The sequence below is a fragment of the Streptomyces virginiae genome (assembly GCF_000720455.1).
Lineage (GTDB): Bacteria > Actinomycetota > Actinomycetes > Streptomycetales > Streptomycetaceae > Streptomyces > Streptomyces virginiae.
In genome coordinates this window covers 286,586-343,050 of the sequence record NZ_JOAK01000002.1, presented here as the reverse complement: position 1 = coordinate 343,050, position 56,465 = coordinate 286,586, and the positions used below count along the sequence as shown (strand labels likewise).

General features: G+C 72.5%; 50 protein-coding genes and 3 tRNA genes (1 of these 53 cut by a window edge). 33 read left to right on the top strand and 20 right to left on the bottom strand.

The genetic code is table 11. From position 1 onward, the window contains the following. Window positions 1-178 precede the first annotated feature (178 nt). Both IG86_RS0104550 and IG86_RS0104545 read left to right on the top strand, forming a co-directional pair. On the top strand, window positions 179-1,216 hold the full coding sequence (locus IG86_RS0104550; protein ID WP_030037471.1) for a rod shape-determining protein: 1,038 nt from the start codon (window positions 179-181) through the stop codon (window positions 1,214-1,216). Next, window positions 1,213-2,871: a sensor histidine kinase gene (locus tag IG86_RS0104545; protein WP_078848170.1), complete on the top strand. Its 1,659-nt coding sequence runs from the start codon at window positions 1,213-1,215 to the stop codon at window positions 2,869-2,871. The genes IG86_RS0104550 and IG86_RS0104545 overlap by 4 nt, the downstream gene beginning before the upstream one ends. A 27-nt stretch (window positions 2,872-2,898) precedes the next feature. Here the strand turns inward: IG86_RS0104545 and IG86_RS0104540 are convergent, their stop codons facing one another. Then, entirely contained in the window at window positions 2,899-3,339 is a 441-nt protein-coding gene (locus tag IG86_RS0104540) for an Lrp/AsnC family transcriptional regulator (RefSeq protein WP_030819419.1), read from the bottom strand. Between the two features lie 69 nt (window positions 3,340-3,408). Here IG86_RS0104540 and IG86_RS0104535 point away from each other — a divergent pair, with 69 nt between their 5' ends. From IG86_RS0104535 to IG86_RS0104520, 4 genes are all read left to right on the top strand, one after another. Then, window positions 3,409-4,074, top strand: coding sequence for a LysE family transporter (locus IG86_RS0104535; protein WP_051784955.1), 666 nt, complete (start codon window positions 3,409-3,411; stop codon window positions 4,072-4,074). 54 nt (window positions 4,075-4,128) lie between these two features. Next, window positions 4,129-4,647 carry a hypothetical protein gene (locus tag IG86_RS0104530; RefSeq protein ID WP_030819415.1) on the top strand — a complete coding sequence of 173 codons (519 nt, stop codon included), beginning with the start codon at window positions 4,129-4,131 and terminating at the stop codon, window positions 4,645-4,647. A gap of 95 nt (window positions 4,648-4,742) precedes the next feature. Further along, window positions 4,743-5,525 carry a sulfite exporter TauE/SafE family protein gene (locus IG86_RS0104525; protein WP_030819413.1) on the top strand — a complete coding sequence of 261 codons (783 nt, stop codon included), beginning with the start codon at window positions 4,743-4,745 and terminating at the stop codon, window positions 5,523-5,525. Window positions 5,526-5,593: 68 nt separating this feature from the next. Next, window positions 5,594-6,943, top strand: coding sequence for a carboxyl transferase domain-containing protein (locus IG86_RS0104520; protein ID WP_030819411.1), 1,350 nt, complete (start codon window positions 5,594-5,596; stop codon window positions 6,941-6,943). Here IG86_RS0104520 and IG86_RS0104515 read toward each other — a convergent pair. Both IG86_RS0104515 and IG86_RS0104510 read right to left on the bottom strand, forming a co-directional pair. Further along, entirely contained in the window at window positions 6,940-8,010 is a 1,071-nt protein-coding gene (locus IG86_RS0104515) for an esterase-like activity of phytase family protein (RefSeq protein ID WP_030894784.1), read from the bottom strand. The genes IG86_RS0104520 and IG86_RS0104515 overlap by 4 nt on opposite strands. A 163-nt stretch (window positions 8,011-8,173) precedes the next feature. Beyond that, the gene (locus IG86_RS0104510; protein WP_030819407.1) at window positions 8,174-9,436 is read right to left on the bottom strand and encodes an MFS transporter; all 1,263 of its coding nucleotides are present in this window, start codon (window positions 9,434-9,436) and stop codon (window positions 8,174-8,176) included. Window positions 9,437-9,652: 216 nt separating this feature from the next. On the opposite strand from IG86_RS0104510, the gene IG86_RS0104505 reads away from it, so the two are divergent. Next, window positions 9,653-10,810 carry a carboxylate-amine ligase gene (locus tag IG86_RS0104505; protein WP_078848169.1) on the top strand — a complete coding sequence of 386 codons (1,158 nt, stop codon included), beginning with the start codon at window positions 9,653-9,655 and terminating at the stop codon, window positions 10,808-10,810. Between the two features lie 107 nt (window positions 10,811-10,917). On the opposite strand, the gene IG86_RS0104500 is transcribed toward IG86_RS0104505, so the two are convergent. From IG86_RS0104500 to IG86_RS0104490, 3 genes are all read right to left on the bottom strand, one after another. After that, window positions 10,918-10,991 (bottom strand) — tRNA-Ile (locus IG86_RS0104500). 181 nt (window positions 10,992-11,172) lie between these two features. Continuing rightward, window positions 11,173-11,245 (bottom strand) — tRNA-Asn (locus IG86_RS0104495). Between the two features lie 5 nt (window positions 11,246-11,250). Further along, a tRNA-Asn gene (locus IG86_RS0104490) sits at window positions 11,251-11,323 on the bottom strand. A 145-nt stretch (window positions 11,324-11,468) separates the two neighbouring features. Between IG86_RS0104490 and IG86_RS0104485 the strand changes: the two genes are divergently transcribed. From IG86_RS0104485 to IG86_RS0104465, 5 genes are all read left to right on the top strand, one after another. Next, entirely contained in the window at window positions 11,469-11,774 is a 306-nt protein-coding gene (locus IG86_RS0104485; RefSeq protein ID WP_030819403.1) for a hypothetical protein, read from the top strand. 96 nt (window positions 11,775-11,870) lie between these two features. Further along, entirely contained in the window at window positions 11,871-13,319 is a 1,449-nt protein-coding gene (locus IG86_RS0104480; RefSeq protein WP_030819401.1) for an FGGY family carbohydrate kinase, read from the top strand. A 160-nt stretch (window positions 13,320-13,479) separates the two neighbouring features. Next, window positions 13,480-15,213 carry an ABC transporter ATP-binding protein gene (locus tag IG86_RS0104475; protein ID WP_030819399.1) on the top strand — a complete coding sequence of 578 codons (1,734 nt, stop codon included), beginning with the start codon at window positions 13,480-13,482 and terminating at the stop codon, window positions 15,211-15,213. Next, window positions 15,210-17,132, top strand: a complete 1,923-nt coding sequence (locus tag IG86_RS0104470) for an ABC transporter ATP-binding protein (RefSeq protein ID WP_030819397.1) — start codon at window positions 15,210-15,212, stop codon at window positions 17,130-17,132. Before IG86_RS0104475 ends, IG86_RS0104470 begins: the two co-directional genes overlap by 4 nt. Before the next feature lie 71 nt (window positions 17,133-17,203). Further along, on the top strand, window positions 17,204-17,719 hold the full coding sequence (locus IG86_RS0104465) for a GNAT family N-acetyltransferase (protein WP_030894781.1): 516 nt from the start codon (window positions 17,204-17,206) through the stop codon (window positions 17,717-17,719). Window positions 17,720-17,781: 62 nt separating this feature from the next. Here IG86_RS0104465 and IG86_RS0104460 read toward each other — a convergent pair whose 3' ends face one another. Next, window positions 17,782-18,834, bottom strand: a complete 1,053-nt coding sequence (locus IG86_RS0104460; RefSeq protein ID WP_030894780.1) for an RNA polymerase sigma factor — start codon at window positions 18,832-18,834, stop codon at window positions 17,782-17,784. Between the two features lie 172 nt (window positions 18,835-19,006). Here IG86_RS0104460 and IG86_RS0104455 point away from each other — a divergent pair, with 172 nt between their 5' ends. Then, the gene (locus tag IG86_RS0104455; RefSeq protein WP_107056201.1) at window positions 19,007-19,594 is read left to right on the top strand and encodes a hypothetical protein; all 588 of its coding nucleotides are present in this window, start codon (window positions 19,007-19,009) and stop codon (window positions 19,592-19,594) included. Window positions 19,595-19,634: 40 nt separating this feature from the next. Further along, entirely contained in the window at window positions 19,635-20,591 is a 957-nt protein-coding gene (locus IG86_RS0104450) for a nucleotidyl transferase AbiEii/AbiGii toxin family protein (protein ID WP_030894775.1), read from the top strand. On the opposite strand, the gene IG86_RS0104445 is transcribed toward IG86_RS0104450, so the two are convergent. The 4 genes from IG86_RS0104445 to IG86_RS0104430 form a co-directional block, all read right to left on the bottom strand. Continuing rightward, window positions 20,588-22,663, bottom strand: coding sequence for a molybdopterin oxidoreductase family protein (locus IG86_RS0104445; protein ID WP_030894772.1), 2,076 nt, complete (start codon window positions 22,661-22,663; stop codon window positions 20,588-20,590). The genes IG86_RS0104450 and IG86_RS0104445 overlap by 4 nt on opposite strands. A 68-nt stretch (window positions 22,664-22,731) precedes the next feature. Continuing rightward, entirely contained in the window at window positions 22,732-23,106 is a 375-nt protein-coding gene (locus tag IG86_RS0104440) for a hypothetical protein (protein ID WP_199828679.1), read from the bottom strand. Window positions 23,107-23,231: 125 nt separating this feature from the next. Beyond that, the gene (locus tag IG86_RS0104435) at window positions 23,232-24,002 is read right to left on the bottom strand and encodes a glucose 1-dehydrogenase (protein WP_030894770.1); all 771 of its coding nucleotides are present in this window, start codon (window positions 24,000-24,002) and stop codon (window positions 23,232-23,234) included. 68 nt (window positions 24,003-24,070) lie between these two features. Next, a complete protein-coding gene (locus IG86_RS0104430; protein ID WP_244305769.1) occupies window positions 24,071-24,685 on the bottom strand; it encodes a SanA/YdcF family protein in 615 nt (204 codons plus the stop codon). Here IG86_RS0104430 and IG86_RS44120 point away from each other — a divergent pair. From IG86_RS44120 to dnaG, 5 genes are all read left to right on the top strand, one after another. Then, a complete protein-coding gene (locus IG86_RS44120) occupies window positions 24,684-24,905 on the top strand; it encodes a hypothetical protein (RefSeq protein WP_030819380.1) in 222 nt (73 codons plus the stop codon). The two genes, IG86_RS0104430 and IG86_RS44120, sit on opposite strands and share 2 nt — an antisense overlap. 272 nt (window positions 24,906-25,177) lie before the next feature. Continuing rightward, window positions 25,178-25,900 carry a sirohydrochlorin chelatase gene (locus IG86_RS38335; RefSeq protein WP_045936473.1) on the top strand — a complete coding sequence of 241 codons (723 nt, stop codon included), beginning with the start codon at window positions 25,178-25,180 and terminating at the stop codon, window positions 25,898-25,900. 36 nt (window positions 25,901-25,936) lie between these two features. Next, the gene (locus IG86_RS0104415) at window positions 25,937-27,262 is read left to right on the top strand and encodes a deoxyguanosinetriphosphate triphosphohydrolase (RefSeq protein ID WP_030819378.1); all 1,326 of its coding nucleotides are present in this window, start codon (window positions 25,937-25,939) and stop codon (window positions 27,260-27,262) included. Window positions 27,263-27,355: 93 nt separating this feature from the next. After that, on the top strand, window positions 27,356-28,630 hold the full coding sequence (locus IG86_RS0104410) for an NAD(P)/FAD-dependent oxidoreductase (protein WP_030657163.1): 1,275 nt from the start codon (window positions 27,356-27,358) through the stop codon (window positions 28,628-28,630). A gap of 34 nt (window positions 28,631-28,664) precedes the next feature. Beyond that, the gene (dnaG, locus tag IG86_RS0104405; protein WP_030819376.1) at window positions 28,665-30,602 is read left to right on the top strand and encodes a DNA primase; all 1,938 of its coding nucleotides are present in this window, start codon (window positions 28,665-28,667) and stop codon (window positions 30,600-30,602) included. A gap of 159 nt (window positions 30,603-30,761) precedes the next feature. Here the strand turns inward: dnaG and IG86_RS0104400 are convergent, their stop codons facing one another. Then, window positions 30,762-31,244, bottom strand: a complete 483-nt coding sequence (locus IG86_RS0104400; protein WP_045936472.1) for a gamma-glutamylcyclotransferase family protein — start codon at window positions 31,242-31,244, stop codon at window positions 30,762-30,764. A 336-nt stretch (window positions 31,245-31,580) separates the two neighbouring features. On the opposite strand from IG86_RS0104400, the gene IG86_RS0104395 reads away from it, so the two are divergent. Both IG86_RS0104395 and IG86_RS0104390 read left to right on the top strand, forming a co-directional pair. Continuing rightward, window positions 31,581-32,123, top strand: coding sequence for a hypothetical protein (locus tag IG86_RS0104395; protein ID WP_045936471.1), 543 nt, complete (start codon window positions 31,581-31,583; stop codon window positions 32,121-32,123). 129 nt (window positions 32,124-32,252) lie between these two features. Next, entirely contained in the window at window positions 32,253-32,882 is a 630-nt protein-coding gene (locus IG86_RS0104390; RefSeq protein WP_030894762.1) for a class F sortase, read from the top strand. A gap of 14 nt (window positions 32,883-32,896) precedes the next feature. On the opposite strand, the gene IG86_RS0104385 is transcribed toward IG86_RS0104390, so the two are convergent. Together IG86_RS0104385 and IG86_RS0104380 are read right to left on the bottom strand one after the other, a co-directional pair. Beyond that, window positions 32,897-33,673 (bottom strand): sulfite exporter TauE/SafE family protein, encoded by a 777-nt coding sequence (locus tag IG86_RS0104385; protein ID WP_030819368.1) that lies wholly within the window; start codon window positions 33,671-33,673, stop codon window positions 32,897-32,899. 427 nt (window positions 33,674-34,100) lie between these two features. Continuing rightward, the gene (locus IG86_RS0104380) at window positions 34,101-35,396 is read right to left on the bottom strand and encodes a ferredoxin reductase family protein (protein WP_030819365.1); all 1,296 of its coding nucleotides are present in this window, start codon (window positions 35,394-35,396) and stop codon (window positions 34,101-34,103) included. Between the two features lie 157 nt (window positions 35,397-35,553). Here IG86_RS0104380 and IG86_RS0104370 point away from each other — a divergent pair, with 157 nt between their 5' ends. Genes IG86_RS0104370 through nirD form a run of 3 tightly spaced genes read left to right on the top strand, consistent with a single transcriptional unit; the run spans window position 35,554 to window position 39,708 of the window. After that, entirely contained in the window at window positions 35,554-36,852 is a 1,299-nt protein-coding gene (locus IG86_RS0104370) for an NAD(P)/FAD-dependent oxidoreductase (protein WP_030894759.1), read from the top strand. Between the two features lies 1 nt (window position 36,853). Beyond that, window positions 36,854-39,379 carry a nitrite reductase large subunit NirB gene (nirB, locus tag IG86_RS0104365; RefSeq protein WP_030894757.1) on the top strand — a complete coding sequence of 842 codons (2,526 nt, stop codon included), beginning with the start codon at window positions 36,854-36,856 and terminating at the stop codon, window positions 39,377-39,379. Continuing rightward, window positions 39,376-39,708, top strand: a complete 333-nt coding sequence (gene nirD / locus IG86_RS0104360) for a nitrite reductase small subunit NirD (protein ID WP_030819359.1) — start codon at window positions 39,376-39,378, stop codon at window positions 39,706-39,708. Before nirB ends, nirD begins: the two co-directional genes overlap by 4 nt. Window positions 39,709-39,739: 31 nt before the next feature. Here the strand turns inward: nirD and IG86_RS0104355 are convergent, their stop codons facing one another. Beyond that, window positions 39,740-40,153 (bottom strand): VOC family protein, encoded by a 414-nt coding sequence (locus tag IG86_RS0104355; RefSeq protein WP_030819357.1) that lies wholly within the window; start codon window positions 40,151-40,153, stop codon window positions 39,740-39,742. A gap of 571 nt (window positions 40,154-40,724) precedes the next feature. Here IG86_RS0104355 and IG86_RS0104350 point away from each other — a divergent pair. After that, the gene (locus IG86_RS0104350) at window positions 40,725-41,885 is read left to right on the top strand and encodes an alkaline phosphatase PhoX (RefSeq protein ID WP_030894755.1); all 1,161 of its coding nucleotides are present in this window, start codon (window positions 40,725-40,727) and stop codon (window positions 41,883-41,885) included. A 112-nt stretch (window positions 41,886-41,997) separates the two neighbouring features. Here IG86_RS0104350 and IG86_RS0104345 read toward each other — a convergent pair whose 3' ends face one another. The 3 genes from IG86_RS0104345 to dusB all read right to left on the bottom strand — a co-directional run bounded on the left by IG86_RS0104345 (window position 41,998) and on the right by dusB (window position 47,616). After that, on the bottom strand, window positions 41,998-42,996 hold the full coding sequence (locus tag IG86_RS0104345) for an ArsR/SmtB family transcription factor (protein ID WP_030819348.1): 999 nt from the start codon (window positions 42,994-42,996) through the stop codon (window positions 41,998-42,000). Between the two features lie 386 nt (window positions 42,997-43,382). Next, window positions 43,383-46,091, bottom strand: coding sequence for a pyruvate, phosphate dikinase (gene ppdK / locus IG86_RS0104340; RefSeq protein WP_030894753.1), 2,709 nt, complete (start codon window positions 46,089-46,091; stop codon window positions 43,383-43,385). 364 nt (window positions 46,092-46,455) lie between these two features. Further along, on the bottom strand, window positions 46,456-47,616 hold the full coding sequence (gene dusB / locus IG86_RS0104335; RefSeq protein ID WP_045936307.1) for a tRNA dihydrouridine synthase DusB: 1,161 nt from the start codon (window positions 47,614-47,616) through the stop codon (window positions 46,456-46,458). Between the two features lie 33 nt (window positions 47,617-47,649). On the opposite strand from dusB, the gene IG86_RS0104330 reads away from it, so the two are divergent. Continuing rightward, window positions 47,650-49,098 (top strand): MFS transporter, encoded by a 1,449-nt coding sequence (locus IG86_RS0104330; protein WP_030819346.1) that lies wholly within the window; start codon window positions 47,650-47,652, stop codon window positions 49,096-49,098. A 72-nt stretch (window positions 49,099-49,170) separates the two neighbouring features. Here IG86_RS0104330 and IG86_RS0104325 read toward each other — a convergent pair whose 3' ends face one another. Further along, a complete protein-coding gene (locus IG86_RS0104325) occupies window positions 49,171-49,626 on the bottom strand; it encodes a MarR family winged helix-turn-helix transcriptional regulator (RefSeq protein ID WP_030819344.1) in 456 nt (151 codons plus the stop codon). 79 nt (window positions 49,627-49,705) lie between these two features. Here IG86_RS0104325 and IG86_RS0104320 point away from each other — a divergent pair, with 79 nt between their 5' ends. The 4 genes from IG86_RS0104320 (at window position 49,706) to IG86_RS0104305 (ending at window position 52,682) form a co-directional block, all read left to right on the top strand. Next, window positions 49,706-50,062, top strand: coding sequence for a DoxX family protein (locus IG86_RS0104320; protein ID WP_244305768.1), 357 nt, complete (start codon window positions 49,706-49,708; stop codon window positions 50,060-50,062). A 54-nt stretch (window positions 50,063-50,116) separates the two neighbouring features. Next, window positions 50,117-51,199, top strand: coding sequence for an aldo/keto reductase (locus IG86_RS0104315; RefSeq protein WP_030819341.1), 1,083 nt, complete (start codon window positions 50,117-50,119; stop codon window positions 51,197-51,199). A 21-nt stretch (window positions 51,200-51,220) separates the two neighbouring features. Continuing rightward, window positions 51,221-51,814 (top strand): TetR/AcrR family transcriptional regulator, encoded by a 594-nt coding sequence (locus IG86_RS0104310; RefSeq protein WP_030819339.1) that lies wholly within the window; start codon window positions 51,221-51,223, stop codon window positions 51,812-51,814. A gap of 145 nt (window positions 51,815-51,959) precedes the next feature. Beyond that, window positions 51,960-52,682 carry a VC0807 family protein gene (locus IG86_RS0104305; RefSeq protein ID WP_030819337.1) on the top strand — a complete coding sequence of 241 codons (723 nt, stop codon included), beginning with the start codon at window positions 51,960-51,962 and terminating at the stop codon, window positions 52,680-52,682. 78 nt (window positions 52,683-52,760) lie between these two features. Here IG86_RS0104305 and IG86_RS0104300 read toward each other — a convergent pair whose 3' ends face one another. Continuing rightward, on the bottom strand, window positions 52,761-54,143 hold the full coding sequence (locus tag IG86_RS0104300) for a glycine--tRNA ligase (protein WP_030657204.1): 1,383 nt from the start codon (window positions 54,141-54,143) through the stop codon (window positions 52,761-52,763). A 155-nt stretch (window positions 54,144-54,298) separates the two neighbouring features. Between IG86_RS0104300 and IG86_RS0104295 the strand changes: the two genes are divergently transcribed. The 3 genes in view from IG86_RS0104295 to IG86_RS0104285 are tightly spaced (each overlapping or abutting the next) and all read left to right on the top strand, a layout consistent with a single transcriptional unit that may run on beyond the window. Then, window positions 54,299-55,273: a metal ABC transporter substrate-binding protein gene (locus IG86_RS0104295; RefSeq protein WP_030894749.1), complete on the top strand. Its 975-nt coding sequence runs from the start codon at window positions 54,299-54,301 to the stop codon at window positions 55,271-55,273. Next, window positions 55,273-56,091, top strand: coding sequence for a metal ABC transporter ATP-binding protein (locus IG86_RS0104290; RefSeq protein WP_385871132.1), 819 nt, complete (start codon window positions 55,273-55,275; stop codon window positions 56,089-56,091). The genes IG86_RS0104295 and IG86_RS0104290 overlap by 1 nt, the downstream gene beginning before the upstream one ends. Then, window positions 56,091-56,465: the beginning of a metal ABC transporter permease gene (locus IG86_RS0104285; RefSeq protein ID WP_030894747.1), read on the top strand. The gene runs 489 nt beyond the window's last position; only the first 375 of its 864 coding nucleotides appear in the window; the start codon lies at window positions 56,091-56,093; the stop codon falls past the right edge of the window. The genes IG86_RS0104290 and IG86_RS0104285 overlap by 1 nt, the downstream gene beginning before the upstream one ends.

Below are 56,465 nucleotides of genomic sequence, written 5' to 3'. Positions count from 1 at the left end.
GCGTGCAGTGCGGGCATGCTGCTGCCTGTCGGTACAGAAATCCACCCCCATGCAGCCGCGACACACCCACGGCCGGAGCATTCCAACGGGCGAATAGTCCTAATTGCCCGGGATGATATGAGAAGCGACCGGCACTTCCGCCGGTCCTCTTGCGTCAGCGCTCTCGGGAGGTTCTGCCGTGACCGTCAGTCTTGAGCAGTTGCGCCGCTGCCACGTCGCCGTCGACCTGGGGGCGGCCCGGACCCGCGTGTACGTCAAGGGCGCCGGCCTCGTGGTCGACGAACCCAGCGTCGCCGCGGTGAACACGCGCACCGGCGCACTCATCGCCGTCGGAACCTTCGCCGAGCGGATGACCGGCCGCACGCCCGACTACATCAGGGTCGTGCGCCCCGTCTCCGGCGGCACCGTCGTCGACATCGAGATGGCCCAGCGGATGCTGCGCCACCTCCTCGGCGAGAAGCTGCGGCGCGCCCTGCGGCGCAAGCCGCGGCTGCGGGCCGCCGCCTGCACACCGCACGACGCGGACCCGCTCGCCCAGCGGGCGGCCGTGGAGACCCTGGTCGGGCTCGGCGCACGGCGCGTCGAACTGGTCGACACCCTGATCGCGGCGGCCGTCGGCTGCGGACTGCCCGTGGAGCAGCCGACCGCGACGATGATCATGGTGTGCGGGGCCGCGGCCACCCAGGTCGCCGTCCTCTCCCTCGGTTCGATCGTCACCGCCCAGCGGATCCCCGTCGGCGGCGAGGCCATCGACCACGCCGTCGTCCAGCACCTGCGCCACGCGCACGAGCTGATGCTGCCCAGCCAGGCCGTCCGGCCGCTCCAACTGGCCCTGCACGGCAACGGCCTCACCTCCGGCGGGCCGGCTTCCACCCTCATCCACGGCCGTGACGTCGCCACCGGACTGGCCCGCTCCGTCCACGTGGACACCGCGGCCGTACGGGACGCCATCCACACGCCGCTGACCGCCGTCCTCGACGGGATCGGCAAGGTGCTGCGGGACTGCCCGCCCGACCTGGTGGCCGACCTGACGGACCGGGGAATCATGATGGTCGGCGGCAGCGCCCTGCTGCCCGGCCTGGACCAGATGCTGCGGGACGCCACCGGAATGCCCGTCGCCATCGCCGAACGGCCCGACGTGTGCGCCGTGATGGGTCTCGGCGCGATGCTCGAAGGGAAGATCGCCCCCATGGTCCTCAACCCGCTGGCCGGATGACGGACGCCGCACGGGAACCGGCCGGCAAACCCGACGGAAACCCCCGCGAGCGGCATGTCGAGGGACACGGCGCGGGACGCGCCGAAGGGCACGGGAGGCCCGCCGACCAGTCCGACGAGGACGCGGCGAGCCTCCCCGTGCTGCTGGAGGCCGTGCTGAGCGTCGGCTCCGAACTCGAACTGCGCGCCACCCTCCAGCACATCGTGGATTCGGCGGCCGAGCTGTGCTCGGCCCGGTACGTCGCGCTCGGGATCGTCGATCCCGAGCGCGTCCTGGTGACCGCCCTGTTCACGGCAGGGCTGACCGAGGAGGAGCGGGCGGCCCTCCCCCACCTGCCGGACGTCCGCTCCGGCCTGCTCGGCGTCCTCGTCAAGGACCCGAGGCCGCTGCTCCTGGACGACCTCGCCCTTGACCCCCGGGCCGTCGGCTTCCCGCCCGGTCACCCGCCGATGCGCAGCTTCCTGGGCGTCCCGATCCGGGTCCACAGCGAGGTCTTCGGCAACCTCTACCTCACCGAGAAACGCGGCGGCGGTCCCTTCACCGAGGAGGACCTCGCCCTGGTACGCGTCCTGGCCGCGCAGGCGGGCATAGCGATCGGCAACGCCAGGCTGTACGAGACCGCGCGCCGCCGGGAGCGCTGGATCGACGGGGCGGCCGCCGTGACGACGGCCCTGCTGGCGGGGAGTCCCGCGGCGGACGCCCTGACGTGCGTGGCCGAACGGGCCCGGCTGCTCGCCGACGCCGCGGCCGGGGTGGTGCTCCAGCCGACCCCCGAGGGCGGCATGGAGATCGTGGCCGCCTCCACCCAGGGGGACCCCGGGGACCTGGTGGGAACGGCGATCGCCCCCGGATCACCGGTGCTGGAACAACTCCTCGGCGGCGAACCCGTCTTCATCGAAGACTCGGCCACCGACCCCCGCATGACCACCCACGTCCGGATGCGGTTCGGGCCGAGCATGATGCTGCCGCTGCAGAGCGGCGGCCAGCTGATCGGCACCCTGGCCCTGCCGCGCGCCCGGGGCGGCCCGGCGTACGACGCCGTCGACCGGCTGCTCGCCTCGCAGTTCGCCTCCCAGGCCGCGCTGGCCCTCGTACTGGCGGACGCCCAGCACGACCGGGAGCAGCTCGCGGTGTACGAGGACCGCGACCGGATCGCGCGGGACCTGCACGACCTGGTGGTCCAGCGGCTGTTCGCCACCGAGATGATGCTGGAGAGCACCCGCAGGCGCGCCGAGAACGCCCCCGCCGGGGATACGGTCGGCGACGAACTCACCCGCGCCGTCGACGAGCTGGACTCCACCATCCAAGAGGTCCGCACCGCCATCTTCGCCCTCCAGCAGCCGCCGACCGACGCCCCGACCACCTTCCGGGGGCGGGTCCTGCGCGAGACGGGCGGCGCGGCGGTCCTGCTCGGCTTCCAGCCGTCGGTGCACTTCACGGGCGCGGTGGACGCCCTGCTCCCGGCAGCCGTGGCGGGCGAGCTGCTCACGGCCCTGCGCGGCGCCCTGGCCGCGGCGCACCGGCGCAGCGGGGTCACCGCGATCGAGGTGCTGGTCGAGGCGTCCCCGGCCCGGGCCCGCCTGACGGTGACGGACGACGGGCGCACGGAAGCGGGGGCGCGGGGCACGACGGTGACCTGGGAGTCGGCGCTCTGACGCGGGCCCCCTGACGCGGGCCTCCCGTCAGGGCCGGCCGGGGCGGTCGGCCGCGCGCAGGGCGATCCGGGTGTTGGACTGGGCCACCCCCGCCTCCCGCTTCAGGCGGCGCAGCAGCCCGTCGAGGGCGGCGGGGTCGGCCGCCCGGGCGCGTACGAGGTAGTCGTGCGCGCCGGTCACATGGACGACCTCGGTGATCCCGGGGAGCCCGGCGACCTGACGTTCGAACTCCTCGTTGGTGGTGTCCTGGCGCAGGGTGACGTCGATGAAGACGACGAGTCCGCCGGCGGTGTCGGCGGCCGGATCCACCACGACGGTGAACCCGCGGATCACCCCCTCCCGGCGCATCCGCCGCACCCGGTCGGCGGTGGCGTTGGCGCTGAGGCCGACGCGGACCCCGAGGTCGCGGTACGAGATCCGCGCATCCTGCTGCAGGATGCCGAGGATTTCCCTGTCGAGGCGGTCCATGCCGCGATTCTCGCAGTCGGGGCCGATATTCGCGCTCGTACCGCGGGGTGAAGGCCGACGCTGCCCCGTATGAGCGAACTGATGACGCCGGCCCTGGCGGGCGCCGCCGCCGGTCTGGGCGTGGCGATGCCGATGGGTGCGATGAGCGTGCTGCTGCTCCAGGAGGCGATGCGGCACCGCCGGACGGCGATGGCCGCGGCCACCGGCATCGCCGTGGTCGACCTCGGCTACGCGGCCCTCGCCACGGCCGTCGGTCCCTGGGTGGCCTCCCACGTCTCCCCCGTCGAGGCGTGGGTCCGGCTGGCGTCGGCGGCGGTCCTCCTGGCCATTGCGGCCCACGGCCTCGCCGGAGCCCGGGCGAAGCCGGTGACCGGCGAGGCCGATCCGGGCACGGCCGCGGCGGCCGGCCCCGCGGGAGCCAAGGGGAGCGTCACCGGCCTCCGCCCCGCCCGGACCTTCGCCCGCTATGTGGCCCTGACCGCGATCAACCCCACCACCGCCCTCTACTTCGCCGCCCTCACCACGGCCCAGGGCGCCACCCTCGGCTCCGGCCCGGCGGGGGCCGCCTTCCTCGTCGGCGTCGGCGTCGCCTCCCTCCTCTGGCAGCAGTCCCTCGTCACGCTCGGCTCCCTGGCGGGCGCCCGCATCTCCGCCACCGCCCGCGTCTGGACCTTCCGCCTGGGCTACGGCCTGGTCGCCGCCTACGCGCTGAAGATCGCCTTCCCGCTCCCGTGACCACCCCGCCCTCCGGGCCGGTCACGGGCAGCGGCGATACTCGGTCCCGTGAAGATGGGGATCCCCGGTTTCGAGCCGTCCTTCCTGGTCGGGATCGACATGGTCCGGCAGGCGCACGGAGCACGGCTGGCGGCGCTCGTCGGCCGCCGGCTGACCGGGTTCGCCCTGGTGCGCTTCGCCGAGGACGGGGACCCGTACGCCGACTGCCCGGTGGTGCTGGACTTCGAAGGCGTCCAGGTGGAGATCTGCCACTGGAAGTTCGACGAGCTCTCGATCGGGTGGGACACGATCAGCACGTCGGCCGCGATCACGGGATGGGAGGAGTCCGGCCTGACACCCGAGTGGTCCCACCGTGACGAGCGGCTCGAACCGTTCGTCGGCCGCAAGCTGCGCGACGTCGCACTCCTCGAACGGCGGCCGGAGCCGGCACGCCGCGACCTGGCCGCCGCGACGGTCACGGTGGAGTTCGTCTTCGGCGCCACAAGCCTGCGCATCGCCAACGGCATGGACGAGAACAGCATCGAGACCGGTGCGGCCCCGCCTGAGTACGTCCGGCACCGCCCGGTCCGCTGAGCGCCCCCCAGCCCCTGTTCACGAGATCTTCATGCCGCCCGGCCGGACGGTGCGCGAGGCTTGGGCATGGCTGCCGATCTCCCGGAAGGAGCAGCGTGACGTGGTCGTCGGGGCTGCTCGGGTTCACCGCCGGGCTGCTGATATCGGTCGTCACCGCGCCCGTCGGGGTCTCCGGAGCGGTCTTCCTGCTACCGGTGCAGGTCAGTGTCCTGGGGGTGCCGAGCCCGGCGGTGACCCCGACCAACCTCCTCTACAACGTCGTGGCCGGCCCCGGCGCCCTGCTGCGCCACCACAGGTCGGGGAGCCTGAGGGGGCCGCTCACCCGCCTGCTCGTCGCCGGGACCGTGCCCGGCGTCGTCCTCGGCGCGGTGATCCGCGTGTTCGCCGTCCCCGGCCCGCACGTCTTCCGGCTCCTCGTCGCCGCCCTGCTGCTGCCCCTCGGCCTGTGGCTGCTGCTGCGCACGCTGCGCCCGGCACCGGCCCGCCCGGCCCGCCCGCCCTCGCCCCGCACCACGACGGCGACGGCCTTGGCCGTCGGCGTGGCCGGGGGCGTCTACGGGATCGGCGGCGGCTCCCTCCTCGGCCCGATCCTGGTCGGCCGCGGAGCGCCGGTCGCCGTCGTCGCTCCCGCCGCGCTCGCCGCGACCTTCGTCACCTCGGTCGTCGGCGCGGTCACCTACGCCCTGCTCTCCCTCGCCGCCACCGGCTCCGTCGCCCCGGACTGGCCCCTCGGGCTGTCGTGCGGGGCCGGCGGCCTGCTCGGCGGACACCTCGGCGCCCGGCTCCAACCCCGGCTGCCCGAGACCGCGCTCCGGCTCCTGCTCGCCGCCCTGGCCGCGGGCATCGGGGCGCTGTACGCCGTCCAGTTCCTGCGCTGACCACACGGGCGCCGGCCGAAGTACTGTCGCCCGGACACGACTTCGACCTATCCGACCTGGGGTGACCCGTGACGACGACCCGCCTCTCGGCCCGCGCGGCCATCGCCTCCGTGACCGACACCGGCAGCTTCACCGAACTGCCCGCGCCCCGTCGGGAGTCCCCCGCCGACGGCCCGCTGGCCTGGGCCGGCTACGACGACTCCCGCGCCCGCGCCACCGAGCGCACCGGCGAGCACGAGTCCGTCGTCACCGGCAGCGCCCGCATCGGCGGCCGCGAAGCCGTCCTGATCTCCTTCGAGTTCGGCTTCCTGGGCGGTTCCCTGGGGCAGCGCACCGGAGACCGGCTCGAAGCCGCGTACGCGCACGCCCGCGAGCGGCGCCTCCCCCTGGTCTCGCTCATCGCCACCGGCGGCTCCCGCATGCAGGAGGGCATGCTCGCGCTGACCCAGCTGCAGCGCGTGGCCCGCCAGAGCGTCCTGACCCGGGCCGCCGGGCTCCCCCAGCTCGCCGTCCTGCGCGATCCGACCACCGGCGGCGGCTGGGCCACCCTCGGGGCCGGGGCCGATGTCGTCCTCGCGCTGCCCGGCGCCCAGGTCGGCTTCGCCGGGTCCCGGGTGCGCCCGGCGCAGGCGGATCCTGCGGCGTACACCGCCGAGGGGCAGTACGCCGCCGGTCACGTGGACGCCGTGGTCCCCGCCGCCCATCTGCCGGGCACCCTCGCGCAGTGGCTCCGCGTCCTCGCCGCGCCCCGCTCCGGCGGGCCGGTCGAGCCGCCGGCCGCGCTGGCCGGCGTACGCCCGCCCGCCACCGGCTGGGACGCGGTACGGCAGGCCCGCGATCCCGGCCGGCCGCGCGCCGAGGCGTACCTGGACGCGTACTTCGAACTCCGCCTGCACCTCTCCGGGGACCGGGCGGGCGGCACGGACCCGGGCATGCTGTGCGGGTTCGGGCTGCGGGAGGGCCGGGCCGTGGCCTACGCCGCCCAGTGCGGCACCGCCACCCGCCCGGCGGGATACCGCACGGCCGCCCGCGTGGTCCGCCTCGCGGACCGGCTCGGGATCCCCGTCCTCACCCTGGTGGACACCCCGGGCGCGGCGAACGACGCCGCCGCCGAGCACGCGGGCGCGGGCGCGGCGATCGCCGACACCTTCGCGGCGCTGGCGGCGGCCACCGTCCCGGTCACCACCCTCCTGATCGGCGAGGGCGGTTCGGGCGGCGCCCTCGCCCTGGCCGCGCCGGGGAACACCTGGGTGACCCCGGACAGCTACTTCTCGGTCATCGCCCCGGAACTGGCCGCGGCCATCCTCAAGCGCCCCCCGTCGGCCGCCCCCGCCACGGCGGACCAGCTCCGCATCCGCCCCCAGGACCTGGTGGCCCTGGGCGTCGCCCGCGGCATCGTCGGCCACGGAACGGCCTAACGGCGGCGGGCCGGCAGCCGGACGTCCATCCGGTAGAGCCGTGTCACCTGCTGTGCCAGCTCGTTGTCGTCGCTGACCAGCAGCAGCCGCAGCCGGCCGGAGCCGGCGTCCCCGCCGGTGACGACCATGCCCTCGACGTTGTCGACCAGCGGGTGGTTCTGCGGCAGCTTCGACGGCGCGCCCGGCGTGGGGCAGTCGTCGAGGTCCCCGAGCGCGGTCTTGCGGGCGATCCGCAGACCGGGGCCCGCCGTCAGCGTCCCGACCTCGGAGGTGTCCGTCGCGCCCCGCGGATCGGCGACGTACAGCCGCACGGTGATGGCGAACTCCCGGGTGAAGCCCCGCTCCAGGACGATCAGCCGGCCGTCCCCGGTGGGGGCGAGCTCGACGAGGCCGTGCCCCGCGTCCACCGGGTAGGCGTACTGCCGTCCCAGCCGGAACTCGCCGTCGCGGCCCCGCTCCCACGTCTGGATCCGCTGGAGCGTGCGCCCCTCGGCGTCCTTGCCGTCGCCGGCCAGCGGCCCCTCGACCCCCGCCACCAGGGTGCGCCCGCCGGGGAGCAGGGTGAGCGACTCGAAGGTCTGGTTCGCGGTGGCCCGCCCTTGCGGGGCGAGCCGGAGGGCGTCGGGGACCGGCAGCGTTGCCAGCACCTGCCCGTTCCGGCCGTGGCGGCGGACGGCGGGCGCGTTCTCGTCGGTGACGAGGTAGGTGCCGTCGCGGTCGACGACGACGCCTTCGGAGTCGACCGGCCTGCCGGTTCCGTCGGTGAGCGGGATCCGTGCCGTGGCCCGGGCGGCGGGGGTGTCCCCGCGGCCCACCTTCAGGGAGTAGAGCGCCGACTTGTCGGAGACCCCGACGACGGAGCCGTCCCGGTCGAGCGCGAGACCCGAGATGCCTCCGACGAGCCCGCCGTCGAGGGTGGTCTTGTCGAGCGCGTCGGAGTAGCCCGCGACGGAGAGGTACGGCGAGCAGGACCGGTCCTGCTTCGGGGCGGCGACGGCGGGCGGCGCGAGCACCGCGCAGAGCGCGGCGGCGGCCGCCGCGGTCGTGGTGAGCGGACGAAGGCGCATGGAGGCGCTCCTCCTGGTTCGGCGGGCGGGATCGGGGTGGGGGGTGGCTGCCGAACTGTCATATGACTATTCGAAATAAAGGGGAAGGCCCCGCAACACGAAGGCAACGAACCCGCCAACTCTCCTTCACAACCGCCCGGTTGCCCTGCCCACCGGTCGCGCCCTAGGCCTGCGGGGAGTGGGCGTCGTAGCGGGCGAAGTTGCGCCAGCGCAGCGCGAGCAGGCCCACCACCAGTACGCAGGCCAGACCGCCGCACGTGACGGCCACGGCCGGGGAGGTCAGATCGGCGGCGGTCCCGGCGAGGAAATCACCGAGCCGGGGTCCGCCCGCGACGACCACGATGAAGACTCCCTGGAGGCGCCCGCGCATGTCGTCGGGGGTGGCGGCCTGGAGCATGGTGGTGCGGAACACCATCGAGACGGTGTCGGCGTACCCGGCGAGGGCCAGGAAGAACAGCCCGAGCCACAGGTTCCGCGTGAGGCCGAACACCGCGATGGCCAGCCCCCATCCGGCGACGGCGAGCAGGATCGCCAGCCCGTGCCGCCGGATGCGGGACTGCCAGCCGGAGAACAGCCCGCCGAGCAGCGCCCCGGCGGCGATCGCGGCCACCATCAGGCCGACCGTCTTGGCGTCGTCGCCGTACCAGAGCACGGCGATGGCGGGGAACAGCGCCTTCGGCTGGGCCAGCACCATCGCGGCCATGTCGGTGAAGAAGGTCATCCGGATGTTGGGCCGGGTGCCGAGGAAGCGCAGTCCGTCGGCGACGGAGGCCCTCCCCCGCGCGCCGTCGGCCCGGTCCGGCTTCATCGACGGCAGCCGCCACATCGCGTAGAGCGCGGCGGTGAAGGTGAGGGCGTCGACCAGGTACGCCCACTCGTAGCCCCCGACGGCGACGATCAGCCCGCCCAGGGCGGGGCCGACCATCGTGCCGAAGGTCATGGTCACGGAGTTCAGGGCGTTGGCCGCGGGCAGCTGCTCCGCAGGCAGCAGCCTCGGGATCATGGCGGACCGCGCCGGCCCGGTCAGCGCCCCGCAGACGGCCTGCAGCGCGACGACGGCGTACAGGAACCAGACGCGGTGGTGGCCGAGCAGTGCGGCCGCGGCGAGCGCGACCGACAGCGCGGCGGCGCCGAGGGAGCTGTAGAGGCCGAGCTTGCGCCGGTCCACGGTGTCGGCGATGGCTCCGCCGTAGAGGCCGAAGACGATCAGCGGGACGAGGGAGAAGAGCCCCACCAGACCGACGGCGAAGCTGGAACGGGTGATGTCGTAGACCTGGAGCGAGATCGCGAGGGCGGTCATGGCCTGGCCGACCCAGGAGATCGTCCCGCCGAACCACAGCCTCCGGTAGTCCGGGGACGTGCGCAGCGGGGTGAGATCGGCGAATATTCGCCGCCGGGGACGGGTCGGCGCACTAGTACGAGTCACATCGGATGATAAGCATCAGCCCGTCGGCGGCCCCAGGACGCCGTCCGCCTTCTTCACCCACCGGCAACACTCGCCCCACCCTGCTCCGGGCTCTCCCGGCGGGCGGCTTATTGCCGGTAACTCGCCACTATCACCGGACATTTGACCGAATCGACGTGCGCTCCTCACCTCGGGTTCAGCTCATGATGAAAAGACTCGTATGTCCAGGGAGGCGTAGTGATCGAACCTGGCAACAGCACCACGAGCACCGGCACGACGCAGAACACGGTGCGCCCCACCGTGCCCCTCACCGTCGGCGTCGAGGAGGAGTTCCTGCTCGTCGACGTCCGCACGCTCCGGGTGGTCCCCGCCGCCCCGCAGGTCCTGGCGACGGCCGCCGGACTGCCGGGCGAGATGCACCCCGAAGGCACCCGCTACCAGGTGGAGATATCCACCCCGGTCGCGGACTCGGCGGCCTCGCTGCGCGCCGAACTCCTCACGCTGCGACGCACCCTCGGGCGGGCGGCCCGCGCCCACGGCTGCCGGCTCCTGGCCGCGCCCTCGCCGGTCCTCGCGGTGGAGGGGCCGCTGCACCTGACGGATGACGAGCCGCGCCAGCGCGAGCAGCACCGCCGCTTCGGCGCGCTCACCGACACCCTGGTCAGCTGCGGCCGCCACGTCCACATCGGCACGCTCGACGTGGACACGGCGGTGGCGGTGTCCAACCGGATCAGACCATGGCTGCCCACGCTGATCGCGCTGGCCGCCAACTCGCCGTTCTGGGGCGGACGTGACACCGGTCACTCCAGCTGGCGGGCGATGGCCTGGTCGGGCTGGCCCTCGGCGGGCCCGCCTCCGCACTTCACGTCCACGGCCCACTTCCGGCGCTCCGTGCAGACCCTGCTCGGCTCGGGGGCGGCCCTGGACACCAAGATGGTCTATTGGGACCTCCGGCCCTCCGGGCACTGGCCGACGCTGGAGTTCCGGGCGCCGGACATGTCCCCATCCGTCGACTCGGCGGTCCTGCAGGCCGAGCTGGCCCGCGCGCTGGTGGCGACGGCGCTGCGCGAGATCCGCGAACAGCGCCCCGAGCCCGCCCTGCGGGACGACGTACTGCGCCTCGCGCGCTGGCGGGCGGCCCACGACGGCCTGGAGGGCTTCGGCCTCGACCCGTACACGGGCACGGAACTCCCGGCGGCCGACCTCGCGGAGGCCCTGCTGGACCTGGTCGCCCCGGAACTGGCGGCCGCCGGCGACCTGGACCACGCGGCCAAGACCCTGGCCGGCCTCCTGCGCGACGGCTCGGGCGCCCACCGCCAGCGAGCGGCCTACGCCCGCCGCCAGGACCTGACGGACGTCCTGCGCCACCTCGTGGACGAAACGGAGGACTTCTGACGGGCCGCTCCGCAGGAACACCGAAGGCGCGGGCACGCCTGACGGCCCGGCAGCCCCAGAAACGCCAAAGCCGCAGGTGCAATCGTTTCTGCACCTGCGGCTCGCAGTGGGGCGGGTGGGACTCGAACCCACGGCCGACGGATTATGAGTCCGCTGCTCTAACCGGCTGAGCTACCGCCCCTTCACGGCGTGGCGCGTACACGTGTGCGCGCCGTCTGCCGCAGCATAGCCGCTCATACGATCTCCTGCTTCGGATGCCTCGCATGATCGGCTTCGCCTGTTCAGAGAGACCGCGCTGAGGGCTGCCCGGTAAGGGCGACAAAGAGAAAAGAGGACCCCGTGGGGTCCTCTTTTCTGCCTTGCTCCCCCGGCTGGACTCGAACCAGCAACCCTCCGGTTAACAGCCGAATGCTCTGCCAATTGAGCTACAGGGGACTGCGCTCCCCCGACTGGACTCGAACCAGTAACCTGCCGGTTAACAGCCGGCTGCTCTGCCAATTGAGCTACAGGGGATTGCTGCGGTGCATCGAACAGCCCACCTCCGGCCTTGCCGGGGGGCGAGCGCCCGTTGCGAGACATAGATTAGCGCAAGCAGGGGGGTGCTCCGCCAATCGGTATCGACAGCAGGCCGGGCACCACACGACGAAGGGTGACAGGCATGCGGTACAAGGTCACGTTCGTGGTCGGACTGGCTCTCGGGTACGTGCTCGGAACGCGGGCCGGACGCGAGCGCTACGAGAAGCTGAAGAAGTCCGCCCGGCAGGTCGCGCAGAACCCCGCGGTGCGCAACGCCGCCGAGACCGCGGGCCACACCGGGCGCGAGTACGCCGGGAAGGCCTTCGCCGTGGTGAGCGACAAGGTCGGCGACGCCGTACCCGACTCGCTCGCCGGCCGGGTGCGCGGACTGCGCGGCCGGGCCGGCGGCCAGGCCGCCGACGACGACTGGGGCACCAGCAACACCTGACGCGTCACGGGCCACACCCGGAGCCCCTGGGACCCATGAGGTTTCAGGGGCTCCGGGACGGTCGACACCGGCCCCGCGTGCGGCAGAATTCTCCGCATGGGGATAGTCGCCGGGCTGGACAGCTCTTCCGCCTTCACACGCATCGTCGTCTGTGACACCGAGACCGGCGCGGTGCTGCGCCAGGGGTACGCGCCCCATCCGCAGCCCGTGGGCGAACCGGACGGCGCCAGCCCCCACGAAACCGATCCACAGGCATGGCTGCTCTCGCTCGGCGAGGCCGCCGGCGGCGGGATCCTGGAGGGCGTCCAGGCCATCGGGGTCTCCGCGCAGCAGCACGGCCTGCTCCCGCTGGACCCGCAGGGCGCCCTGGTGCGCCCGGCCCTCGTCGGCAACGACAAGCGCGGCCAGGTCGCGGCCGCCGACCTCACCGAAGCCCTCGGCGGGCGGCACGCCTGGGCCGAGGCGGTGGGCTCGGTCCCGCACGCCGCGCAGCCGGTCGCGAAGCTGGCCTGGCTGGCCCGCACCGAGCCCGAGGCGGCCCGCCGGGTGGCCGTGCTGATGTCCCCGCACGACTGGCTGGTCTGGCAGCTGCTCGGCCGCCCGGCGCGGCGGACCACCGACCGCGGCGGCGCCTCCGGAACCGGTTACTGGTCGGCGGCCGCCGGAGCCTGGCGGCCCGACCTGGTCGAGCTGGCGCTCGGGCACCGGGCGCTGCTGCCCGAGGTGCTCGGTCCGGCCGACGCCGCCGGGACCACGCCCGAGGGGCTGCTGATATCCGCCGGCACCGGCGAGACGATGGCCGCGGCGCTCGGCCTGGGGCTGGGCCCCGGCGACGCGGTGGTCTCCCTCGGTGCCTCCGGTTCGGTGATGGCGGTGCACCACGAGGCGCTGTCGGAGCCGGGCGGGCTGATCACCTCCCTGGCCGACGCCACCGGCATGCACCTGCCGGTCGTGAACACCTCCAACGCCGTACGGGCCCTGCGCGGCACCGCAGAGCTGCTCGGCACCGACCTGGAGGGGCTGTCCGAGCTCGCGCTGAAGTCGACGCCGGGCGCGCACGGCCTCGTGCTCCTGCCGTACCTGGAGGGTGAGCGGACGCCGAACCTGCCGCATTCCGCCGGGACCCTCAGCGGTCTGCGCCGGGACTCGATGAAGCCGGAGCACCTGGCCCGGGCGGCCTTCGAGGGCATGCTGTGCGGCCTGGTGGACGCCCTCGACGTGTTGCGCTCGCGCGGGGTCGAGATCCGCCGGGTGTTCCTGCTGGGCGCGGCCGCCGAGCTGCCCGCCGTGCAGGCGGCGGCCCCCGGGCTGTTCGGCACGCAGATCGTCGTGCCGGCGCCGGCCGACTACGCGGCGCTGGGCGCGGCCCGGCAGGCGGCCTGGGCCCTCGGTGTGGCGCAGGGCACGCTGGCCCCGCACACCCCGCCGCTCTGGCCCGCCCCCGCGGCGCAGGTCTTCGAGCCGGGCGAGGAGTTCGCCGCCTGGCAGGGCGTGCGCCAGCAGTACGTCGCGACGCGGGAGCAGATCCACCCCGGCGCGTTCTGACCGGTACCGGCGCCGTTTCCGGCCCCGCCGCGGAGGTCGTAGGACCCGCGCGGCGGGGCTGGTCCTTTTGACCGGCCTTTGCGAAATCCGGTGGGGATCACAGGGCCGATTGGCCGAAGATGGGTTGAACCCCCTCGATCGTGCCGACCGGAGCCTGCGCGTGCTCATACGACTTCTGCGGACCCACCTGGGTCCGTACCGGAAACCCATCGCGGCGCTGGTCCTGCTGCAACTGCTGCAGACCAGCGCCAGCCTCTACCTGCCCACCCTGAACGCCGACATCATCGACAACGGTGTCGTCAACGGCGACACCGGCTACATCCTGCGCTTCGGCGCGCTGATGCTCGGCGTGTCGCTCATCCAGCTCGTCTGCAACGTCGGGGCCGTCTACTACGGCGCCCGCACGGCCGCGGCCGTCGGCCGCGACGTCCGCGGCGCCGTCTTCGACCGGGTGCAGAGCTTCTCCGCCCGGGAGCTCGGCCAGTTCGGCGCCCCGTCCCTGATCACCCGTACGACGAACGACGTCCAGCAGGTCCAGATGCTGGTGCTGATGACCTTCACCCTGATGGTGTCGGCCCCGATCATGTGCGTCGGCGGCATCGCCATGGCGCTCTCGCTGGACGTGCAGCTGTCGGGCGTCCTGCTGGCCGTGGTCCCCGTGCTCGGGATCTCCGTCGGCGCCATCGTCTACCGGACGCGGCCGCTGTTCCGCCAGATGCAGGACCGCCTGGACACCGTGAACCGGGTGCTGCGCGAGCAGATCACCGGCAACCGCGTGATCCGCGCGTTCGTCCGCGACGACTACGAGAAGGACCGCTTCCGCGAGGCCAACGCCGACCTCACCGGAGTCTCGCTGGCCTCGGGCAAGCTGCTGGCGCTGATGTTCCCGACCGTGATCGTGGTCGTGAACATCTCCAGCGTCGCCGTCATCTGGTTCGGTGCGATGCGCGTCGACAGCGGCGGTATGGAGATCGGCCAGCTCACGGCCTTCCTGGCCTACCTGATGCAGATCGTCATGTCCGTGATGATGGCCACCTTCATGTTCATGATGGTGCCGCGCGCGGAGGTCTGCGCGGAGCGCATCCAGGAGGTGCTGGACACCGAGTCCAGCGTCGTCCCGCCCGCCGACCCGGTGCGCGAACTCACCCGCCGCGGACTCCTGGAGCTGCGCGGCGCCGACTTCGGCTACCCGGGCGCCGAGGCCCCGGTCCTGCGCGGTGTGGACCTGGTGGCCCGCCCCGGCGAGACCACGGCGGTGATCGGCTCGACCGGAAGCGGGAAGTCCACACTGCTGGGCCTGGTCCCGCGGCTGTTCGACGCGACCGGCGGCGAGGTACTGGTCGACGGTGAGGACGTACGCCGCCTCGACCCCGAACTGCTGGCGAAGACGGTCGGCATGGTTCCGCAGAAGCCGTACCTGTTCTCCGGCACCGTCGCCTCCAACCTGCGCTACGGGCGCCCCGACGCCAGCGACGAGGAGCTGTGGCAGGCCCTGGAAGTCGCCCAGGCCAAGGAGTTCGTCTCGGCGCTGGAGGGCGGTCTGGAGGCCCCCGTCACCCAGGGCGGAACGAACGTCTCGGGCGGTCAGCGCCAGCGTCTGGCCATCGCCCGCACGCTCGTCCAGCGCCCGGAGATCTACCTCTTCGACGACTCCTTCTCGGCCCTGGACTACGCGACGGACGCGGCGCTGCGCGCGGCGCTCGCCCGCGAGACCGAGGACGCGACCGTGGTCATCGTCGCCCAGCGGGTCGCCACGATCCGCGACGCCGACCGGATCATCGTCCTGGACGAGGGCCGGGTCGTGGGTGAGGGACGCCACCACGAGCTGATGGCCGGCAACGAGACCTACCGGGAGATCGTGCTCTCCCAGCTGACGGAGGCGGAGGCCGCATGAGCGGGCCCGGAGGACGGATGATGATGGGGCCGGCCCAGCGGTCCCTGGACTTCAAGGGATCGGGCAAGCGGCTGCTGGGCCAGATCGCGCAGGACCGGGCCAAGCTGTGGGGCATGGTCCTCGCCGTCGTCGGCAGTGTCGCCTGCGCCGTCGTCGGACCGAAGATCCTCGGCGAGGCGACCGACCTGGTCTTCGCGGGGATCGTCGGCCGGGAGATGCCGGCCGGTGTGACCAAGCAGCAGGCGCTGGACGGGATGCGCGCCCGCGGTGACGAGGGCATGGCGGACATGCTGTCCGGCACCGACTTCACCCCGGGCCAGGGCATCGACTTCGGCGCGGTCGGGGTCGTGGCGATCTGGGCGCTGGTGGTCTTCACCCTGGCCGGCCTGCTGATGCTGGTCGCGACCCGGCTGTCGAACCACGTCATGAACGGCACCCTGTACCGGATGCGCGAGGAGCTCCAGGCGAAGCTGTCGCGGCTGCCGCTGTCGTACTTCGACCAGCAGAAGCGCGGCGAGGTGCTGAGCCGGGCCACCAACGACATAGACAACATCGGCCAGACGCTCCAGCAGACGATGGGTCAGCTGCTGAACTCGCTCCTGACGATCGTCGGCGTGCTCGCGATGATGTTCTGGATCTCGCCGCTGCTGGCGCTGGTCGCGGTGGGGACCGTACCGGTCTCGGTCTACGTCGCCGCGAAGATCGGCAAGAAGTCGCAGCCGCAGTTCGTGGAGCAGTGGAAGACGACCGGCACGCTCAACGCGCACATCGAGGAGATGTACTCGGGGCACAACCTGGTCAAGGTCTTCGGCCGGCAGAAGGAGTCCGCGGCGCTCTTCGCCGAGCAGAACGAGGCGCTGTACCGGGCCTCGTTCAAGGCGCAGCTGGTCAGCGGCATCATGCAGCCGGTGATGTTCTTCATCTCGAACATCAACTACGTGCTGATCGCGGTGGTCGGCGGGCTGCGGGTCGCCTCCGGCACCCTGTCGATCGGTGACGTGCAGGCCTTCATCCAGTACTCGCGGCAGTTCTCGATGCCGCTGACCCAGGTCGCGTCGATGGCGAACCTCGTGCAGTCCGGTGTCGCCTCGGCGGAGCGGGTCTACGAGCTGCTGGACGCTCCGGAGCAGGAGCGCGACGCCGACGTGCCGGAGCGTCCGCAGGAGCTGCGCGGCCAGGTCACCTTCGACAAGGTGGCCTTCCGCTACGAGCCGGACCGGCCGCTCATCGAGAACCTGTCGCTCTCGGTGGAGCCGGGCCACACGGTCGCGATCGTCGGCCCGACGGGTGCCGGCAAGACGACCCTGGTGAATCTGCTGATGCGGTTCTACGAGGTCACGGGCGGAGAGATCGCCCTGGACGGGGTGGACATCGCCAAGATGACCCGCGAGGAGCTGCGCGGCGGCATCGGCATGGTGCTCCAGGACACCTGGCTGTTCGGCGGCACCATCGCGCAGAACATCGCCTACGGTGCTTCGCGCGAGGTGACGCGCGCCGAGATCGAGGAGGCGGCGCGGGCCGCGCACGCGGACCGGTTCATCCGGACCCTGCCGGACGGCTACGACACCGTGCTGGACGACGAGGGCGCGGGCGTCAGCGCGGGCGAGAAGCAGCTGATCACCATCGCCCGGGCGTTCCTGTCGGACCCGGTGATCCTGGTCCTCGACGAGGCGACGAGTTCGGTGGACACCCGTACCGAGGTGCTGATCCAGAAGGCGATGGCGCGTCTCGCGCACGGCCGTACGTCCTTCGTGATCGCGCACCGGCTCTCCACGATCCGCGACGCCGACCTGATCCTGGTGATGGAGAGCGGCTCGATCGTGGAGCAGGGCACGCACGAGGAGCTGCTGGCGTCGGGCGGCGCCTACGCGCGGCTGTACGCGGCGCAGTTCGCCCAGGCGGTCGCCGAGGTCGACTAGGGGCGCCCGGCGGTGGGGCGCCCGGTACGTTCCGTACCCGGGCGCCCCACCGCCGTCGATAGCATGACGCCATGGCATCGGACGTGGTGATACGCCCCGCCCGGGCGGAGGACGAGCGCGAGATGGTGGAGCTGCTCCGCTCGGCATGGTCGCGCGTGAGCGAGCCCGGCCCCAGGCGCCCGGCCGGCGCGGCCCTCTTCGACGAGCGGCATCCCGTGGAGGGCTTCCTCGTCGCGGAACGCGGCGAGCGCATCGTCGGGTACATCGCCCAGGCCCCGGCGAGCCCGCTCGAAACGAATCGGCACGTGCGGCACATCCAGGGACTGGCGGTCCTCGAATCCGCCCGCGGCCTCGGAGTCGGGCGGGCCCTGGTCGAGGCCGTCTGCACGGCCGCCCGGGCCGCCGGCGCCCGCCGGATGACCCTGCGCGTGCTCGGGCACAACGAGCCGGCGCAGCAGTTGTACCGGCGGTGCGGCTTCGCGGTGGTCGGTGTCCTGCCCGAGGAGTTCCTGCTGGACGGGGTGTACGTCGACGACGTCTGGATGAGCCGCAGCCTGTCCGACCCGTACGGATCCGCGCAGACGTAGCCGGGGCAGGGCGACGGGGTGGGGCGCCCGGCGGTGCGCCCCCCGTCCCTTCCGCCCGTCCGTCAGTCGAGGTAGCCGCGCAGCTGGTCGGCGAAGGCGTGGTCGCGCAGCTTGTTGAGGGTCTTGGACTCGATCTGGCGGATCCGCTCGCGCGTCACGCCGAAGATCCGGCCGATCTCCTCCAGGGTGCGGGGGCGTCCGTCCGCGAGCCCGTACCGCAACTGCACGACTTTGCGCTCGCGTTCGCCGAGGGTCGACAGGACGGCTTCCAGGTGTTCGCGCAGCAGGAAGAAGGCGGCCGACTCCACGGGCGAGGCGGCGTCCCCGTCCTCGATGAGGTCGCCGAGCGCGACGTCGTCCTCCTCGCCGACGGGGGCGTGCAGGGAGACCGGCTCCTGGGCGAGGCGCAGCACTTCCAGGACCCGCTCGGGGGTCAGCTCCAGGTGGACGGCGACCTCTTCGGCGGTGGGCTCGTAGCCGCGTTCCTGGAGCATGCGGCGTTGTACGCGCACGACGCGGTTGATCAGCTCGACGACGTGGACGGGCACGCGGATGGTCCGGGCCTGGTCGGCGAGTGCCCGGGACATCGCCTGCCGAATCCACCAGGTGGCGTAGGTGGAGAACTTGTACCCGCGGGCGTAGTCGAATTTCTCAACGGCCCGGATCAGCCCGAGGTTCCCCTCCTGGACCAGGTCGAGCATGGTGAGCCCGCGGCCCACGTACCGCTTCGCGACGGAGACGACCAGGCGCAGGTTCGACTCGATGAGACGGCGTTTGGCCATGCGTCCCATGACGACGAGCCGGTCGAGGTCGAGGGCGAGCCGGGTGTCGAGGTCCGGGGTGGTGCCGAGCTTTTCCTCGGCGAACAGCCCGGCTTCGACGCGCCGTGCCAGATCCACCTCCTCCGCGGCGGTGAGCAGCGGGATCCTGCCTATCTCGCGCAGGTACTGGCGGAACAGGTCGGCGGAGGGTCCCGCTCCGCCCCCGTTGTCGCCGCTGTCCCGCCTGCGCTGCACGGGCACCGGCTCGATCAGCTCCAGTACCTCGGGCTCTTCGTCCACGGCTTTGGCCTCCGAGGACTCGCTCGCGTTCACGGTCAGGGTCCGGGTCTGCACGGGGGCGACCTCCAGGGCTCCGAGGACGGGGGCACCGCATTCAGTGTGGGGTACGACACATCGCTGCCACGAGGGGCGTGCGAGCACTTTCTGAGTCCGGCGCGTGACCGATGGTTACCCCCCGCCGGGAACCCCGATGCGGATCGGACACATGTCCGAGATGATCGGCTCCATGCATGAGTACGAAACCCATGTGACGGTGCGCTGCGCGGACGCGGCGGAGCTGGCGCGGCTCGACGCCTGGGCCGCCGCACGGGAGTTGAAGGTGACCCACATCCAGCTGGCGCGGGGACGGATGGTGTCGCAGCCGATGCTGACCCTGCGGGACCGCACGGGCCACGAGCGGCTGGTCCCGCAGCTGCGGGCGGACGGCTTCGATCCGGTGCGGGTCAAGGTGGAGACGGTCCCCTGGACCACGGACCTCCCGGGGCCGGGCGGCGGCTACTTCGAGCACCACCTCGAACTGCTGCTGCCCGCGGACTTCGACCGGCCGGCGCTGGAGGCCCTGGTGGCGCCGCACGGGGCGCACCTGTCGTGGAACGCGCGCCGGGTAGGGGGCGGGGGCCGGCACACGCGGTTCGTGACGCAGCGGTGGCGCGGCGCCGCGGGGGCGGCCGGTGCGGGGGCGGCCTTCGACGCGCTGGTCCTGGAACTCGGCTCGGCCGGGTACGAAATGGGCTCGGGAGAGCGGGAGTTCGTGCTGTACGACAGTGACCTGTCGGTGGACGACGGGTGGCTCGAGACGGGCTCGGCCGTCTGAGCGGGAGGGGTGCGCGATGAGCTCGTGGCGGACGTTCGGGATGGACAGCACGCATCTGCCGAGGGAGCCCCTGGACGATGAGACGCGCGCGGCCCGGCACCTGCCGCTGACGCTGCGTCCGGTCGTCGGGGACGACGTGCGGCAGCGGGCGGTCTTCGACCCGTCGCTGCGGCACAACTTCCAGGGCTACCGGGCCGGTGACCCGGTCTTCGACGACCCGGAGCGGACCGTCGCCTGGGTGCGGGCGCGGCGCGCGGCGATGGATGCGGTCCTGCTGGCGGTCGCGGAGTCCGAGTGGCGGGACTCGCTGGTGCTGCGGGGCAGCGTGCTGCTCGCGGACCGGTTCGGGCAGGAGGCCCGGGAGCCGGGCGACCTGGACTTCGTGGTGGTCCCCGAGACCTGGCGGATGGAGGACGGCCGCACCGGCCGGATGCTGGACGGCATCGCGGCGGCGGCCGACGGACGGGCCGGGATCAAGGCCTCGGGGGCGGTGTCGGAGGAGATCTGGACGTACGACCGGGTGCCGGGGCGGCGCATGGTGCTGCCGTGGTCCGTGCCCGGCCTGCCGGACGGGCAGGTCCAGCTGGACTTCGTCTTCAACGAGCGGCTCCCGGTCCCGCCGGAGCCGGTCGAACTCGCCTGCGGTGCGGTGGTCCTCGCCGCGACTGCGGCTCTGTCGCTGGCCTGGAAGGTGCTGTGGCTCGTCAGCGACCGGCATCCGCAGGGCAAGGACCTCTACGACGCGGTCCTGCTGGCCGAACGGCACCGGCTGCCGAACTCCCTGCTCCAGGAGGTGTTCCGGCAGGCGGGCGAGGCCCCTCAGCCGAACCGGGACGTGGAGCTCCTCGACATCGTGCACATCGCCCCCGAGGGCTATGTGGGCGCCGAGTGGGAGCACTTCGCGGCGGAGTACCCGGAGCTGGCGGCTCCCGGCGACGAGGCCTTCCTGGCCCGGCTGGTGGAGGCCCTGCGTCCGACCTTCGGCGACGTCTCCTAGGCGGGCTCGACTCGGACCGCGCAGACCTTGAACTCCGGCATGCGGGAGATGGGGTCCAGGGCCGGGTTGGTCAGGGTGTTGGCGCGTCCCTCGCCCGGCCAGTGGAAGGGCATGAAGACCGTGTCCGCGCGGATGGCGTCGGTGATCCGCGCCGGGGCGACGGCGCGGCCGCGGCGGGAGGTGACCGCCAGGGGGCTGCCGTCGACCGCGCCGATGCGGGCGGCGAGGCGCGGGTGGAGTTCCACGAAGGGGCCGGGGGCGGCCTCGTTGAGCTCGTCCACCCGGCGGGTCTGGGCGCCGGACTGGTACTGGGCGACCACGCGGCCGGTGGTGAGCAGGAGCGGGTACTCCGCGTCGGGGACCTCGGCGGCGTCGCGGTGCGCGACGGGGACGAAGCGGGCCCGGCCGTCGTCCGTGGCGAAGCGGTCCAGGAAGAGGCGCTCGGTGCCGGCCGAGCCCTCGGGGCAGGGCCAGAAGACGCCCTGTCCGGACTCGATGCGGTCGTAGGTGATGCCCGAGTAGTCCGCCGGGCCGCCGGCCGAGGCGCGGCGCAGCTCGTCGAAGACCTCCTCGGGGGCGGTCGGGAAGCCCTTCTCGACACCGAGGCGGGCGGCGAGCCCGTGCAGGACGTCCAGGTCGCTGCGGACCCCCGGGGGCGGGGTCAGGGCGCGGCGCCGCAGCAGGACGCGGCCCTCCAGGTTGGTGGTGGTGCCGGTCTCCTCCGCCCACTGGGTGACGGGGAGGACGACGTCCGCGAGGGCGGCCGTCTCGGAGAGCACGACGTCGGCCACGGCGAGGAAGTCCAGTGAGCGGATCCGGTCCTCGATGTGCGCGGCGCGCGGCGCCGAGACCACCGGGTTGGAGCCCATCAGCAACAGGGACTTCACGTCGGTGCCGAGGGCGTCGAGGAGTTCGTAGGCGCTGCGGCCGGGCCCGGGGAGGCTGTCGGGGTCGACGCCCCAGACCCCGGCGACGTGCGCCCGCGCGGCCGGGTCGGTGAGCTTGCGGTAGCCGGGGAGCTGGTCGGCCTTCTGGCCGTGCTCGCGTCCGCCCTGGCCGTTGCCCTGGCCGGTGAGGCAGCCGTAGCCGGAGAGGGGGCGGCCGGCCCGGCCGGTGGCCAGGCACAGGTTGATCCAGGCGCCGACGGTGTCGGTGCCCTTGGACTGCTGCTCCGGGCCGCGGGCGGTCAGCACCATCGCGGAGTCCGGGGCGCAGAAGAGGCCGACCGCTTCGCGCAGGGCCGGGACCGGAACGCCGGTGATCCGTTCCACCAGCTCGGGCCAGTGGGCCATGGCGGCGGCCCGGGCCTCTTCCCAGCCGGTGGTGCGGGCGGCGATGAACTCCTCGTCGGTGCGGCCGTAGGCGACCACGAGGTGCAGGAGGCCGAGGGCGAGGGCGAGGTCGGTGCCGGGGCGCGGGGCCAGGTGCAGGTCGGCCTGTTCGGCGGTGCGCGTGCGGCGCGGGTCGATGACGATCAGGGTGCCGCCGTTGGCCTTGAGCTCGGTGAGGTAGCGCAGGGCCGGCGGCATGGTCTCGGCCAGGTTCGAGCCGACGAGGATCACGCAGCCGGTCCGGGGGATGTCCTCCAGCGGGAAGGGCAGGCCGCGGTCGAGCCCGAAGGCCTTCTGGTGCGCGGCGGCGGCCGAGGACATGCAGAAGCGGCCGTTGTAGTCGATCTGCGAGGTGCGCAGGGCGACGCGGGCGAACTTGCCGAGCGCGTACGCCTTCTCGTTGGTGAGGCCGCCGCCGCCGAAGACGCCGACCGCGTCCGGTCCGTACGCGTCGGCCGTGCGGGCGAGGCCCGCGGCGACGGCGTCGAGGGCCTCCTCCCAGGTGGCCGGTTCGAGCCGCCCTGCGTGGGTGCGGACGAGCGGCTCGGTCAGGCGTACCCGGGAGGAGAGCACGGCGGGGGCGGTGCGGCCCTTGCCGCACAGCGCGCCCCGGTTGACCGGGAAGTCGGCGCGCTCCTCCACCGTCACGCCCGCGCCGCCCGGCTCGGGGCGCAGGTTCATCCCGCACTGCAGCGCGCAGTAGGGGCAGTGCGTGGCGGTGGTGGCTCCCGGGGTGTGCATGCGGTCCAGCGTGCGTCGGGGGTGTTACGCGCGCCGCCGCCCCGCGTTACGGCTCGGGGTGCTCCGCCTCAGCACGGCGCGCCGCCCCCGGTGAGGGCCGCGGCGAAGGCTGCGGTGAGGGCCGGCCGCAGCTCGGGCCGGTCGAGGACCTCCACGAACATGATCCGGCCGTGGACGACGTCGAGGATCAGGTACCCCCGGGCCGGGATCAGCGCCACGTTGCGGTGACCGGGCCCGTAGGGCGTTCCCGGCCGGTGGGGCTCGGTGCGGAAGCTCTGGCAGAAGTCGTCGCCGCAGCCGCAGTCGGCGAGGAGGCGGAGGTCGTGGGCGCAGATGGCGAGATCGCGTTCGCCCTCCTCCTCCAGCAGCCGCACGAGTTCGGCGCTCAGCCCGGGGAGGACGTCGCGCAGCAGGGGCGCGGTGGTGTGGTCGTCCTTTTGCACAGGGCGGACCGTAGCCCTGCGCCCCCGTCGACGGCACGCGATTATGCGGCCGCGGGACGGCGCGAGCAGGGCGGGCGGCGAGTGCGGCGGGCGGCGAGTACCGCGGGCGGGAGCCGCCGGGCGGGTCAGCGGCCCGTCAGGTGTTTCACCGTCAGGCCCGCCGTCCAGCCGCCGTCCACCGCGAGTTCGGCGCCCGTCATGTATCCGGCGGCGTCGGAGAGCAGGAACGCGACGGCGGCGGCCACCTCCTCGGGGACGCCGACGCGGCCCATGGGGGCGCCCGGGTAGTTGCCCTCGCCGGCCTGGATGCCGACCGGGGCGGTCATGGGGGTCAGGGTCATGCCGGGGTGCACGGAGTTCACGCGGATCCCCGCCTCGGCGAGCTCGACCGCGCCGATCTTCGACAGGCCGCGCACGCCCCATTTGGAGGCGCCGTAGCCGGCGGTGAGCGCGAGACCGGTCAGCCCGGCGGCGGAGGAGATGTTGACGACGGACCCGCCGCCGTGGGCGCGCAGCAGCGGGATCGCGGTCTTGATCCCGATGAACGCACCCACCAGGTTGATCTCGACGACGCGGCGGAAGCTGTCGACGCTCTCGTGCTCCAGCAACTGGCCGGAGGCTATGCCGGCGTTGTTGACGAGGCCGTCGATCCGGCCGAACTCGGCGACCGCGTACTCCAGCGCCGCCGACCAGTCGGCCTCGCTCGTCACGTCGTGCCTGGTGAAGCGTGCCGCGCCGCCGAGCTTCGCGGCGGTCTCGGCGCCCTCCGCCTCCAGCACGTCGGTGATCAGCACCCGGCCGCCGCCGTCGACGACGGCCTGCGCCGCCGCGGCGCCCAGACCGCGGGCTCCGCCGGTGATGACGACGACCTTGCCGCTCAGATCCACAACAGCCACGGTCCACACCCCTGACGCTCGTAACCGACCGAACCGGCATATGACTAATCGGTATATCCAGCGGTGCGTCAGTCTGCCAGAGCCGCCAACGCCCGCGACACCCCTTGTTCCTTCGGTCCCAGGAAGTGCGGTGCGGGCTTGAAGGCCGCGTCCAGAACCGCCTTGCCCGAGGCGAAGAACTCGCGCGCCTGGCCGTAGTACCAGGTGGCGTCGTGCACGTCGGCCACCCCGACGCCGTACGAGTCCAGGCCCGCCGCCTGGCACAGGGCGACGGCCCTGCGTATGTGGAAGCCCTGGGTGACCAGCACGGCCCGCTCGACCCCGAAGATCTCCTTGGCCCGCACACAGGAGTCCCAGGTGTCGAAGCCGGCGTAGTCGCTGACGATCTGCGTGTCCGGAACCCCGTGTTCGGTCAGGTACCGGCGCATGGCGTCGGGCTCGTCGTACTCCCTGCGGCTGTTGTCCCCGGTGACCAGCACCACCCTCACCTTGCCCGTGCGGTACAGCTCGGCGGCGGCGTCGAGCCGGTCGGCGAGATACGGGGTCGGCCGCCCCCGCCACAGACCGGCCCCGAACACCACCGCCACGTCCGCGGGGGGCGCGTCGGCCGTCGTCCGCAGACGGTCGGAGGCCGACGCGTGCGTCCACGCCGACGGGAGCAGCGCCAGCACACAGGCCGCCATGACGGCCTGCACCGCCAGCCGCCTGCCCGGGACCCCCCGCAGCCGCGGTGGCCACCCCGGCACCCTCGGCCGCCGGTCCGCCACCGCCCCCACCAGCGCCCGCGCCCCCGCTCTCACCCTCGCCACCGCCCGCACCCTCATCCGGCCCTTGATCTCCATGACGCCCCTCCCGGACACCGCCCGCACCGCACACCGTTCGCACACCGTTCGCACACATTGACGATCACCGCCCGGCCCGGAGTTCCGCCGTCGTCCCCTTTCACTCGTACGAACGACCGAGTGAGCACCCCGCAAACACCCGTCACCCCGGCGCAACGCACCCGCAATGTCCGACCCGCAGGATCGGTTCATGACGGAGCCGGTGCACCCTCCCGACAGCCTCTCCCTCCCGTTCGGCAGCACGGCCGAGCTGCTGGCCCGGATCACAGCCCAGCTCGGCACGCAGCTCAGCGGACTGCGACCGCCCCGCACCCGCCCCCTCGGAGACCGCCCATGCAGCAGCCCACCCTCGTCGCCGTGGCCCACGGCAGCCGCGACCCGCGCGCCCTGCGCACCGCCCTCGCCCTCCTCGAACGGGTCCGCGAGCTCCGCCCGCGCCTCGACGTCCGGCTCGGTCACATCGAGCTGAACGAGCCGCTGCTCGACGACACCCTGCGCGCGACGTCCGGCGCGGCCGTGCTCGTCCCGCTGCTGCTCGGCCGGGGGTACCACGTCAAGCAGGACCTCCCCGCGGCCGCCGCCCGGGCCACCCACCTGGACACCCGGGTGGCCGCACCGCTGGGCCCCCACCCGCTGCTCGTCGAGGCCCTGTACGAAAGGCTCGTGGAGGCCGGCTGGACCGCCGGCGCCGCCGTGGTGCTCGCCGCCGCCGGCTCCCGCGACCCCGACTCGGCCGCCGACACCCGCCGCACCGCCGCCCTGCTCTCCGGACGCCTCGGCGGCGTCCCGGTGGTGCCCGCCTACGCCTCGGCCGCCACGCCCAGCGCCCCCGAGGCCGTCCGGGCCCTCGCCGCCCGCGGCCACCACCGGATCGCCGTGGCCTCGTACTTCGCCGCTCCCGGCCGGTTCGCCACCCAGACCGCCGCCGCCTCGCCCGCCCTCGCCGCCGCCCCGCTGGGCGACCACCCCGCTCTGGCCCGGCTGTTGCTGCGCCGCTACGACGAGGCCCTGGGCCGTCCCGCCGCCCGCCCCCGGCCGGAACTCGTCTCCGCCTGATCCCGGTTTGTCAGTCGTTGCGGTTACCGTCTTGTCATGGAAGGCACCGCGCACGCCCCCGCAGACGACCTCTACTCGCCCTACGACCCCGCCGACACCGAGCGCTGGGCCACCGAGCCCGACAAACGGCCCGGGCGCACCGCCTTCCAGCGTGACCGCGCCCGCGTGCTGCACTCCGCCGCGCTGCGCCGCCTCGCCGGGAAGACCCAGGTGGTCACCCCCGGTTCCCGCTCGTACGACTGGGACGCCAGCCCCCGTACGCGCCTGACCCACTCGCTGGAGTGCGCCCAGGTGGGACGGGAGCTCGGCGCCGCGCTCGGCTGCGACCCCGACCTCGTCGAGGCCGCCTGCCTCTCGCACGACATGGGCCACCCGCCCTTCGGCCACAACGGCGAGGAGGCGCTCAACGAGTTCGCCAAGGACTGCGGCGGCTTCGAGGGCAACGCCCAGTCGCTGCGCCTGCTGACACGGCTGGAGCCCAAGCGGTTCGTGCCCGACCAGGCGAGCGGGCGGCCGGTCAGCGTCGGCCTCAACCTCACCCGGGCCTGCCTGGACGCCGCCACCAAGTACCCGTGGGCCCGCGGCGGCCACCCGACCGACCCCGACTCGGTCAAGTTCGGGGCGTACGAGGACGACCTGCCCGTCTTCGAGTGGCTGCGGCTCGGCGCGCCCGCCGACCGCAAGTGCTTCGAGGCCCAGGTCATGGACTGGGCGGACGACGTCGCGTACTCCGTCCACGACTTCGAGGACGGCCTGCACGCCGGGCACCTCGACCCCAACCTCCTGTTCGCCGAGCCCGAACGGGCCGCGATCTGGCAGGTCGCCATCGGCCGGTACGTCCCCGCCGACACCTCCCCGGAGGAACTGCGCGCCGCCCTGGACCGGCTGATGGAGCAGGAGTGGTGGCCGCACGGGTACGACGGTTCCGCCGTCGCCCAGGCCCGCCTGAAGGACGCCACGAGCCAGCTGATCGGCCGTTTCTGCCTGGCCGCCGAAGGAGCCACCCGGGAGGCGTACGGCTCGGGCCGCCTCACCCGCTACGGGGCCGAACTGGTGGTCCCGCGCGAGGCGCGCCACGAGTGCGCGGTGCTCAAGGCGGTCGCCGACCTGTACGTCATGCAGCGCGACGAGCAGGAGCGCATCCGCGCCGACCAGCGCATCGTCCTGGCCGAACTGGCCGAGGCGCTCAGCGCCCGCGCCCCCGAGGGCCTGGACCCGCAGTTCCGCGCCATCTTCGACGCCGCCGCGGACGACAAGGCCAGGAAGCGGGCGGTCATCGATCAGATCGCGTGTCTCACCGACGCTTCCGCCCGTTCCCTCCACGCACGTCTCACCCGGCGCACCCGACGCGCCGAAGGGTGAGCTGATCGAGCCACTCCCCCTTCACGCGGCAGGCTCAGTGCGGGACGCTCGCATGTGGTCGCATGTGGCGTAGAGGTTATGAGGAGGCATCAGGTGGTCGACGCACACCGGACATTCGTCATCGTCGGCGCGGGGCTCGCCGGGGCGAAGGCGGCCGAAACGCTGAGGTCGGAGGGGTTCACGGGGCGGGTGATCCTGATCGGCGACGAGCGTGACCATCCCTACGAGCGCCCCCCGCTGTCCAAGGGGTACCTGACGGGCAAGGAGGAGCGGGAGAGCGTCTTCGTCCACGAGCCGTCGTGGTACGCGGCCTCCGACATCGAGCTGCACCTCGGCCAGCCGGCCGTCCACCTCGACCGGGAAGCCAAGCGGGTGGTCCTCGGGGACGGCACGGTCGTGCACTACGACAAGCTGCTGCTGGCCACCGGCGCCGAGCCGCGCCGGCTGGACATCCCCGGCACCGGGCTGGCCGGGGTGCACCACCTGCGCCGGCTCGCGCACGCCGAGCGGCTGCGCCACGTCCTGGCGGGCCTCGGCCGGGACAACGGCCACCTGCTGATCGCGGGCGCCGGGTGGATCGGACTGGAGGTCGCCGCCGCGGCCCGCGGGTACGGCGCCGAGGTGACCGTCGTCGAACCGGAGGCCACCGCGCTGCACGCCGTGCTCGGTCCCGAGATCGGCCGGCTCTTCGGCGACCTGCACGCCGATCACGGGGTCCGCTTCCACTTCGGGGCCCGGCTGACCGAGATCGTGGGCCAGGACGGCATGGTGCTGGCCGCCCGTACGGACGACGGGGAGGAGCACCCCGCGCACGCGGTGCTCGCCGCGATCGGGGCCGCGCCGCGGACGGCGCTCGCCGAGACCTCCGGGCTGGCCCTGGTCGACCGGGAACACGGCGGCGGCATCGCGGTGGACGCCTCACTGTGCACGTCCGACCCGGACGTCTACGCGGTCGGCGACGTGGCGGCCGCGCACCACCCGGCGCTCGGGACCCGGCTGCGGGTCGAGCACTGGGCCAACGCGCTGAACGGCGGCCCGGCCGCCGCCCGGGCGATGCTGGGACAGCCGGTCAGCTACGACCGGGTGCCGTACTTCTTCTCCGACCAGTACGACGTGGGCCTGGAGTACTCCGGATACGCCCCGCCCGGCGGCTACGACCAGGTGCTGATCCGCGGGGACGCCGGCAAGCGGGAGTTCATCGCCTTCTGGCTGTCCGAGGGGCGGGTCCTCGCCGGAATGAACGTGAACGTGTGGGACGTCACCGAGCACATCCAGGCCCTGATCAGGTCAAAGGCCCCCGTGGACCGCGAGGCCCTCGCGGATCCGTCGGTTCCGCTTTCCTCGCTGGTTCCGGCGGAGGGGGCCTGACGGGTTTGTCCGCGCCCGGCCGTAGACTTCACGGGTGGCAGGACGGATCAACGACGACGACGTGAAGGCGGTACGGGACGCGGTCCCGATCGACGCCGTGGTCTCCGACTACCTCCAGCTGCGCAACGCGGGCGGCGGCAACCTCAAGGGCCTGTGCCCCTTCCATGACGAGAAGTCCCCTTCCTTCCAGGTCAGCCCGAGCAAGGGGCTCTACCACTGCTTCGGCTGCCAGGCGGGCGGGGACACCCTCGACTTCGTCATGAAGATCGACCACCTCTCCTTCTCCGAGGCGGTCGAGCGCCTGGCCGGCCTGGCCGGGATCACCCTGCGGTACGAGGAGGGCGGCTACACCGCCGGCACCAGCGGCCGCGGCGAGCGCATCCGGCTGGTCGAGGCGCACAGGGCGGCCGCCCTGTTCTACGTCGACCAGCTGGACGGCCCCGAGGCCGAGATCGGCCGCAAGTTCCTGGCGGAGCGCGGCTTCGACCAGGCCGCGGCCGCCCACTTCGGCGTGGGGTACAGCCCTGCCGGATGGGACCACCTGACGCGCTTCCTGCGCGGCAAGGGCTTCACCGACAAGGAACTGATCACCTCCGGGCTCGCCCAGGACAGCCGCAGCGGCAAGCCGATCGACCGCTTCCGCGGCCGGCTGATGTGGCCGATCCGCGACATCAGCGGCGAAGTGGTCGGCTTCGGCGCGCGCAAGCTGCGCGACGACGACAACGGGCCGAAGTACCTGAACACCCCCGAGACGGCGATCTACAAGAAGTCCCAGGTCCTCTACGGCATCGACCTGGCGAAGAAGGAGATCGCGAAGACCTCGCGGGCCGTGGTGGTCGAGGGCTACACGGACGTGATGGCCTGCCACATGGCCGGCGTCACCACCGCGATCGCGACCTGTGGCACCGCCTTCGGCGGCGACCACATCAAGATCCTGCGCCGACTGCTGATGGACAACGCCACCGCCGAGGTGATCTTCACCTTCGACGGCGACGCGGCGGGCCAGAAGGCCGCCCTGCGCGCCTTCGAGGACGACCAGAAGTTCGCGGCCGAGACCTCGATCGCGATCACCCCGGGCGGGATGGACCCCTGCGACCTGCGCCTCGCGCAAGGGGACGCGGCGGTGGCCTCCCTGGTGGACTCCCGCACTCCGCTGTTCGAGTTCGCGCTGCGCCACATCGTCGCCCGGCATAACCTGGAGAACCCGGCCGGGCGGGCCGCCGCCCTGGACGAGGCGGCTCCGGTCGTCGCCAACATCAAGAACATCGCCATCCAGCACGAGTCCGCGGTCCAGCTGGCGGGCATGCTGGGCATCCGCGACGAGCAGTTCGTGGTCAAGCGGGTCGCCCAGCTCGCCCGGTGGGCACGGGAGCGCGGCCAGGGCGGCGGGCCGCAGGGCGGACAGCACGGCGGCCCTCAGCGGGGCGGTCCGCAGCGCGGCCGGCCCTCCTACGAGGCCGATGAGGCGCCCGCCGCCCAGCCGGCCGGCGGCCCCGCGCTGAACCTGCGCAGCCCCGCGCACCGCACCGAGCGCGAGCTGCTGAAGCTGGCCCTCCAGCGGCCCGCCCTGGTCTCCCCGGCCTTCGACGCGTACGGGATGGACGAGTTCACCGCCCCGCCCTACGCCGCCGTGCGCCAGGCGATCCTGGACGCGGGCGGCGCCGCGCTCGGCACCGAGGACTACCTGGCGCGGGTGCGCGAGGCCGCCCCGAACGACACCGTGCGCGCCCTCGTCACGGAGCTGGCGGTCGAGGCGATCCACGCGAAGACGGTCGACGAGGTCTACGCCGGGGTCCAGCTGGTCCAGGTGCGGCTGCGGGCGGTCGACCGCCGGGTCCACGAGATCCAGGGCTCGCTGTCCCGGCTGGGCGCGCAGGCCCCGCCGGAGCAACTGGCGGCGGTCCAGGAGGAGCTGTGGGTCCTCCAGCAGTACGGCCAGCGCCTGCGCAACCGCGGCGCCGAAGGGCTCTAGGGGGTGTCCGGCGGATCAGGGTCGGACAGGCCGGGCTGTCCTGTGGCGTGGATTGCAAGGCGGAGGAGGCAGTCGATGCGGAGCGTCGGCGACCGACGACAACGCGGCAAGGCGCGGCACCGGGCGGGCCGGGCCCGGCCATGATCCGCCGGACACCCCCTAGTCCGGCTCCAGGGAGTGCCGGGACGGCTTGCCGGAGCGGTTGAACCAGTCGCCCCCGGGTATCTCGGTCCCGCGTTCCCGCAGGTCGCGGGCGATCAGCGGGGACGCCAGATAGACCCAGGCGCGGACGGCGGTGCCGTCGGGGCGCAGGGCGTCGCGGACGATCCGGTCGTAGACGTTCCCGGGCCGCCCGGGGCCCTCGTACTCCTCCAGCTGGTCCAGCGCGGCCAGCAGCGCCCCGTAGCCGCCCGGCGCCGCGGTGATCAGCTCCCCGACGACGGTGGCGCCCGGCCGGTGGACGGCGTACGGATAGCCAGGGCCGTCGTAGAGGACCACGTCCGGCAGGGTGGCGGGCTCCTCGGAGGCGGTGCGGCCGCGCAGGAACAGGTCGTGGTTGACCTCGCCGGGGCGCAGGGTCCCGTACACGAAGAACGGAAGCGGAACGGTGGTCGTCTCTTGCGGCCGTTCGACCGGTGTCACGGAGCCCTCCCTCGGCTGCGGCGCGGCGCTTCGCGGCCGGGGCCCGGAGTCCCGGCTCCGCCGCGCCCCACCACCGTAACCACCGCCGTCGCGCAACCGCCCGGCGCCCGTGGCCCGGGCCGGGCGGCGTCGGACCCCGCTGTGGCCGACGGCCGTCCGGGTCACTCGGTCACCCGGACGGCGCGGGCGGCCCGGATGGCCCCACGCCCATTCTGACCTGCACGAACGCCCGCCGTCGGCAGACGGCGGGGCAGACCTGACGGGACATCAGCAGGCGGGCGGCGGGCGGGCCGGGTTTCCTCGGATACACGACCCCGTGTCTTCAGGGAGAGTCCCATGCGCCGACGTACCGCACACGTGCTGACCGCGACCGCGCTGACCGCCGTCGCGTTCGCCGGACCGGTCGCCGGCGCGGTCGCCGCCGCGGACCTCGGCATGGTCGGCTTCGCGCCCGGGGACTTCGCCGCGCTGGAGGTCTGGCCGAAGTCCGCCGCCCCCGGAGCGACCGTCACCGTGAACACCACCGCCTGCGGCCCCGGCAGCCACGCCGACGGCGATGCCACCACGGTCGGCGGCGGCCGGTTCAAGCTGGTCCCGGGCACCCACAAGGAGGTGGTCGTGGGGCAGTTCCAGGTGGCCCGCGGCACCCGCCCCGGCACCTACGGCATCGGCGCGACCTGCGCGAACGGCAAGTTCGCGACGGGCGACCTGGTGGTCACCGAACGCGGCCCGCAGGGCCACGTCAACACCGGGGTGGGCGGTGGCACGACCACCACCACCGACCCCGCCAAGATCGCGGCGGGAGCGGCCGTACTGGCCGCGACCGCCGTCGGCGGTACCTGGCTCCTGCGTCGCCGGGCGAGCGGCACGCGGAGCTGACGGACGCCCACCGCGGCTCCGGCCGCGGTCCGACCGGTACCGTCCCCCGTCGCCCGCCCCGCGAGGTCCCCCCGTTCGCGGGGCCGGGCGACGGCCAGTCACCTCGGACGAGAGGCGGAGGGGGTGCGCATGGCCGGCGACTTCCGTCCGACCGCCCGCCACGGCGGACTCGTCGCGCTCGCCGCCTGCATCGGCATCTGGCTGGTGACCAGTGGTTCCCGTGAGCCGGTCGGGCCGCCCCTGCCCTCCCCCGCCGAGGCCCTGACCGCCGCCGGCGCCGTCGGCCCCGGCATCGCCCCGCTCCCCGGCTCGCCGCCCGGCCGGATCAGGATCCCCTCCATCCGGGTGGACGCCCCGCTGATCGGGCTCGGGCTGGACCGGGCCGGTCACCTCGAAGTGCCTCCGCCCGACCGGCGGGACCTCGCCGGCTGGTACCGCGAGGGCACCACTCCGGGCGCCACCGGTACCGCGGTGATCGCCGGGCACGTGGACGACTCCGCCGGGCCGGCGGTCTTCTACCACCTGGGCGCACTGCGCCGCGGCGCCTCGATCGAGGTCCCGCGCGCGGACGGCCGGACGGCGGTGTTCACGGTCCACGCGGTCGAGGTCCACGACGCCAGGACCTTCCCCGACACCCGCGTGTACGGCCCTTCGTCGCGTGCCGAGCTACGGGTGATCACCTGCGGCGGCGGGTTCTCTCCGCGTACGGGTTACCGCGGCAACGTGGTCGTCTTCGCGCACCTCACCGGGACGTACTGAGCGGTGCGGGGCGGTCAGCCCCACTGCTCCAGGCCGAGCTTGACCACCAGCGCGCCGACCACGGTGAGCAGCACGCCGCGGACGAAGCCGCTGCCCTTCTTGAGCGCCATGCGGGCGCCGATCATGCCGCCGGCCAGATTGAACACCGCCATCAGCGCGGCCAGCTGCCACAGCACCATGCCCTGGTAGGCGAACATCGCGAGTGCCCCCGCGTTGGTGCAGCAGTTGACGATCTTGGCGGTGGCGGAGGCCGTGACCAGGTCGAGGTGGAGCAGGGCCGTGAGCGCGAGCACCAGGAAGGTGCCGGTGCCCGGCCCGATGAGGCCGTCGTAGAAGCCGATGCCGAGGCCGGCGAGACCGATGGCGAGCAGGACCCGCGCCCGGCTGACGGGCGAGGTGGAGGGGGCGGTGCCGAAGCCGGGCCGGAAGAGCACGAAGCCGGCGACGATCACGAGCACCACCATGATCATCGGTCGGAGCGCGTCCTTGCTGATGCCGCCGGCGAGTGCGGCGCCGCCCATCGATCCGGCGAGCGCGGCCAGACCGATGCGGACGGCGAGCTTCACGTCCACCGGAGCCTTGCGGACGTAGGTCACGGCCGCGCCGGCCGTGCCGACGATGGCCACCGCCTTGTTGGTGCCGAGGACGGTGGCGGGATGCGCGTTGGGCAGGCCCAGCAGGAGCGCGGGCAGGAGCAGCAGGCCGCCGCCGCCCACCACCGCGTCGATCCAGCCCGCCGCCGCGGCGGCCACGCACAGCACGATGATCATGGTCGTTGATATGTCAGGCACGTACCGACCCTATGGAGCTGTCGGGTGCAGTGGCCATTCAATTCCCGGAAACTTGCGCAAAGGTTGAGCTTTGCCGGGCGGGGGCCCGGTCCGGGGCCACCGGAGCGGCCGGGTCCACGACCGCCGTGAGCGCGCTGGCGGCCAGCACACTGGCGGCCCCCAGCCCCGCCGCGAGCCGCCCCGCCGGGGGTACGCGGGCCAGTGCGGCCAGTACGGTCCGCACCGGCGAGGGTCTGCGGGGCTTGCGGTGCCGGGCGGCGGGCGCCGGGGCCGTGACTGCGACGGGCACGGACAGGGCGACGTGCAGCGGGTGACGCACGGGGCGGGACTCCTCAGGGACGCGCGAAAGGGGAGGGACGGGGAGGGACGGGGAGGGACGGGGGGGCGAACGGCGGGCGCGGAGCGGCGGGGCACCGCCCCGCGCGGCTCAGAAGCTGAAGGCCTCCGAATGGATCCGCCCGGCCGGCACCCCGGCCCGCAGCAGCGCGGCCCGCGTCGCCCCGGCCATCCCCGGCGGCCCGCACAGGTAGACGTCGTGCTCGGCCAGGTCGGGCACCAGCGCGGCCAGCGCCCGCGGGGCCAGCGGGTCGTAGGCGGCGTCCGAGGGCCCGAGGAGGTAGTGCAGCCCCGCCCGCCGCTCGGCGGCGATGGCCTCCAGCTCGGCGCGCAGCACCAGGTGCTCCTCCGCTCCGGCCCGGTAGAGCAGGGTGATGTCCCCGGGGCCGCCCGGCAGCGTCTCGAACAGCGCCCGCATCGGGGTGATCCCCACCCCGCCGGCGATCAGCAGCACTTTGGGCCGGGTCCGCCGGGCCGCCGTCAGCGCACCGAACGGCCCGGTGGCCAGGACCCGCGTACCGGGACGCAGCCGGCGGATGCGGCGGGAGTGGCCGCCGAGGCCCTTCACGGTGATCCGCAGCGTATTCCCGCGGACCGGCGCCGACAGCGAGAACGGCAGGGCGGTCGGCCACAGTCCCCGCCGCAGGAACCGCCAGCGCAGGAACTGCCCCGGCTCCGCGCGCAGTTCCGCCAGGTGCTCGCCCCGGACGACGACGGAGACGACCCCGGGCCCCTCGAAGCGGACCTCCGCGACCCGCAGCGCGTGCCGCAGGGCCTGCCGTACGGGCACCACGGCGCGGTACCAGACCAGCAGCACGGCGACCACGGTGTGGGCGAGCGCCCAGAACCAGGCCGCGGCGGCGAGGTCGGGCCCGGCGAGCTGGTGCCCGAAGGCGAGGGCGGCGGCGAGGTATACGAGCAGGTGCACCCCGCGCCAGGTTTCGTACGACATCCGGCGGCGTACCGTCCGGGCGGAACTCACACCGACCGCGGCCAGGAGGACGGTCCCGGCCGCGGCGGCGGCTATGGCGGGGTAGCCGAGCAGCTCCCGGACGGCGCGGACCAGGTCGGCGCCCGTGTGCACGGCGTACCCCAGCAGGGCGAAGAGCCCGTGGCCGAAGCAGAGGAGCAGGACGTGGCGGCCGCCGAACGCGTGCCAGCGGGCGAGCCGGTCGGCGCCGACCCCGTGCTCGACCGCGGGCACCCGCGCCATCAGGAACAGCAGCACCAGCACCCCGTAACCGGCGAGCAGACCGGTCAGGTGCGCGGCGGTGGCGAACAGCGCGTCGGGCCGCGCCGAGGGCCGGACCTGTACCGCCCAGAGCAGGACCACCACCCCCGCCCCGCCCAGGATCCCGCCCCTGACCCGCACCGCCGCATCTCGCATGCGGATCACGCTAAAGGCGCCGACGGCGGCCGTGATGATCCTTAAGGCGGCCTTGAGGAAGGCCTCACCGGCCCTTAAACCGGTCGCTGAGGTCGGCGTTCCGTCCGGGTAACAGAGGCGATGCGGCGGGGAAACAGCGGCCGCGCACCCTCATGGCATGACCTCGGAAAAGCGTGTGGTGGTGATCGGCGGCGGCCTCGCGGGCCTGCGGCTCGCGAGCCGGCTGGGCCCGGCCGCGACGGTGACCGTCCTCGGCGAGGAGACCCACGTCCCCTACAACAGGGTCCTGCTGGCCGAGGTCCTGGCGGGCAGGTACGCGCCGGAGGTGACCGCACTCCCGGCCCCCGGCCCGGTGCTGCGGCGCGGGGTCCGGGCGGTGCGCGTCGACCGCGCGGAGCAGGCCGTGCACTGCGACGACGGCACGGTGGCTCCGTACGACACGCTGGTGCTGGCCACCGGATCGAACGCGGTGCTCCCGCCGCTGCGCGGGCTGTTCGAGCCCGAGGGGCGGGAACTCCCCGACGGGGTCCACGCGTTCCGCACGATGGACGACTGCCTGGCCCTCTCGGCGGCCGTACGGCCCGGGGTGCGGGCGGTGGTGATCGGCGGGGGCCTGCTGGGCGTCTCGGCCGCCCGGGCGCTCGCCGCGCGCGGAGCGGTGGTGGTCCTCGCCCAGCAGGGCGAGCGCCTGATGGAACGCCAGCTGGACGCGGACGCCTCCGCCCTGCTGGCGACGCACCTGACCGAGCTCGGCGTGGAGATCCACACCGAATGCCGGGTCCGCGGGCTCGTCACGACAGGATCGCCCGCGGCTGGTTCTTCGGCCCGTCCGGCGTTCGAGGACCGGGTCCGGGCGGAGCCCGGGACACGGCGCGGCGCGGACACTGCGCGCAAGGTCACCGGCGTCGAGCTCGCCGACGGCTACCGGCTGGAGGCCGACGCCGTCGTCCTCGCCTGCGGCGTACGCCCCCGCACGGGCCTGGCACAGGCCGCCGGCCTGGAGACCCGCAAGGGCATCGTCGTCGACGACGAGCTCCGCACCAGCGACCCCCGCATCCACGCCATCGGCGACTGCGCCGAGCACGCCGGCCAGGTCTACGGACTGGCCGGCGCCGCCCTGGAGCAGGCCGACGCCCTCGCCGGGGTCCTGACGGGCGGCCGCGCACCGTACACCGGCACCCGCGCCCTCACCCGCCTCACCCTCGGCTGGACCGGCGACGACTCCCTGGACCTCGCCGCCTTCGGCGAGACCACCCCCCGCCCCGGCGACGACGTGCTCCGTCTCGCCGACGGCACCCGGCGCACCTACCGCAAGGTCGTCCTGCGCGGCGACCGCCTCGTCGGCGGGGTGCTGCTCGGCGAACTCTCCACGGTGGGCGCCCTCGCCCGCACCTGGGAGGGCGGGGAAGCACCGCACGACCTGTTCCACCTGCTCACCGACGACGGAGGCCACTGACATGACCGAGCCCTTGCCCACGATCGTGCTCATCGGGCACGGCATGGTCGGCCAGCGCTACCTCGAAGCGCTCGCCGAGCGCGGGGTCACCGCCACGCACCGGATCACCGTGCTCTGCGAGGAGCCCCGGCCCGCCTACGACCGCGTGCACCTGACCTCGTACTTCTCCGGCAGCACGCCCGAGGACCTGTCCATGACGCCCGCCGGGTTCATGGTCGACCACGGCATCGCCCTCCACCTCGACGACCCGGCCGAGCACATCGACCGGGCCGCCCGCACCGTCACCTCCCGCTCCGGGCAGGTGTTCCCGTACGACGTCCTGGTCCTGGCCACCGGCAGCTTCCCCTTCGTGCCGCCCGTCCCCGGCAAGGACGCCCCCGGCTGCTTCGTCTACCGCACCATCGAGGACCTCCTCGCCATCGAGGCGTACGCGAAGGACAAGACCACCGGCGCCGTCGTCGGCGGCGGACTCCTCGGCCTGGAGGCCGCCGGCGCCCTCCAGGGACTCGGTCTCGCCACCCGCATCGTCGAATTCGCCCCGCGCCTGATGCCCGTCCAGGTCGACGAGGGCGGCGGCGCCGCCCTGCTGCGCACCATCGAGTCCATGGGCCTCACCGTCCACACCGGCGTCGGCACCCAGGAGGTCGTGACCGGCGAGGACGGCCGCGTCAGCGGAATGCGGCTCTCCGACGGCTCCACCGTCGACACCGACCTCGTCGTCTTCTCCGCCGGCGTCCGCCCCCGCGACCAGCTGGCCCGCGAGGCCGGTCTGGACGTCGGCGAGCGCGGCGGTATCGCCGTCGACGCCCGCTGCCGCACCTCCGACCCGCACGTCTACGCCATCGGCGAGTGCGCCCTGGCCGTCGACGGCCGCGTCTACGGCCTGGTCGCCCCCGGCTACGAGATGGCCGAGACCGCCGCCGACGACCTGCTGGGCCGGGAGAAGGAGTTCACCGGAGCCGACCTCTCCACCAAGCTGAAGCTGCTCGGCGTGGACGTGGCCTCCTTCGGCGACGCCCACGGCACCGCCCCCGACAGCCTGGACGTCGTCTGGTCCGACTCCCGCTCAGGCGTCTACAAGAAGCTGGTGGTCTCCCCCGACGGGGTCCTCCTCGGCGGGGTCCTGGTCGGCGACGCCGACTCCTACGGCCTGCTGCGCCCGCTCACCGGCAGCATCCCGCCCGTCGCCCCCGAGCAGCTGGTCCTGCCCGCGGGCGTCGGCGCGCCCGTCGCGCTCGGGCCGTCCGCCCTCCCGGACCACGCGGTGATCTGCTCCTGCCACAACGTCACGAAGAAGGCCATCACCGCCTGCACCACCCTCCCCGAGGTCAAGAAGTGCACCAAGGCGGGCACCGGCTGCGGCTCCTGCGTCAAGGTGATCGGGCAACTGCTCCCGGCCGCCGCCGACAAGGGGCTGTGCGGCTGCTTCCCGTACACCCGCGCCGAGCTCTACGAGATCGTCCGCACCCGTCGGCTGACCTCCTACGAGCGGATCCTCGACGGCCACGGCCGCCCCGAGGCCCGCGGCGGCGACGGCTGCGAGGTCTGCAAGCCGGCCGTCGGCTCGATCATCGCCTCGCTCGCGGCGACGCTCGGCGCGAGCGGCTACGTCCTGGACGGGGAGCAGGCCGCCCTCCAGGACACCAACGACCACTTCCTCGCGAACATGCAGCGCAACGGCTCCTACTCGGTCGTCCCGCGCATCCCCGGCGGTGAGATCACCCCCGACAAGCTGATCGTGATCGGCGAGGTGGCCCGCGACTTCGGGCTCTACACGAAGATCACCGGCGGTCAGCGGATCGACCTCTTCGGCGCGAGCGTGGACCAGCTCCCGCGGATCTGGGCACGTCTCGTCGACGCCGGCTTCGAGTCCGGACACGCCTACGGGAAGGCCCTGCGGACGGTGAAGTCCTGCGTGGGGCAGACCTGGTGCCGCTACGGCGTCCAGGACAGCGTGCGGATGGCCATCGACCTGGAGCTGCGCTACCGGGGGCTGCGCGCCCCGCACAAGCTGAAGTCGGCGGTGTCGGGCTGCGCCCGCGAGTGCGCGGAGGCGCAGAGCAAGGACTTCGGGGTCATCGCGACGGCGAGCGGCTGGAACCTCTACGTGGGCGGCAACGGCGGCGCCACGCCGCGCCACGCCGACCTGCTGGCCCAGGACCTGTCGGACGCGGAACTGATCCGGCTGATCGACCGGTTCCTGATGTTCTACATCCGTACCGCCGACCGGCTGGAGCGGACCTCCACCTGGCTGGAGCGGCTGGAGGGCGGCCTGGACCACCTGCGGGACGTGGTCGTGCACGACTCGCTGGGGCTGTGCGCGGAGCTGGAGTCCCTGATGGCCGACCACGTGGCCAACTACCGGGACGAGTGGGCCGAGACGCTCCAGGACCCGGAGCGGCTGCGCCGGTTCGTGTCCTTCGTGAACGCGCCCGGCGCGCCCGACCCGACCGTGAAGTTCGTCCCCGAGCGCGACCAGGTCAAGCCCGACCTGGCCGTCCTGACCATAGGAGGTGCCGTCCGATGACCGTGGAACTGCAAGTGGCGCAGGGCTGGCTGACGGTGTGCGAGCTGTCCGCGCTCATCCCCGGGCGCGGGGTCGCGGCGCTGCTGCCCGACGGGAGCCAGGCCGCGGTGTTCGTCGACCGCGCGGGGCGTGCGTACGCCATCGGCAACCAGGACCCCTTCACGGGGGCGCAGGTGCTCTCCCGCGGTCTGGTGGGGGCCACGGCGGGCCGGCCCTTCGTGGCCTCCCCGCTGCTCAAGCAGCGCTTCGACCTGGAGACGGGGCGCTGCCTGGACGACGAGGAGGTGGCGGTCCTCACCTACCCGGTGCGGACCGCCGCGACCTCCTGACCGCCAGGGGTGGTCGTGGTGGGCCCGGTGGTCAGTCCTGCTTCTGGACGACGGCCGGGTCCATCCACATGATCTCCCAGGTGTGGCCGTCGAGGTCGTCGAAGGCACGGCCGTACATGACGCCGTGGTCCTGGGCCGGACGGGGTTCGGTGGCGCCGGCCGCCAGGGCCCCGTCCACCAGCTCGTCGACCGCGGTGCGGCTCTCGGCGCTCAGACACAGGAGCACCTCGGACGTCTTCGTGGCGTCCGCGATCTCCTTGTGGGTGAAGTCCTTGTAGCGGGCCTCGGTGAGGAGCATCGCGACGATGGTGTCGCTGATGACCATGGAGGCGCAGTTCTCGTCGGTGAACTGGGCGTTGAAGGAGTAGCCCAGCTTGCCCCAGAAGGCCTTGCTGGCGTCCAGGTCCTTGACGGGCAGGTTGACGAAGATCATGGTCGCGGACATCGAGGTCCCTCTCTCTGCTGCTCGGTGGTGCTTTCAAGAGGTAGACCGCGGGGCCGCGGAAAACTCATCGCCGCTCGCGAAGTTTTCCGAACCTTTCCGCCGGAGCGACGAAACCCCAGGTCAGGGCGGTTAGTGTGACTGCGGCGCCGCCGGGCCCGGCAGGCCGGGCCGACCGGACCGGGCGGAGCACCGGGCGGGAGAGCCCATGACACCTCCTAAACCCCGGGCGCCGAGACAGGCCGGAACTGGCGGGTGCCGTCCGCCGGGCGCTCCGTACCGCGGGCGCCGGGTCGCGGGGGTCTTCGCGGACGCGGCGCTGTGCGAACGCCGCCCGCCGTACGCGGACCCGGCCCCGGGAATCCGCCCCGCGCCGACGCTGCCGGGTTCCCGAAGGCCTCCGGGAAAGAAAGCCCGCGGGCGCGCGGAAATCCCCGCCGCGGGATTGAACGCCGAGCGGTCGCTCGGGCGTAATGAGGATTTGGCGCCACGTCAACTGGCGTCTTCTAGGTTCCTCGACGCGTGCGACCCCGCGTCCGACCGGCCGCGGGGCCTTCCTCCCACAGGAGTGACCGTGGAACGTCGTACCTTCCTGCGCGGCGCAGTGATCGGTTCGTCGGCCGCCGCTTTCGGCGGCACGTTGATGCACGGGGCGGCCTACGCGGCGCCCGCCCAGCCCGGGGCCGGTCCCTACGGGGCGCTCGGGGCCGCCGATGCCAACGGCATCATGCTCCCGAGCGGTTTCACCAGCCGGGTGATCGCCCGCTCCGGCCAGACCGTCAGCGGCACCTCCTACGCCTGGCACAGCGCTCCCGACGGCGGTGCGTGTTTCGCCGACGGCTCGGGCTGGATCTACGTGTCCAATTCGGAGATCGATCCCTCCGGCGGCGCGAGCGCGGTGAAGTTCAACTCCTCCGGCACCGTCACCGGCGCCTACCGGATCCTCTCGGGCACCCGGCAGAACTGCGCGGGCGGCAAGACCCCGTGGAACACCTGGCTGTCCTGCGAGGAGGTCAGCCTCGGCTACGTCTACGAGACCGACCCGTACGGCGTGAACGCGGCCGTCCAGCGCCCGGCGATGGGCCGCTTCAAGCACGAGGCGGCCGCAGCGGACCCGGTCCGCCAGGTCGTCTACCTGACGGAGGACGAGACGAACGGCTGCTTCTACCGGTTCATCCCCACCACCTGGGGCAACCTCTCCGCCGGCACCCTCCAGGTCCTCAAGGCCGGAACGGCTACCTCAGGCTCCTTCACCTGGCAGAACGTCCCGGACCCGGACGGTTCCCCGACGGCGACCCGCAGCCAGGTCTCCGGCTCCAAGAAGTTCAACGGCGGCGAGGGCTGCCACTACGCCAACGACACCGTCTGGTTCACCACCAAGGGCGACAACCGGGTCTGGCAGCTCAACCTCACGAACAACACGTACGAGCTGGCCTACGACGACTCGCTCGTACCCGGCGGCGCCGCCCCGCTGACGGGCGTCGACAACGTCACCGGCTCCTCGTACGGCGACCTGTACGTCGCCGAGGACGGCGGCAACATGGAGATCTGCGTGATCACCCCGGACGACGTGGTGGCGCCCTTCCTGCGGATCACGGGGCAGTCCTCCTCCGAGATCACCGGCCCGGCCTTCTCGCCCGCCGGCAACCGCCTCTACTTCTCCAGCCAGCGCGGTACGAGCGGCAGCTCCTCCGGCGGCATCACCTACGAGGTGACGGGCCCGTTCCGGGTCTGACCCCGCCGGCGTTCGAGGCGCGGGGTCCGGGGCGGAGCCCCGGGAAGAGGCGCCGCGCCCGCACGACCGGCCGCACCCCGACGGGTTCGCCCCGCCGGGGTGCGGCCGCACCTCACGAGGCCACGGCCCCGCCCTTGAGCAGGGCGGCTCCCAGCGGGGTCACGGTGTGCAGGACCGCGTTGCCGCGGCGCAGGGTGGTGACCAGGCCCGCCTCGCGCATCACGCAGGCGTGCTGGCTCGCGGAGGCCAGCGAGACGCCGGCCCGGCGGGCCAGCTCGCTGGTCGTGGCGCCGTCCCCTATGGCCCGCAGCACGACCGAGCGGGTGTGCCCGACCAGCTTGCCCAGGGTGCGCTGGCGCTGGTCCTCCGCGGGCCGGGTCGCCTCGCCGCTGCCCGGCGCGGAGGCCAGCTGCGCGGCGGCCGGGTAGACCAGCACCGGTGGCAGCTCGGGGTCGTGCAGGGTCACCGCGGTGCGCCGGCAGAAGAAGGACGGCTGGAGCAGCAGCCCGCGCCCCCGCAGCCGTACGTCCCGGTCCACGGGGTAGTCGCACTCCAGCACCGGGGCCCGCCAGCGCAGCATGGGCGGCAGCGAGGCCAGCAGCTCGTCGGCGCCGCCGTCGAGCAACGCGCGGCCGCGTGCCGCCCGTTCGGCTTCTATCTGGGCCTGTATGTGGGTCCAGTACGGCTCCACGGCGGCCCGGTGGTAGGCGCGCAGCTCGCCCATCAGCCTGGGGAGCTGCTTGGTGCCGCCCTCCATGAAGTCCCGCAGCCGTGGCGTCGTGGGCGCTCCGGCGCCCAGCAGCTGGAGCTCGCGGCGCATGCGCTCGGGACGGATCCCGCGCAGCGCGTCGAGCCCCACGTCCCACCCGTACTGCCCCTCCACAGGGGTCAGGAAATCGGGGAAATAACCGCGACTCGGTATGAGCATACCGAGCGTGCGTGTTTCACTATTCAACCTGCTCCGGGTTTCCGTACGCCATTCACCGAACAACCGGGCGTCACGCCGGTCTCTTAAGCGGTGAAAGCTGAGAATCGTTTCCCACAACGCATCGGGACGCCCTGCCATCCGTACGCGTGCCAGGTCCACTCCAGTGAAATGGATACGCAGCACCGAACCCCCACCTGTGCAACCGCAATCCCCCCGCCCCATGAGTATGCACGCAGTCACACGTGGTCACCACGCCCTTTCGGCCACAGTTGAAACCCCTTTCGGCAGGGGCGTGACAACCGAAATCCTGTACTCCGCCGGGCACACTCCGGTGCGACCGAAACGCTCCGCGAAGGCCGTGGGGGGCTTTGCGGGGCCTGGCGGTCGGTCGCACTGGGAAGCGCCGACGTGCCCGGCAGAATGACAGCGGCGGTGGACGGGTGGGGATCCGTCCACCGCCTGCTGGCGTAAAGATTCGTTGAACAAAAAAATTGAGGCGCGCCCGCCCCCGGGCAGTCAGGGAACCCGGGGACAGGCGCGGTCTATGGGGCCCTTGGGGCCCGGCGGGGTCAGCGGCTGTCGCTGCCCTTCGCCTCGGCGGCCGCACGACCGGCCTCCAGGCGCGCCACCGGAATCCGGAAGGGCGAGCAGGAGACGTAGTCGAGGCCGACCTCGTGGAAGAAGTGGACGGACTCGGGGTCACCGCCGTGCTCGCCGCAGACGCCGAGCTTGAGGTCGGGACGGGTGGCCCGGCCCAGCTTGGCCGCGTGCCGGACCAGCGAGCCGACGCCGTCCTTGTCGATGGTCTCGAAGGGCGAGACCCCGAAGATGCCCTTCTCCAGGTACGCGGTGAAGAAGCTGGCCTCGACGTCGTCGCGGGAGAAGCCCCACACCGTCTGGGTCAGGTCGTTCGTACCGAAGGAGAAGAACTGCGCGGCCTCGGCGATCTGGTCGGCGGTCAGCGCGGCGCGCGGCAGCTCGATCATGGTGCCGATGGAGAGCTTGAGGGTGGTGCCGGTGGCGGCCTCGACCTCGGCGATCACCGCGTCGGCCTCCTCGCGGACGATCTCCAGCTCCTGGACGGTGCCCACGAGCGGGATCATGATCTCGACGCGCGGGTCGCCCTTGGCGTTCTTGCGCTCGGCCGCGGCCTCGGCGATCGCCCGGACCTGCATGGCGAACAGGCCGGGGATGACCAGGCCCAGGCGGACACCGCGCAGACCCAGCATCGGGTTCTGCTCGTGCAGCTTGTGGACGGCCTGGAGCAGGCGCAGGTCGTTCTCGTTGGCGTCCTTGCGGGACTCGGCGAGGGCGACGCGCACCGACAGCTCGGTGATGTCGGGCAGGAACTCGTGCAGCGGCGGGTCGAGCAGGCGGACCGTGACGGGCAGGCCGTCCATCGCCTCGAACAGCTCGATGAAGTCCTTCTTCTGCAGCGGCAGCAGGGCACTGAGTGCCTCGTCGCGCTCACCGTCGGTGTCGGCGAGGATCAGGCGCTCGACCATCTCGCGGCGCTCACCGAGGAACATGTGCTCGGTGCGGCACAGGCCGATGCCCTGGGCGCCGAAGCGGCGGGCGCGCAGCGCGTCCTCGGCGTTGTCGGCGTTGGCGCGCACCCGCAGGCGGCGGACGCGGTCCGCGTACGCCATGATCCGGTGAACGGCGGCGACGAGCTCGTCGGCGTCGTCGGCGCCGGCGTGCATGCGGCCCTCGAAGTACTCGACGACCGGGGACGGTACGACGGGTACCTCACCGAGGTAGACCTTGCCGGTGGAGCCGTCGATGGAGACGACGTCGCCCTCTTCGATGACCGTCTCGCCGACCGTCATGCGGCGGCGCTTGGTGTCGACGTCGAGCTCCTCGGCGCCGCAGACACAGGTCTTGCCCATGCCGCGGGCGACGACGGCCGCGTGGGAGGTCTTGCCGCCGCGCGAGGTCAGGATGCCCTCGGAGGCGATCATGCCGTCCAGGTCGTCCGGGTTGGTCTCGCGGCGGATCAGGATGACCTTCTCGCCGGAGCGGGACCACTTGACGGCCGTGTAGGAGTCGAAGACGGCCTTGCCGACCGCCGCGCCCGGGGAGGCGGCGATGCCGCGGCCGAGGAGGGTGGTCTTGGCGCCCTCGTCGAAGCGGGGGAACATCAGCTGCGCCAGCTGGTGGCCGGTGACGCGCTGGAGGGCCTCGGCCTCGTCGATCAGGCCCTGGTCCACGAGCTGGGTGGCGATGCGGAAGGCGGCGCCGGCGGTGCGCTTGCCGACGCGGGTCTGCAGCATCCACAGCTGGCCGCGCTCGATCGTGAACTCGATGTCGCAGAGATCCTTGTAGTGGGTCTCCAGCGTCGTCATGATCGTCATGAGCTGGTCGTACGAGGCCTTGTCGATGGACTCCAGGTCCGCGAGCGGCACGGTGTTGCGGATGCCCGCGACGACGTCCTCGCCCTGGGCGTTCTGGAGGTAGTCGCCGTAGACGCCCGCGTGGCCGCTGGCGGGGTCACGGGTGAAGGCGACGCCGGTGCCGGAGTCGGGACCCAGGTTGCCGAAGACCATGGAGCAGATGTTGACGGCGGTGCCCAGGTCGCTGGGGATGCGCTCCTGGCGGCGGTAGAGCTTGGCGCGGTCGGTGTTCCACGAGTTGAAGACGGCCTCGACGGCGAGGTCCATCTGCTCGCGGGCGTCCTGCGGGAACTCGCGGCCGGCCTCCTTCGCCACGATCTTCTTGAAGACCTTGACGAGCTTCTTCAGGTCGGCGGCGTCGAGGTCGGTGTCGACGGTGACCTTCTTGGCGGCCTTGGCCTCGTCGAGGGCGTCCTCGAAGAGCTCGCCCTCGACGCCGAGGACGGTCTTGCCGAACATCTGGATCAGACGGCGGTAGGAGTCCCACGCGAAGCGCTCGTCACCGGCCTGGGAGACGAGGCCGGTGACCGACTCGTCGGAGAGGCCGATGTTCAGGACGGTGTCCATCATGCCGGGCATCGAGAACTTGGCGCCGGAACGCACGGAGACCAGCAGCGGGTCGTCCGACTGTCCGAGCTTCTTGCCCATCTTCGACTCGAGGGCCGCAAGGTGGGCGCTGACCTCGTCGCGCAGCGCGGCCGGGGCCGAGCCGCTCTCGAGGTAGACCTTGCAGGCCTCGGTGGTGATGGTGAAGCCGGGAGGGACCGGCAGACCCAGGTTGGTCATCTCGGCGAGGTTGGCACCCTTGCCGCCGAGAAGGTCCTTGAGGTCGCGGTTGCCCTCGGTGAAGTCGTAGACGAACTTCTGATCTTTGTTTTCCGACACGGGTCTCGACTCCTCGAGGCTCGGTGGCTGCCCTGACGGCCAGGAACATACCCAGATCGAAGGCTTCTGGGTACGTCCACTTGGCCGTCATGCGGCCGTAACCACCCGTGCGCCAGCAGATCGAAAGTAACTCAAGGGTAACCAGAAGACACCAAGAGCGTTCAGATCCCGAAGGGAGAGGGGGCTCCTGAGGCTTGTTTACGCTCGGATGAGCGATCATCGATACATTTGCGTTCAAGTATTGAACGCACAAAGGGTGGCACCCAGTGCCACCCTTTGAAAGTCTTACCCGTGACTTATCTGCTCATCTGAGCGAAACCTCTCCCATGCGTGGCGTATATCACGCACCACGGAGGGCGATTTGTCAGCCTCCGGAGGTGTCCAGTTCCGCGTCCTCGCTCACGCCCGCGCAGTCGTACGGATCCTTCAGCCAGCCGTCCGGCAGGACAACTCGGTTGTTTCCGGACGTCCGGCCGCGCGGACCGTCGGCACTCTCCGGCCATGCTTGATCCAAGTCGAGCTCGCTCAGATGAGCGTCCAACTCGGCCAGCGAAGAGGTCACCGCGAGCTTCTTGCGCATCTCGGACCCGACCGAGAAGCCCTTCAGGTACCAGGCGACGTGCTTACGGAAGTCGATCACGCCGCGCGTCTCGTCGCCGATCCACTCCCCCAGCAGCTGGGCGTGCCGGTGCATGGTCGTGGCGACCTCGCGCAGCGTGGGCCGGTGGAAGTCCTCCGGCCGCCCCTCGAAGGCCGCCACCAGGTCGTTGAACAGCCACGGCCGCCCCAGGCAGCCGCGGCCGACGACCACGCCGTCGCAGCCGGTCTCGCGGACCATGCGCAGCGCGTCCTCGGCGCACCAGATGTCGCCGTTGCCGAGGACCGGTATCTCCGGCACGTGCTCCTTCAGCCGCGCGATGGCGTCCCAGTCGGCGGTGCCGCCGTAGTGCTGCGCGGTGGTCCGTCCGTGCAGGGCGATGGCGGTGACCCCCTCCTCGACGGCGATGCGGCCGGCGTCGAGGTAGGTGAGGTGGTCGTCGTCGATGCCCTTGCGCATCTTCATGGTCACCGGCAGGTCGCCGGCCCCGGCGACGGCCTCGCGCAGGATCGCGCGCAGCAGGTTGCGCTTGTACGGCAGCGCGGAGCCGCCACCCTTCCGGGTGACCTTGGGGACGGGGCAGCCGAAGTTGAGGTCGATGTGGTCGGCGCGGTCCTCCTCGACGATCATGCGGACCGCCTTGCCCACCGTCACCGGGTCCACCCCGTACAGCTGAATGGACCGGGGCTTCTCGGTCTCGTCGAAGTGGATCAGCTGCATGGTCTTCTCGTTGCGCTCGACCAGGGCGCGGGTCGTGATCATCTCGCTCACGAACAGCCCCTTGCCGCCCGAGAACTCCCGGCAGAGGGTACGGAACGGGGCATTGGTGATGCCGGCCATGGGCGCGAGCACCACCGGGGGCTGCACGGTGTGCGGGCCGATCGCGAGAGGCGGGGGGAGCGTGGTCATCCGCCCATTGTCCCGCATGCCGAGGGGGTCGGGCGGACGTAGCATCGGCGCATGATCGAGCCGAGTCACCGGCAGCGCACGATCGTCCTGGCGATCTGCTGCATGAGCCTGCTCATCGTCAGCCTCGACAACACCGTGCTCAACGTGGCGCTGCCGTCGATGCGCCGCGAGCTCGACGCCTCGGTGGCGGGGTTGCAGTGGACCATCGACGCGTACACGCTCGTCCTGGCCTCGCTGCTGATGCTCATGGGCTCCACGGCCGACCGGATCGGCCGCCGCAAGGTGTTCGTCGCCGGTCTGCTGGCCTTCGGCCTGGGCTCCCTGCTCTGCTCCCTCGCGCCGAGCCTGAGCTGGCTCATCGTCTTCCGGATGGTGCAGGCGGTCGGCGGCGCGATGCTCAACCCGGTCGCGATGTCGATCATCACCAACACCTTCACCGATCCGGCCGAGCGGGCCCGGGCCATCGGCGTGTGGGGGGCGGTCGGGGGCGTCTCCATGGCCGCGGGTCCCCTGATCGGCGGGGTACTGGTGGACTCCGTGGGCTGGCGTTCGATCTTCCTGATCAACCTGCCGATCGGCCTGGCGGCGCTCGTGCTGACCCTGCGCCACATCCCGGAGTCCCGGGCGGCCCGGCCGCGCCGCCCCGACCCGCTGGGTCAGGTGCTGGTCATCGCGCTGCTCGGCAGCCTCACGTACGGGATCATCGAGGCGCCCGCCGCCGGCTGGCGCTCACCGCTGATCATGGGGTGCGCGGTGGTGGCCGTCGCCTCCTTCGTGGGGCTGCTGGTGCACGAGCCCCGGCGCGCGGAGCCGCTGATCGACCTCCGGTTCTTCCGCAGCGCGCCGTTCAGCGGCTCGACCGTGATCGCGATCAGCGCCTTCGCCGGACTGGCCGGCTTCCTCTTCCTGAACACGCTCTACCTCCAGGACGTACGGGGGCTCAGCGCCCTGCACGCGGGGCTCTACATGTTGCCGATGGCCGGCCTGACCGTGCTGTTCGCGCCGCTGGCGGGGCGGCTGGTGGGCAGCCGGGGGCCCCGGATCTGCCTGCTGATCGCGGGCGTGGCGATGGCGGCGAGCGGCCTGCTGTTCGCCCTGTTCGAGGCGGAGACGTCCAACCCGCTCCTCTTCACCGGATACGTGCTGTTCGGGCTCGGCTTCGGCATGGTGAACGCGCCGATCACCAATACGGCGGTGTCCGGGATGCCGCGCTCCCAGGCGGGTGTCGCGGCCGCCATCGCCTCCACCAGCCGGCAGACCGGCGGCACGCTGGGCGTCGCGGTCATCGGCTCGGTCCTGGCCGCCGGGCTGGCCGGCGGCCAGGACTTCTCCGGGGCGGCCCAGCCGGCCTGGTGGATCATCACGTTGTGCGGGCTGCTCGTCCTGGTCGTGGGCGCGGCGACGAGCGGCAGCTGGGCCCGCCGGACGGCGGAACGCACGGCCCGCACCCTGGAGGAGTCCAGCGGGCCCGCCGCGACCGTGGGGTCTCCGCGCGCCTAGGGAGTGTCTTCCGGATCTTGTCGGCCGGGCCCGCGCTGCCCCTTTCGGACCCTGTCGGCCGGGCCCGCGCCTCTACTCGCCGCAGTCGAAGTCTTCGGCCGAGGTGTTGACCCGGTCCAGGAGGGCGCGCAGATGGTCGCGCTCCTGGGCCGACAGGCTCGCGAACATGCCGTCCTCGACCTCGTCCAGGGCGGCGTTCGTCTTCGCCAGGGCGGCTTGCCCGGCGGGGGTGATGCCCACGTTGTGGCGGCGGCGGTCGGCGGGATCGCGGCGGCGTTCGGCGAGTCCTTCGCCCTCCAGGTCGTTGAGGACCCCGACGAGGACGCTCGGGTCGACCTCCAGCCGGTCGGCGAGCGCCCGCTGGCTGACGGGGCCGCCTTCCAGGTGCATGAGCGTCATCGCGTGCCGCGGGGTGAGCCCGGCCGCGCCGAGGGCCTGCTTCATGCGGGTCTGGGTGACCGCTCCGTGCCATGCCAGCAGCAGGCCCAGTCGCTGCGGCGGGTGCGATCCGTCCTGATCTGCCGTCATGGTCCACATCGTAGCGCCTGAGAAATGATTGCGATGGGCATATCGTTGATGCTATTCAATGATCTGACACCATCAATCGTTGGAGCTCCCCATGTTCATCGCCTACGCCGTCGTCGGCGGCCTGCTCGCCCTCGCCCTGACCGCCTCCGCCACCTTCACCCTGCAGCGCAACGACCAGATCGTCGCGAACATGCAGAAGGTCCAGGTCCCCGACTCCTGGCTGCCGCGACTGGCCACCCTCAAGGCCGCCGGCGCGGTGGGCCTGGTCGCCGGCCTGTGGGTCACTCCGCTCGGTGTGGCCGCCGCGGTCGGCGTGACCCTCTACTTCATCGGCGCGGTCGTCTCCCACCTCCGGGTCAAGGACTACGAACTCGCACCTGCGGCCGTCCTCGCCCTGGTCGCGGCGGCGGCGCTGATGCTGCGCATCCTCGCCTGACACTGACGGGTGACAGATATTGAAATCTGTCACCCGTCATGCCATTCTCGTTCCATGACGAAGAACGAGAGCATCGACGCGACCACCGCCGCCCCCGCCGGCGCCACCACCACGACCACCGCCCGCCGACGGCGCCTCGGCAGCACCGGCCCCTCCGTCTTCCCGCTCGGGCTGGGCTGCATGGGGATGTCCGCCCTCTACGGGGAAGCCGACCGCTCCGAGTCCATCGCGACCATCCACGCGTACCTGGACGCCGTCCCCGAGGGCACGAACACGCTGCTCGACACCGGCGACTTCTACGGCATGGGCCACAACGAGCTGCTGATCGCCGAAGCCCTGCGCACGGCACCCGCGGCGGCCCGCGACCGGGCGCTGACCAGCGTCAAGTTCGGCGCGCTGCGCACGGTGGAGGGCGGCTTCGCCGGCTATGACGGCCGGCCCGAGGCCGTCAGGAACTTCCTGGCCTACTCGCTCCAGCGGCTCGGCCGGGACCACATCGACATCTACCGGATCGCCCGCGTGGACCCGGACGTGCCGATCGAGGAGACCGTCGGAGCCATCGCCGAAGCGGTCCGGGCCGGGCATGTGCGCCACATCGGGCTCTCCGAGGTCGGCGCCGACACCATGCGCCGGGCCGCCGCCGTGGCCCCGATCTCCGACCTCCAGATCGAATACTCACTGATCTCCCGAGGGATCGAGGAGGAGATCCTGCCGACCGCCCGCGAGCTCGGCATCGGCGTCACGGCGTACGGCGTGCTGTCCCGCGGCCTGATCAGCGGTCACTTCACCCGCGACCGCGCCCTGGCCCCCGGCGACTTCCGCGGGATGAGCCCCCGCTTCCAGGGCGAGAACCTCGACCGGAACCTGGACCTCGTCGACGCCCTGCGCAAGGTCGCCGACGACAAGGGCGTGAGCGTCGCCCAGACGGCCATCGCCTGGGCGCTCTCCCGCGGTGAGGACATCGTGCCGCTCGTGGGCGCACGGCGCCGGGACCGCCTCACTGAGGCACTGGGTGCCATGGACGTCACTCTCGGCCCGGCGGACCTGGCCGCCATCGAGGAGGCCGTGCCCGCCGGTGCGGCGGCGGGCGACCGCTATCCGGCAGCGCAGATGGCCCACCTCGACAGCGAACACTGAGCTGACGGTACGGTCGTACCCATGCCACCCGCTGCCGCCGAGCCCCTCACCCCCGAGCGCATCCTCGAGACCACCGAGGAGGTGCTGCGGCGCTTCGGCCCCACCAAGGCGACCGTGGTGGACGTGGCGCGCGCCCTGGGAGTCAGTCACGGCAGCGTCTACCGGCACTTCCCCTCGAAGGCCGCGCTGCGCGAGGCCGTCACCGACCGCTGGCTCGCCAAGAGCGTCGTCGTGCTGGAGCAGATCACCTCGGCTCCCGCCGAGAGCGCGCCCTCCAAGCTGGAGGCGTGGCTGGAGGCCCTGTTCCAGGCCAAGCGCCACAAGGCCGGCGACGATCCGGAGCTGTTCGCCACGTACACGGTGCTCCTCGCCGAGAACAGCGGGACGGTGGAGCAGCATCTGACCGAGCTGATCGACCAGTTGGCCCGGATCATCGCCCAGGGCGTCGCCGACGGTTCCCTGGCGGCATCCGACGTACCGGCTGCGGCCCGTGCGGTCTTCGACGCCACCGGCCGTTTCCACGACCCGCAGTACGCGGCGGAGTGGTTCTCCCCCACCATCGTCGCGGAGTTCGAGGCGGTCACCGCTCTGGTGATCCGGGGCCTGCGCGCCTGACGCACGTCCGGCACCCACCGGATCACCCCGAACACGCCACCTGGCACGGCTTTGTGATCATTTTGGGCGCACCAGCCTTGTCCGTGGGCTGTCAAGATTCCTACGGTTCCCCTACCGGCTTCATCAGGCACTTCACGGGGGAACCATGTCCGCACAAGAAGCTCCGACAGAACGACCCGCGCCTCCGGCGCGTTCCGGCGGCGCGGCCGCGCTCGGCTGGATCCTGACCATCGGGCTCAACGTGGTCGCGCCGATCATCACGTACAACCAGCTGCACGACCACGGCTGGAGCGAGTTCAGCGCGCTCCTGCTCAGCAGCGCGTGGCCCGTGCTCGACAGCGCGATCCACCTGGCCTGGCGCCGCAAGCTCGACGAGTTCGCCGTCGTCACCCTGGTCTTCCTGGTGATCACGGCGGTCGTCTCGCTGATCGGCGCGCACTCGGCCCGCGCCCTGCTGATCAAGGACTCCGGCGTGACCGGGCTCTTCGGCCTGCTCTGCCTGGCCACCCTGCTCGCACCCCGGCCGCTGATGTTCTACTTCGGGCGGAAGTTCGCCACCGACGGCACTCCCGAGAGCACGGCCTGGTGGAACGGCCTGTGGCAGTACGAGGGCTTCCGCCGGACGATGATCGTGATGACCACGGTCTGGGGCGTCGTGTACCTGATCGAGGCGGGGGTGCGGATCGCCCTGGCCTACGTCGTGGACACCGACACGATGGTCGTGGTCAGCCCGGTCATGATCTACACGGTCCTCGGCTGCCTCGGCGTGTGGACCGCGCTGTACGGCAAGCGCTCGCAGGCCGAGGGAGAGAGGCGGGCCGCCGCCGCGGCCGAGGCTCAGGCCCAGGCGAACGCCTCGACGGCCTGACCGCAGGACGTACGACAACGACCGGTGGCCCGGCGCGCAGTGTGCGCGCCGGGCCACCGGTCGTTGGTGCGACGTCCGTCAGCAGCCGAGCAGGCGGCTGCCCAGGTAGCCCTGGATCTGGTCCAGGGAGACGCGCTCCTGCTTCATGGTGTCGCGCTCGCGCACGGTCACCGCGTTGTCGTCCAGGGTGTCGAAGTCGACGGTGACGCAGAACGGCGTACCGATCTCGTCCTGGCGGCGGTAGCGGCGGCCGATGGCGCCCGCGTCGTCGAACTCGATGTTCCAGTTCTTGCGCAGGTCGGCGGCCAGGCCCTTGGCCTTCGGCGACAGCTGCGCGTTGCGGGACAGCGGCAGGACGGCGACCTTGATCGGGGCCAGGCGCGGGTCGAGGCGCATCACGGTGCGCTTCTCCATGACGCCCTTGGCGTTGGGGGCCTCGTCCTCGTTGTAGGCGTCGAGCATGAAGGCGAGCATGGCGCGGTTCACACCGGCCGCCGGCTCGATGACGAACGGGGTGTAGCGCTCACCGGCCTCCTGGTCGAAGTAGGTGAGGTCCTGGCCGGAGGCCGCGGAGTGCGCCTTGAGGTCGTAGTCGGTGCGGTTGGCGACGCCCTCCAGCTCGGAGAACTCGCTGCCACCGAAGTTGAAGCGGTACTCGATGTCGGCGGTGCGCTTCGAGTAGTGGGACAGCTTCTCCTTCGGGTGCTCGTACCAGCGGATGTTCTCCTCGCGGATGCCGAGGTCGCGGTACCAGTTCCACCGCTCCTGCATCCAGTACTCCTGCCACTGCTCGTCCTCGCCGGGCTTGACGAAGAACTCCATCTCCATCTGCTCGAACTCGCGGGTGCGGAAGATGAAGTTGCCCGGCGTGATCTCGTTGCGGAAGGACTTGCCCATCTGCGCGATACCGAAGGGCGGCTTCTTGCGCGAGGTGACCTGGACCTGGGCGAACTGCGTGAAGATGCCCTGCGCGGTCTCGGGGCGCAGGTACGCCTTGGAGCCGGTGTCCTGGGTCGGGCCGAGGTGGGTCTCCAGCATGCCGGAGAACTGCTTGGGCTCGGTGAACTGGCCCTTCACACCACAGTTGGGGCAGTTGACGTCGGCCAGGCCGTTCTCGGGGAGGCGGCCGTGCTTGGCCTCGTAGGCCTCTTCGAGGTGGTCGGCGCGGTGGCGCTTGTGGCAGGAGGTGCACTCGGTCAGCGGGTCCGAGAAAGTGGCGACGTGGCCGGAGGCCACCCAGACCTCGGGGGCCAGGATCACGGACGAGTCGAGACCGACGACGTCCTCACGCCCGGTGACCATCGCCTTCCACCACTGGCGCTTGATGTTCTCCTTGAGCTCGACACCGAGCGGGCCGTAGTCCCAGGCAGCCCTGGAGCCGCCGTAGATCTCACTGCACGGGAAAACGAAGCCACGGCGCTTGCTCAGGCTGACGATGGTTTCGATCTTGTCGGCGGCCACGGTGCTCTCTTCATTACGAGGACGAACGGCGAAGTCTTTAGATTACCGGCGCCCGCACCCCCCCTTTCAAATCGGTTCCCCTTCCACGCCCGCCCACCCGGCCCTCCCACCTGGGTTTTTGACAATCGTTTCCATCTTTGATGAAAATGGATGTCATGAACGTACGACGCCTCATACCCACCGCCGCCCTCGCCGGCGCCGTCGCCCTCGGCGCCGCGGCCCTGACCTCCTGCTCCGGAGCGGGTGCCGTCGGCGGCGAGGACGGCAAGCTCGGCGTGACGGCGTCGTTCTACCCCCTGCAGTTCGTCGCCGAGCAGATCGGCAAGGAGCACGTGAAGGTCGACGGCCTGACCAAGCCGGGCGTCGAACCGCACGACCTGGAGATCACTCCCAAGCAGACCGCGCAGCTCGGCGAGGCCGACGTGGTCCTCTACCTCAAGAACCTGCAGCCCGCCGTCGACAAGGCCGTCGCCCAGTCCGGCGTGAAGAACATCGTCGACGCGGCCACCCTCACCGAGCTGGAGGCCCACGGCGCCTCCGGCCACGACCACGGCTCCGAGGAGGCCCACGCCGAGGGCGAGGGCCACGACCACAGCCACGGCGAGGGCGGAACCGACCCCCACGTCTGGCTCGACCCCGTCAAGTACGCGGAGATCGCCAAGGGCGTCGGCGCGGCCCTGGAGAAGGCCGACCCCGGCCACGCGGCGGACTACAAGAAGAACACCGACGAACTGGTCGGCAAGCTGGCCGCGTTGGACACCGAGTTCAAGGACGGCCTGAGGAACACGGCCTCCAGGACCTTCATCACCACCCACTCCGCCTTCGGGTACCTCGCCGAGCGCTACGGCCTCGACCAGGAGGGCATCTCCGGCGTCGACCCCGAGTCCGAGCCGAGCCCGGCCCGGATGAAGGATCTTCAGGCGGTCGCGAAGAAGGACAATGTCACCACCGTGTTCTTCGAGACGCTGGCCAGCGACAAGACGGCCAAGACCCTCGCCACGGACACCGGCCTGAAGACCGACGTCCTCGACCCGCTCGAGGGCATCACCGACACGTCCCAGGGCGCCGACTACTTCGAGGTCATGCGGTCCAACCTGAAGAACCTCCAGAAGGCACTCGGAGCCAAGTGATGACAGCAGCAACGGAGGCGCGAGCCATGCAGTCCCCGCCCCGACCGGCCGACGACCGGCCCGTCATATCCCTGCGCGGGGCCAAGGCCTCGCTCGGCTCGCGCCCCGTGCTGCGCGGAATCGACCTCACCGTCCAGCGCGGCGAGGTCGTCGCCCTGCTCGGAGCCAACGGCTCCGGCAAGTCCACGGCCGTCCGCGCCGTCGTCGGCCAGGTCCCGCTGACCGACGGCTCCCTCAGCCTCTTCGGCACCGACTTCAAGCGCTTCCGCGACTGGTCGCGCATCGGGTACGTCCCGCAGCGCACCACCGCCGCCGGCGGCGTCCCGGCCACCGTCCGCGAGGTCGTCTCCTCCGGCCGGCTCGCCCGCTCCCGCTTCGGGCTCCTGCGCAAGGCCGACAAGGAGGCCATAGAGCACGCCCTGGCCCTGGTCGGCATGGACGCGCACGCCGACGTCTCCGTGGACGCCCTCTCCGGCGGCCAGCACCAGCGCGTCCTCATAGCCCGGGCGCTCGCCGTCGAACCCGAACTGCTGATCATGGACGAGCCGATGGCGGGCGTGGACCTCGCCAACCAGGAGGTCCTGGCGAGCGCCCTGCGCGCGCAGGTCGCCGCCGGCTCCACCGTCCTGCTCGTCCTGCACGAGCTGGGCCCGCTGGAGCCCCTGATCGACCGCGCCGTCGTGCTGCGCGACGGCTGCGTCGTCCACGACGGCCCGCCGCCGGAGGCCGTGGGCCAGCACGCCCTGCCCGGCCACGACCACGTACACCCCCACGCGGCGCACGACGCCGAGCCCCTGCGGACGGGACTGCTGAGCTGATGGACATCCTCGACTACGCCTTCATGCAGCGAGCGCTGATCGCGGCCGCCCTCGTCGGCATCACGGCCCCCGCCATCGGCACGTACCTCGTCCAGCGCCGCCAGGCGCTCATGGGCGACGGCCTCGGCCACGTCGCCATGACCGGTGTCGCGCTCGGTTTCGTGCTCCAGACCAGCCCGGTCTGGATGGCGACGCTCGTCGCCGTCGTCGGCGCCGTCGGCATGGAGCTCATCCGCGCCCGCGGCAGGACCAGCGGGGACGTCGCCCTCGCCATGCTCTTCTACGGCGGCCTCGCCAGCGGCGTGATGATCATCAACCTCGGCGGCGGCCAGACGGCCAGCCTCCTGGGCTCCATGTTCGGCTCGATCACCACA

Bases quoted from the DNA above. Each gene is read 5' to 3' on its own strand.
- IG86_RS0104305 (WP_030819337.1), top strand. From the start codon at position 51,960: ATGTCCGCACAAGAAGCTCCGACAGAACGACCCGCGCCTCCGGCGCGT.
- IG86_RS0104455 (WP_107056201.1), top strand. From the start codon at position 19,007: ATGCATGAGTACGAAACCCATGTGACGGTGCGCTGCGCGGACGCGGCG.
- IG86_RS0104415 (WP_030819378.1), top strand. From the start codon at position 25,937: ATGGAAGGCACCGCGCACGCCCCCGCAGACGACCTCTACTCGCCCTAC.
- IG86_RS0104395 (WP_045936471.1), top strand. From the start codon at position 31,581: ATGCGCCGACGTACCGCACACGTGCTGACCGCGACCGCGCTGACCGCC.
- IG86_RS0104380 (WP_030819365.1), bottom strand. From the start codon at position 35,396: ATGCGAGATGCGGCGGTGCGGGTCAGGGGCGGGATCCTGGGCGGGGCG.
- nirD (WP_030819359.1), top strand. From the start codon at position 39,376: ATGACCGTGGAACTGCAAGTGGCGCAGGGCTGGCTGACGGTGTGCGAG.
- IG86_RS0104540 (WP_030819419.1), bottom strand. From the start codon at position 3,339: ATGGACCGCCTCGACAGGGAAATCCTCGGCATCCTGCAGCAGGATGCG.
- IG86_RS0104430 (WP_244305769.1), bottom strand. From the start codon at position 24,685: ATGGCGGCCTGTGTGCTGGCGCTGCTCCCGTCGGCGTGGACGCACGCG.
- IG86_RS0104290 (WP_385871132.1), top strand. From the start codon at position 55,273: ATGACAGCAGCAACGGAGGCGCGAGCCATGCAGTCCCCGCCCCGACCG.
- dusB (WP_045936307.1), bottom strand. From the start codon at position 47,616: ATGCGGGACAATGGGCGGATGACCACGCTCCCCCCGCCTCTCGCGATC.
- IG86_RS0104480 (WP_030819401.1), top strand. From the start codon at position 11,871: ATGGGGATAGTCGCCGGGCTGGACAGCTCTTCCGCCTTCACACGCATC.
- IG86_RS0104470 (WP_030819397.1), top strand. From the start codon at position 15,210: ATGAGCGGGCCCGGAGGACGGATGATGATGGGGCCGGCCCAGCGGTCC.
- IG86_RS0104315 (WP_030819341.1), top strand. From the start codon at position 50,117: ATGACGAAGAACGAGAGCATCGACGCGACCACCGCCGCCCCCGCCGGC.
- IG86_RS0104325 (WP_030819344.1), bottom strand. From the start codon at position 49,626: ATGACGGCAGATCAGGACGGATCGCACCCGCCGCAGCGACTGGGCCTG.
- IG86_RS0104310 (WP_030819339.1), top strand. From the start codon at position 51,221: ATGCCACCCGCTGCCGCCGAGCCCCTCACCCCCGAGCGCATCCTCGAG.
- IG86_RS0104370 (WP_030894759.1), top strand. From the start codon at position 35,554: ATGACCTCGGAAAAGCGTGTGGTGGTGATCGGCGGCGGCCTCGCGGGC.
- IG86_RS0104465 (WP_030894781.1), top strand. From the start codon at position 17,204: ATGGCATCGGACGTGGTGATACGCCCCGCCCGGGCGGAGGACGAGCGC.
- IG86_RS0104330 (WP_030819346.1), top strand. From the start codon at position 47,650: ATGATCGAGCCGAGTCACCGGCAGCGCACGATCGTCCTGGCGATCTGC.
- IG86_RS0104355 (WP_030819357.1), bottom strand. From the start codon at position 40,153: ATGTCCGCGACCATGATCTTCGTCAACCTGCCCGTCAAGGACCTGGAC.
- IG86_RS0104545 (WP_078848170.1), top strand. From the start codon at position 1,213: ATGACGGACGCCGCACGGGAACCGGCCGGCAAACCCGACGGAAACCCC.
- IG86_RS0104515 (WP_030894784.1), bottom strand. From the start codon at position 8,010: ATGCGCCTTCGTCCGCTCACCACGACCGCGGCGGCCGCCGCCGCGCTC.
- IG86_RS0104295 (WP_030894749.1), top strand. From the start codon at position 54,299: ATGAACGTACGACGCCTCATACCCACCGCCGCCCTCGCCGGCGCCGTC.
- IG86_RS38335 (WP_045936473.1), top strand. From the start codon at position 25,178: ATGCAGCAGCCCACCCTCGTCGCCGTGGCCCACGGCAGCCGCGACCCG.
- IG86_RS0104450 (WP_030894775.1), top strand. From the start codon at position 19,635: ATGGACAGCACGCATCTGCCGAGGGAGCCCCTGGACGATGAGACGCGC.
- IG86_RS0104390 (WP_030894762.1), top strand. From the start codon at position 32,253: ATGGCCGGCGACTTCCGTCCGACCGCCCGCCACGGCGGACTCGTCGCG.
- IG86_RS0104535 (WP_051784955.1), top strand. From the start codon at position 3,409: ATGAGCGAACTGATGACGCCGGCCCTGGCGGGCGCCGCCGCCGGTCTG.
- IG86_RS44120 (WP_030819380.1), top strand. From the start codon at position 24,684: ATGACGGCCTGCACCGCCAGCCGCCTGCCCGGGACCCCCCGCAGCCGC.
- IG86_RS0104485 (WP_030819403.1), top strand. From the start codon at position 11,469: ATGCGGTACAAGGTCACGTTCGTGGTCGGACTGGCTCTCGGGTACGTG.
- IG86_RS0104445 (WP_030894772.1), bottom strand. From the start codon at position 22,663: ATGCACACCCCGGGAGCCACCACCGCCACGCACTGCCCCTACTGCGCG.
- nirB (WP_030894757.1), top strand. From the start codon at position 36,854: ATGACCGAGCCCTTGCCCACGATCGTGCTCATCGGGCACGGCATGGTC.
- IG86_RS0104530 (WP_030819415.1), top strand. From the start codon at position 4,129: ATGGGGATCCCCGGTTTCGAGCCGTCCTTCCTGGTCGGGATCGACATG.